This is a genomic window from Herminiimonas sp. KBW02, from assembly GCF_003852535.1.
In the GTDB taxonomy this organism is placed as follows: domain Bacteria; phylum Pseudomonadota; class Gammaproteobacteria; order Burkholderiales; family Burkholderiaceae_D; genus Oxalicibacterium.
The window spans coordinates 1-57671 of record NZ_QAJP01000010.1; the positions used below are offsets into that span (position 1 = coordinate 1).

A 57671-nucleotide genomic window follows, 5' to 3' on the forward strand; every position below is an offset into this window, starting at 1 on the left:
TGGGGACCCGCGCAGCGGGCGACGACTCTTGCGGTCGCCTTCTTTTGCTTACTTTTCTTGGCGAAGCAAGAAAAGTGAGTAGCCGCCGGGCTACCCCCGGCAACGCACTTCTCCTCGAAGAAAGTGCCGTATCAGTTAAAGAGAAACGAAACCAACCCACCAATAAAAAAGGACGCAAACTCGCGTCCTTTTTTAACAAACAAACCCAACTTAGCGCTTAGGCGCCCCACCCAACAACGCCGCCATCTTATGCTTAGGCGCCTTAGCCGGAGCCTGCTCCACAGGCTTAGCCTCACTAACAGTAGACGGCGCAGGTTCATAGGGCTTGGTAAAGAACGGATCTATCTTCTCCTTACGCGGCGCAGCGTAAGCACTACGGCTACCCTGATCACGCCCACCAGCCGAATCACGCGCAGACGACTCACGACGCTCCGAACCACGACCACGCGATTCACCCTCTTCACGACGCGGACTGCGTTCTTTACGCTCGCTGACACGCTGGGCTGCGGGCACAAAACCAGCCAGATGCGCAGGTACAAATTTATGTTTGATCAGCTTTTCGATATCAACCAGCAAACGCGCATCCTTATCAGAGTACAAGGAGATCGCATCACCCGAAGCACCGGCACGGCCGGTACGGCCGATACGATGGACGTAATCTTCAGCGTTGTATGGCAAGTCGTAATTAATCACGCATGGCAGCTCTGCAATGTCCAGGCCGCGTGCGGCAACGTCGGTCGCAACCAGTACTTCTATCGCCCCATTCTTGAAAGCGTCCAACGCCGTCATGCGTTCGGCCTGCGATTTATCACCATGAATGGCCGACGCTTTCACGCCTTCGCTTTCCAGCTGACGCGCCAGGCGCGATGCGCCGATCTTGGTGTTGGAGAAAACGATCACTTGCTTCAGGCCGCGTTCACGAATGATGTAAGACACTGCATCACCCTTGTCCGCCTCTTCCATCTTGTAGACGATCTGGGTCACATTTTCTGCGGTGGCATTGCTGCGCGCCACCTCGATGGTGACCGGATCTTTCAGGAAGGTCGATGCGAGTTTTTTGATTTCCGGCGAGAAGGTCGCGGAGAACATCAGATTCTGGCGTTGCTTCGGCAAGAGGTTGATGATGCGCTGCAGATCAGGCAGGAAGCCCATGTCCAGCATGCGGTCAGCCTCATCCATCACCAGGATTTGCGTTTGTGACAGGTTCAGTGTCTTTTGCTGGATGTGGTCGAGCAAACGACCCGGTGTGGCGATCACAATTTCGACACCGGAACGCAGCGCCGCGGTCTGCGGCGCCATATCGACACCACCGAATACCACCACCGAACGCAGCGGCGTGTGACGCGAATAGGCTTTGACGTTATCTGCAACCTGGTCGGCCAGCTCACGGGTCGGCGTCAGGACCAGTGCACGCACCGGATGGCGCGCCGGCGAAGCACTGCTGTTGGCATGCGCCATCAGCAATTGAATAATAGGCAGGGAGAAACCAGCGGTTTTACCGGTACCGGTTTGCGCTGCACCCATGACGTCCACACCTTGCAGGACGACCGGAATGGCTTCAGCCTGGATAGGCGTCGGATGCACATAGCCCTGTTCACCCAGGGCGCGCAGGATTTCCGGCGCCAGGCCGAAGTCTTCAAAACGGACAGCAGGATGAGCATCGGCCGCAGCGGCTGACGGGGTGGTCGTTGGGATTACAGGCTGACTATCAGACATGATGTTTAGCAGGTCTTGCCCTTGCGAGGCGACATGATCGATGTCGATAATAAAACCGCACAACCAATCCGAAAAAGACCCGGCTCTTTCGATAAATTTGAATTATTTCTGTGATGATGAAACGAGGTGCATGTGCGGGCGCAGGCCGCTCTTGAAAAACCGGACCAGCTCAACCGCCATCACTACCCTCGACAGGACAGTCAGCATTATACGCCGGACGGCAATTTCCCGTGATTTATCAGTATGTAGCAGCTAAAAAGGCAGAAATCTGCTGCAACCCGCTTTGATGCAGTGCCGCAAGGCTGAACCACGGGAATAGTGAGCAGAGGCCGGGCTGGCGTTGCCGAAAAGCAAATCCAGCCCGTTTATCTGATCAGCAAGCGATCAGGCAGTCAGGCGCAAAGCCTCGTTGTTGGCGGACAGGCGTTGGGGCGACGACTGCGGTGCACCTGCCGAATGCGGACTGACGCTGCGTCCGGTACGGAATACTGCGATCGATTGCGTCAGGTGGAAGGTTTGCTCTTCCAGGCTGGCCGCCGCTGCCGCGGCTTGCTCGACCAGGGCCGCATTTTGCTGCGTCACTTCATCCATTTGCGACACCGCCAGGTTGACCTGGTCTATGCCATTGCTTTGTTCACGGCTGGCAACGGTGATTTCATTCATGATACCGGTCACGCGTTGTACCGAGCTTACGATATCGTCCATCGTGGTCATGGCGTCGCTGACCAGGCGGTTACCGGCATCGACTTTTTCTACCGAGTCGTCGATCAGGCCTTTGATTTCCTTCGCTGCACTGGCCGAACGTTGCGCCAGGCTGCGCACTTCCGCCGCCACCACTGCAAAGCCCTTGCCCTGCTCTCCGGCACGCGCTGCTTCTACCGCCGCATTCAGGGCGAGGATGTTGGTCTGGAAGGCGATACCGTCTATCAGGCTGATGATGTCGACGATTTTCTTTGCCGATGCACTGATTTCATCCATGGTCGCGCCGACCTTCTCAACCACCGCGCCTCCCTTGCCGGCAACGGCGGACGCCGATTGCACCAGCTCATTGGCCTGGCTTGCGCTGTCTGCATTCTGCTTCACGGTTGAAGCAAACTGCTCCATGCTGGACGCGGTTTCTTCGAGGCTGGAAGCCTGCGACTCGGTACGACCGGAGAGATCCATATTACCGGCGGCGATTTCGCGCGTCGCGATGGTGATGGAATCCACATTGCTACGTATGTCGCCCATCACCGAGCGCAGATTGACATTCATTTGCTGCAGCGCTTGCTGCAATTGCCCCATGTCGTCATGCCGGTCAATTTCAAAATCTACGGTCAGGTCACCGCCCGCAATGACGCGGGTTTCCGCTATCAGCTTACGCAAAGGACGCACAATGGACGTGTGCAAACTAAACCACAGCAACAGGGCGATGCACACGCCAGCACCCGTCGCACTGGCATACCAGACCATGTTGGCAGCATTTTCTGCCGCGGTAGTCGCGACCAAACCCAAACCTGCAATCAATGCGATCAGCGTCACCATGCCCAGGCCAATTTTTGCGCCGAGACCAATGTCGCGCAGTGCGGCCAGCCTGGCAACAATACCCGTGCGCACCACCGCGCCGCGCTTGATGGCCAGACCTTGCGCCTGATCCGCCTTGAAACGGGCGTAAATAGCACCCGTGCCTTCGACCTGTTCGCGGCCGGGCTTGCTGCGCACCGACATGAAGGCGACGATTTCATTGTTTTCACGCACCGGGGTCACATTGGCATTGACCCAGTAAAAGTCGCCATTCTTGCGGCGATTTTTTACCAGACCGGTCCACGGCAAACCTTGCTTCAGCGTCTGCCACATATCGCCGAATGCTTCTTCCGGCATATCGGGATGACGGATCAGGTTATGTGGCTTGCCGATCAATTCATCTTCGTGGAAACCACTAGCTTCAATGAAAGCCGGATTCACGTAGGTGATCCGACCCTTGGTGTCTGTTTTCGAGACCAGCGACATCCCGTCCTGGAGGAAATATTCGTTACTCGTAACAGGCAAATTGGTGCGCATAAGTACATCTCCGGCTTGGAAAGGATGGAACGTAGCAATGGCCGGCTAACTAGGAAACCGGCCGCAAGATCAACTGCAAGAATAATACTTCTTAGCAACTATATTCCCGTAGGGAATATTTTTCTTGCGCTAGATCAAAATTTGCATCATTTCCGTGCAAATTCAGGGCACAAAATCCCAGTGCCCGGACCAGTCCGCCTCCTCTTTCACCACGCTACGGAGCATATCAAACGCCTTTTGCATGACTTCTGTCTCCTTCTCCCGGGTATAGACCAGATAAACCGGATAAGAGAACTCAGGCGCGCTTTTTACCAGTTGCAAAAAGTTTTCCGCCAGTGCGCGCCGCACCACGCGCGTACGGAAATAACCGCTGCCGCCACATTGCAGCAGGTATTGCAGGGCCAGTGGCCCCAGGTTGAAGGACAACACATTCTTCGCCTTGTCCGGCAAAGCGGCGTCGTGCTGCTTGCGGAAATCCGGCCCCCAGTCGACGTAGACGTAAGGCTCGGCATTCTTGGTAGAGGAAACCTGGACCAGCTTTTCCTCCAGCAATTGCTCGACCTGCATCCCGGTCCAGTACTCCGGCCGGTACACCAGTGCCGCATCCAGCAAGCCACGCTCCAGCTTGGATTGCAGAACCGCGCCATCGCCGACTTCGACGCGGATCGCATGCGACGGCAACTGGCGCCGTAGTTGCAGTGTCCACTGCAACATCAGTGGATTACACAAGCTCACCTCACTGCCCAGCGCCAGCGAATCGCCATAGCCATCCGGCAAGGGCAGGTCGCGCCGTGCCGCATCCCAGGTTTGCACCAGTTGACTGGCATAACCAACGAAACGCTCGCCGTCATCGGTCAAACGCGCTCCGGCGCGATTGCGCACAAACAAGGAACAACCCAGCTGCGACTCCAGGTTTTGCACCCGCGCCGTGACCGTGGTCTGCGTCACATGCAGGCGCGTAGCAGCGGCGATAAAGCTGCCGGAACGGACGATATAGAGGAAGGTGCGGGCAAGTTCTATGTCCATGACCAGCTTTCAGTGCAATTTTCTTGATAATAAATCGCATTAAATTTCATTTTTAATGCCCGGTTTAAATATGCATAATTTATACATATTTTAACGCCAAGCAATCGAAACTTAAAAACGTGCGCTTGCCCATGCCGGAAAGGAGCTATGCACATGTCGTCCCAAATGTTTTCCCAGGATGCCGTTCCCTTCATTCCCGACCACACACGTCTGCACCGCGCGACTGCCGACTTGCTGGGCAAGGCCGCGATCAAGATCAACGGACCACATCCGTGGGATATGCAACTGAAAGCGCCCGGCGTACCGGAACGCGCATTTTCGCAAGGCAATCTCGGTTTGGGCGAAGCGTATATGGATGGCGCATGGGAAGCAGAAGAACTGGACGAGTTCTTCGCCCGCCTCCTCGGCACACGCATGACCGACCAGATCAAGCCGCTGCGCCTGCTCGGACATGTACTGGCCGCCAAGCTGCTGAACCGGCAAGACATGAAACGCGCCCGGCAAGTAGGTGAAGTCCATTACGACCTCGGCAATGATTTCTATGCCGCAATGCTGGACAGCCGCATGACCTATACCTGCGGCTATTGGGAACACGCCAATAATCTGGAAGAAGCGCAAGTCGCCAAGCTCGACATGATTTGCCGCAAGTTACGACTCAAACCCGGCATGCGCGTACTCGATATCGGTTGCGGCTGGGGCAGCTTCATGGCGTATGCAGCCGAACACTATGGCGTGCAATGCGTAGGCGTCAGCATCTCGAAGGAACAGGTCAGCTGGGCGCAGCAGCGCTATGCCCACTTGCCGCTGGAATTCCGCCTGCAGGACTACCGCGAATTAAATGAGCCCTTTGATGCAATCGCCAGCGTCGGCATGTTTGAACACGTAGGCAGAAAAAATTTCCGCGCTTATATGGAAGTCGCGCATCGCTGCCTGAAAAAAGACGGCTTGTTCCTGCTACACACCATAGGCAAGAACATGCGCAAATCCGCACCCGATCCATGGATAGATAAATACATCTTTCCGAATGGCGATCTGCCCTCGATAGGTCAGATAGGCGATGCCGCTGACAACTTATTCGTCGTCGAAGACTTGCATAACTTCGGCGCCGATTACGACAAAACCCTGATGGCCTGGTACAGCAACTTCTGCAATGCCTGGCCACGGTTTGAACAAAATCTGGGCAATCGTTTTTACCGTATGTGGCGCTATTACCTGCTGTCTTGCGCTGGCGCATTCCGCGCACGCGATATACAGCTGTGGCAGTTGGTGTTATCGAAAGAAGGCGTGCGTGATGGTTATCGCCGTACACGTGTGTGATGTCAGGTGTTTACCGGTACACCGGCAGTTTTTACAGATAAACACATACGGTTTTTTTTGCAGTATCGACCAGCAGCAGTGCTGGTCATGGTTGGGCGCGAGGAGCAGGCAGCCTCGTCAGCCTTTCAAGTGGGTTCATATAAACAGGAGGTTTTATCATGGTAGTCAAAGAAGAGTTCAAGGTTAAAAGCGCATCCGGTCATACCGTTATCCTGCAAAACCTCACCACCGGCATCAGCTATCTGGATTTCGGCATGACGCACTTGCCACGCGACTTCCAGGGATATCGCGTCAAGTACACGGATCGTATTGCACAACCACAAAGCGACGGCACGTTCAAACTGAGCGATAGCGACGGTATCTACAGCCGTATCTGACAATGCCGGGGCACAAGCGATAGAGCCAGGCCCCGCCGCAATAAAAAGGGCTTACGATCATTCGTAAGCCCTTTATGCTTAGGCTGGCATTCCAATCCGGACGATCAGCTACCGCGATAAGTCGAATACGCCCACGGCGATACCACCAGCGGTACATGGTAATTCTGCGTCGTATCGGCAATCCCGAAAGCCAGCACCACTTCATCCACAAAGCGTGGCGAAGGTACAACGACGCCCTGCCCGGCAAAGTAATCCCCGGCGGCAAATACCAAAGCATATTTGCCCGGCTTCATGTCTGCGCCTTCCAGCAAAGGGCTATCACAGCGCCCATCCTGATTCGTGACCGTCGTTTTAAGCAAAGTCTTATTCCCCGCCTCATTGACGGTATACAGCGCTACCCTCACACCGACACCGGGTTTGCCCTTCGTAATATCCAGCACGTGTGTACTCAGCTTGCCCATGATTTCCTCTTTTTTTTCAGTAAAAATTAGCTGCATCTCCGGCTCAGATCATATACCGCCAGCCTTTAATCCATATACGCGCCGGCTTATATCAGCCATACATTCAGCAGACATAATTCAGTCGACACAGTTAAAGCCAAATTAGAAATCATCATTAAAAAGGCTGAATATATGCGCAAGCCAGACTACCCACGCGACATGACCGGTTACGGCCGTACTCCGCCGCACGCGCAATGGCCAGGGCAAGCTCGCATCGCCGTGCAATTCGTCCTCAATTACGAAGAAGGCGCAGAAAACTGCGTACTGGATGGCGACGCCGGTTCAGAAACCTTCCTGTCCGAAATAATAGGTGCGCAAAGCTTCCCGGCGCGTCATATGAGCATGGAATCAATATACGAATACGGTTCACGTGCCGGACTGTGGCGCTTGCTGCGCATGTTTGAAGAGCGCAAATTACCGCTGACCATCTTCGGCGTCGCTCGCGCCTTGCAACGCAACCCTGAAGCGGTGGCCGCCTTCCAGCAACTGGGGCATGAAATCGCCTGCCACGGCTTGCGCTGGATCAGCTATCAAAACATCGATGAAGCGACCGAACGCAAACACATGGCCGAGGCTGTCGCCATCTTCCGTGAACTGACCGGCAACGCGCCACTGGGTTGGTACACCGGACGCGACTCGCCGAATACGCGCAGGCTGGTGATGGAACATGGCGGCTTTGCATACGACGCCGACAGCTATGCAGATGACCTGCCGTACTGGGAAAACGTGGCGCATCGTGATGCAAACGGCAAAGAACTCAGCGCACCGCAATTGATTGTGCCCTACACGCTGGACAGCAACGACATGCGCTTCGCCGCGCCGCAAGGTTTCAACACGGGTACGCAATTCTTCGATTATCTGAAAGATGCTTTTGATGTGCTGTACGCCGAGGGTGACCCCCAGGGCCTGAATCGGCCGAAGATGCTATCGGTCGGCCTGCATTGCCGCCTGATCGGGCGGCCCGGACGCGCAGCGGCGCTGGCACGTTTCCTCGATTATGTTTTAAACCACCAACAAGTCTGGATCACCCGTCGTATTGATATTGCCAATCACTGGCGCGCCACCCATCCGTTCAGCGGCTGATTCCGACTGAATCACACCCATCCCCAAGGTTGTACCGACGTGGAGGCTCCACGGAAATACGCACGGACATTTATCGTGTCTGGCGATGAATAGGAGTAGTAGTAACTCGTTTTTAAATATAAAAAATCAGGAGACAAAGATGTACCCAATAAAATTTAAAAAGATTTACCTCGCAGTCGCAATTACTTCAGCATTCGCAACGCCAGCAATGGCACAAACATCGACACAAGTCGTGGGTCTGGTCGACAACTACGTCGGTTCGATGAAATACAGCGGCGATACCGGCCGCAAGGGTGTCGTCAACAGCGGCGGCATGACCACCTCATGGTTCGGCATCAAAGGCAGCGAAGATCTCGGCAATGGACTCAAGGCCAACTTCAACCTGACTTCATTCTTCCGTGCCGATACAGGTGCAAACGGCCGCTTCAATGGCAATGAAACCTTCTTCTCGCGCGACGCCAACGTCGGCTTGTCAGGTGGCTTCGGCGCGGTGACTTTAGGCCGCGGACTCGCACCTAACTTCCTGCCATCCAAAATATTCAATCCGTTCGGCGACTCCTTCCAGCTGTCGCCGCTCATCCTGCACATGAACGTGCCCTGGTTCAACGCTTCCGGCTGGACCAACACCATCGCAGGCGATACCGGCTGGAGCAATGAAATCATTTACAGCACACCGGAGATGGGTGGTTTCAAAGCGAACCTCCATTACCAGTTCGGTGAAGTCGCCGGCAAAAACAGCAAAAACAACGTCGGCGGCAATGTGTTCTACTCCAACGGTCCACTGGCATTGAGTGCTTTCTATCAAAAAGTCAAAGTCAATAACCCACTGGATCAATCGCCCGGCAATGTGCAACCGGCAACCAATATCCCGTTTGCCAGTGGCATCAGTGCGGCACGCCAGACTGCATGGTTTGTCGGTGGCTCATACGACTTTACGGTCGCCAAGCTGTTCGCCACATACAACCAGAGCAGCCATGATGTAGATCTGAAAGACCGAACCATGCAATTCGGTACCAGCATCCCGCTCGGACAAGGCGCGATCCTGGCGTCGTGGGCCAATACCAAACGCGATGGCAAGGTGGTAGGACTGGACCTCAAACGCAATACCGCCTCGTTTGGCTATGACTACAATCTGTCCAAACGTACCGACGTCTATGCCGTCTATATGTATGACAAGATTACCCGGCAAACTACAGGCAACAGTGTGGCACTGGGCATACGTCATCGCTTCTGAGGCTGATGTAGCCTGAGCAAGGCCCATAAAAAAGAGTCACGCATACGTGACTCTTTTTATTTGCCCGGAGAATAAGCGCTTATGAGGTTTCTCTATCCTGCGCTTCCCTGTTCTGCATCAGGCGAATTCGCCTATCTTCTTAATCACCGCATTCCGCACTGAACCGCTGACCACAAACGATTGCGCTACTGCGATGTCATTATGGAACCAGCGATCACCATCGAGACAGGCCGGGATCTGTTTGCGGATTTCAGCATACGCCGCCTGTGTACCCTGCCCCAGCACCACACCCGGCAATAAGTCTTCCGTCATCGTCAGCGCCTGGGCTGCCAACAGCATTTCAACACCGATGATGTATTGCGTATTCGCCACCACGGTGGCCGCCTTGCGTGCACACCAGGTCGAGTTGGAGACGTGGTCTTCACTATTGCCTTTGGCCGGAATACTGTCCACGCTGCCCGGCATGCACAGCGTACGGTTTTCCATTACCAGCGAGCTGAGTGAGCACTGCACCACTGGGTAACCGGTGTTGACGCCACGTACACCGCTCATCAGGTTGCGTGGCAAACCCCAGGACAGGGTCGGATCGATCAGACGCGCAACGCGACGTTCGCAGATGCTGCCAAGGTCGGTGATCGCCATGGCCAGCAAGTCCATTGCCTGTGCCAGGTACTGGCCGTGGAAGTTACCACCGGAGATGATTTCAAAGCCACCACCTTGCTTGCCAAAGATCAGTGGGTTGTCTGTGGCGGAGTTGATTTCCTTGTCGACGATGTTGTCGATGTAGTCGAGTGCATCAAAAACCGGGCCGTAGACTTGCGGTGAGCAACGCAGTGAATAAACATCCTGGATACGTGCGGTGTACGGAATATCGGTACGGCGCAATTCTTCCGGAAATTGCACAGCACGTGCTTCATGCGTGGTGCGGGTCGAGCCGGACAGCAGGTTGCGGATGATGGCTGCAGTCTTGATCTGGCCTGCGTGTGGGCGGGCTTGCTGGATACGGTCATCGAAGGCGGCCATTTCAGCGCGCATCGCTTCCAGTGTCAGACCCAGCGACAGACAGGCATCGGTCAGCAGGTTACGCGCATCATGAGCGACCAGTACGGCCACTGCCAGTGATGCAGTACAGCCGTTGATCAGGGCGGATGCATCTTTGGCCTTCAGGTCGAATTTGACCGGGCCGATATTCGCTTTGGTGATTGCTTGCGGGGCTGACATGCGCTGGCCTTGATACATCACCTCCGCTTCATCGAAACCGGCAATCGCAGCAGCCAGATAAGACAACGGAGCCAGGTCACCGGAAGCACCGACTGAACCCTTTTGCGGCATGATCGGATGGATGCCTGCATTCAGGAATGCGATCAGGCGATCAACGACTTCGACCCGTGGTGCCGAGTAGTTGCTGGCAAAAGCATTCGCACGCAACAGCATGGTGGCGCGGCTGACTTCTTCCGAGAACGGTTCACCCATACCGGCGCAGTGCGCCTTGATCATCTGGGTCTGGAACAATTCGATATGCTCGACCCTGATGCGGGTGTCTTTCAGCAAACCGACGCCGGTGTTGAAGCTGTACATCATCGGTGCTTCGTCATGCATCCAGGTGGCTTCGATGTAATCGCGGCTTTCCTTGAGAGCGGCGCGCGACGAATCTGCCAGCGCGACCGGCAGGTGCGGGGCGCGGGCTACGGCCAGGACTTGCGCCGCAGTCAGGGTGAAGCCGTCGATGGTGATTTGTTTCATTACGTTTCCTCTTTATATTTTTCTCAGTATCCGACTACGAACCAACTTATTTTGCGCCAGCTTCGAACCAGGCGCCTACCAATTTACGCTCTTCATCTGTCATATGCGTCAGATTACCCAGCGGCATATCCTTGGTTTGCACGGTGCGCTGATAAACCTTGACTGCATGCTGACGTATTAATTCAGGCGTCTGCAACATCATGCCGGCAGGCGCTGTAGCAAATCCTTCAAAGGTCGGTTTCGCGGAATGGCAATTGACGCAGCGCTGGGTAATGACCTCTTGCACTTTCGCAAAATCAACCGCCGAGATAGTGGCCGTGTCTGTACCTGGCGCAGCTGCAGCTGCCTTGGGTGCCGGACGCGGAGCAATCGCAATCGCGACTGCGACCAGCAAGGCGACGCCGACAATCGGATAAGCAACGGACACCCGGCCTGCATGACGCAAGTTGAAGAAGTGACGGATCAGTACACCGGCAGCCATGATCGCCGCCAATACCAGCCAGCTGTATTTATGCGTATATGTCATCGCATAGTGATTGCTGATCATGATAAACAGCACTGGCAAGGTGAAGTAGTTGTTGTGCACGCTGCGTTGTTTCGCACGCTTGCCGTACACCGGGTCCGGCGACTTGCCCACCTTCATTGCTTCCACCAGTTTGCGCTGACCCGGAATGATCACCATCAGCACATTACCGACCATCATCGTGCCTATCATCGCGCCGACGTGTATGTATGCAGCACGACCACTGAGCAAATGCGTCAGTGCATACGATGCAGCAACGATGAATACAAACATGACGATGCCAAGCAAGCCTTCGCGCTTGCCCAAAGGCGAACGACACAAGAGGTCATATACGATCCAGCCGACTACCAGCGTACCGAGGCCGACGCCTATGGCTTCCCACGACGACAAATCGGCGACCGATTTATCTATCATCATGGCTGAGGCATTGAAGTAGTAGACAATAAACAACATGGCAAAACCACTCAGCCAGGTTGCGTACGCTTCCCATTTAAACCAGTGTAATTCGGGGGGCAGCTCGGCCGGAGCGACCAGATACTTTTGCGGATTGTAGAAACCGCCGCCGTGTACTGCCCACAACTCGCCGGATACACCTTTTTTTGCCAGCTCACTGCCGGGCTTGGGCGGCCGGATCGAGTTATCGAGCCAGACGAAATAGAAGGATGCGCCTATCCACGCAATCCCGGTGATCAGGTGCAGCCAGCGCACCAGCAGGTTGAGCCACTCAACGCCGTACGATACAAATAATGCTTCCATGTCTTCCCCACATTTGACTCTCATCCGCCACGGCGTGCTCTGCAGATGAGCGGGACTATGCGCCCCGACTGGCCGTATCTGCCGGTAAATATGTGTAAGGAATCACTCCTGACCTCCTTACGCTACCGGTCATGCCGCTGCGACCTTATGCTCTTCACTCCATACGCCCATGCAATTTTTTACTGCGAGCAGCCGACTGTTTTCGGTGCTGTTTTTGCTTCTATTTGCGTACAGAATGCTGGAACGATAAACGCCCGCGTCACTTAAAACATTGCAGCAGCCTTATATTTGACATATCAAATTTGATATACAACAATGAACTCGTTATATGAGACATTCGGTAATAAATATTATTAATAAATCCGAACGCCTGCCTGCGCTTGCAGTATGAACGGTGACAAAAACGGAGACAAATATGTCCAGGCTGCCCGATCACCTCGATATACACCTGATACGTATTCTTTATTTACTGCTGTGCGAAAAGAATGTTTCGCGCGTGGCATTGAAACTGAATCGGCCCCAACCGTCGATATCCGCTTCCTTGCGCAAATTGCGTGAGCTGACCGGTGATCCGCTATTGGTGCGCGGCGCACGCGGCATGGTGCCGACCCAGCATGGCGAAAGCCTGATGAAATCGGCCAAGCGCATACTCGATGAAGCCGAGCATCTGTTCATCCCGAAGACGGCCTTTGTGCCACAGGAAGAAGCACGCACCTTCCACATCGCAGCGCCGGATTACATGAATACGCAATTCTTCACAGAGGTAATCGCGCGCCTGCGTCGCGAATCGCCGAAGAGCCATATCGTGATTCATGCCCTGGGGCCGGAAACAGATTATGTACGCCTGTTATCAGATGGCGAGCTGGACCTGGTCATTGCGAACTGGGATGAAATGCCGGAACACCTGCATATGTCCAAGCTGTTTGACGATCCTATCGTTTGCCTGATGCGCTCTGACTGTGCGTATGCGAAGCGTACCGCGAAGGATGCAATGACGATCGAGGACTACCTGAGCCTGCCACATGCTGCGCCATCGCAGATTCTGCCCGGCTATCACGGCACTATCGATACTTTTCTCGAAAAGCAGAACATGCAGCGCAACATCGTGGTTGAATCAGCGCACTTCCGCATGCTCCCTTACATGGTCGAAAAAACCGATCTGGTGCTGACCGCCGGACAGCAATTCACCAGTTTCTATGAGAAGACCCTGTCACTGAAAAGTTACAGCGTACCGATCAAATTTCCACCACTGCGGTTCTATCAGTTATGGCATGAACGTGTGCATCAGGCGACTGAGCACAAATGGTTACGCGCACAGGTTAGTGCTGCTGCGAAAGTTCTGACGGACTGATGATCGATATGCACATTTAAATCATCACGCTTATATCCACTTCCCCAGCTTGGGTATAGCCTGGCTCGTATAGTGGACTGGTTTAATTACTTTAGTATCGGCCATCGAGCCTGTACGAAAGATGTCGCCTGGCATTGGCCCCTTCCGCACAAGGACTCGTTCAGAGGCTGTTGCAAAATGGAGCTGACGGGAAGAACGCCAGCGTCATCTTGCAGCGGCCTCCATACATAAAAACGGAGACAGCCATGACAACCAGTAGCCATCCGGTAGATGAAATACTACCGATCCCTAAGCTCGCCGCACTTGGTATACAGCATGTTCTTGTAATGTATGCGGGTGCAATTGCAGTCCCACTCATCGTCGGTGGTGCATTAAATCTTCCCAAGTCCGACATTGCTTTCCTCATTAGCGCCGACCTGTTTTGCTGCGGCCTGATCACCATCATTCAAAGTCTCGGCATCTGGAATTTCGGCATCCGCATGCCGGTGATGATGGGTGTGACCTTCGCTGCAGTAGGCCCCATGGTTGCGATGGCCGGCAATCCCTCACTGACCATCTTGCACATCTACGGGGCGGTGATCGCATCAGGGATATTCTGTATCTTTGCCGCGTCCTATATGTGCAAACTCATGCGCTACTTTCCACCCGTCGTAACCGGCACCGTCATCACCATCATCGGTATCTCGTTGATGGGTGTCGGCATCAACTGGGCCGCAGGCGGACAACCCGTCATCCACAGCATGGTTGATGGTGCGATGGTCACCATGCCGAATCCTGACTATGGCTCGCCACTGAACCTGACGGTCGCCGCCATCGTGCTCGTTTCCATTCTACTCATTACCAAATACGTCAAAGGCTTCATCGCCAATATCTCGGTACTGATGGGCATGATCATCGGCTTCGTGATTGCACTCGCACTCGGCAAGGTCAGCTTCGACGGCCTCGGCAGCAGTGAATGGTTCGCAATGATTGCGCCCTTCCACTATGGCTGGCCGCAATTCGACATCGGCTCCATCATCAGCATGTGTCTGGTCATGATAGTCACCATGATTGAATCAACCGGCATGTTCATCGCGCTCGGTGACATCATCGATAAAAAAGTCGATGACAAAACGCTGGGACGCGGCTTGCGCGTCGATGGCCTCGGCACCCTGATAGGCGGTATCTTCAATACCTTCCCTTACACCTCGTTCTCGCAAAACGTCGGCCTGGTCGGCGTCACCGGCATCCGCAGCCGCTATGTCTGCGTCGCCGCAGGTCTGATCTTGGTCGCGTTTGGCCTGTTCCCGAAAATGGCACACGTCGCCGCCTCCATCCCGCAATTCGTACTGGGCGGCGCCGGCATCGTGATGTTCGGCATCGTCGCCGCGACCGGCATCAAGATCCTTGGCAAGGTAGATTTCACCGGTAACCGCCACAACGTCTTCATCGTCGCCGTCAGCATAGGCGCGGGCATGATCCCGACGGTTGCACCGAGCTTCTTCAACCAGTTGCCAGACTTCCTGGCCACCATCTTCCATAGCGGCATCTTGCTGGCCACGACCACTGCCGTAGTACTGAATCTTTACTTCAATGGTCGTGGCACGGAAGAAGATGTTGCCGCATTCTCGATGGCGGCAGCACAGAGTTCGGAACACTAAGCAGCAACACGTGTCCCACGCGTGCGGAAAGGATGCGGGCCGGAAGGTGGGACCTCCGGTCGGTTTTACTCATATGAATAAACGCAGGAAACAGGTATCAAGATGAGCACACTAGAACAATTGAACCGTCTGGCTACAAGCGACGTACCAGCTTTTATCGACATCCTGCACGGAATTTACGAGCACTCGCCCTGGATCCCGGAACGCGCAGCGAAGCTCGCGCCGTTCAGCAATATCACCGCGCTCAAGCAGGCCATGCAAGGGGTGGTGTCCAATGCCACCCGTGCCGAACAGCTGCAACTCATCCGTGCCCACCCGGAGTTGGCAGGCAAGGCTGCGATCGCAGGCACGCTAACGGTTGAGTCCACCGGGGAACAAGCCAAGGCCGGTCTGAATTTATGCTCGCCGGAAGAATTCGCCACGCTGCAACAACTCAACAGCGACTACAACGCAAAATTCGGCTTCCCCTTCATCCTCGCGGTCAAGGGAGCGACCGGCAAAGGACTGACGCGCCAGCAAATCATCGCGACCTTCACCCGCCGCCTGCGTAACCAGCCGGAAGATGAATTACGCGAGGCGCTGCGCCAGATCGGCCGCATTGCCGAAATGCGCCTCAATGATTTACTCGGCCACGTGCCGGCCATCGGTGCCACCGTGATGGAGTGGGCAGAAGATATCGCTGTCTGGAGTGAAGACGAAGGCGCACTGACCTGCACCTATATGAGCGATGCACATCGCCGCACTGCGAATCAAATCGCAGACTGGATGCGTGCTGCCGGTATGCATGCGCACATCGATCCGGTCGGTAATGTCGTCGGTCGCTATCTTTCCACCGATCCACGCGCCAAGACCCTGATCACAGGTTCGCATTACGACACCGTGCGCAATGGCGGCAAGTACGACGGCCGCGAAGGCATCTTGCTGGCGATTGCCGTCGTCAAACACCTGCATGAACGCGGCGAAACCCTGCCCTTCCATTTTGAAGTCATTGCCTTTGCCGAAGAGGAAGGCGTGCGCTTCAAGAGCACCTTCCTCGGCAGCAATGCCGTCATCGGCCAGTTTATTATGGACTTGCTCGACATTACCGACAAAGACGGCATCAGCATGCGCGAAGCCATCACGCAGGCAGGCCATGACGTCAATGCTATCCCGCAGATCGCGCGCAATCCTGACGACGTTCTCGGTTATGTGGAAGTGCACATCGAACAAGGTCCGGTGCTGTTGCAACACGACTTGCCGGTCGGCATCGTCACTTCCATCGCAGGCAGTTCGCGCTACCAGGTCGAACTGCGCGGGGTTGCCAGCCACTCCGGTACCACGCCTATGTCGATGCGCAAAGACGCTGCGGCGGCCGCTGCCGAAATCGTCCTCTACGTCGAGCAACGCTGCGCGCAGGATCAGCATGCTTCGCTGGTCGGCACGGTCGGCCAGTTACAGGTGCCTAACGGTTCCACCAACGTTATCCCGGGGCGTTGTGTATTCTCACTGGATATACGTGCAGCAGTTGACTCTATACGCGATGCAGCAGTCACCGACATCCTGCAACACATAGACAGTGTTTGCACACGTCGCAACATTGAGTACAAGGCAGAACAAACCGTAGTCGCTCCCGCCGCACCATGCGCGCCGTGGCTGATGAAGCAACTGTCTGCAGCGACCGAACGCGCCGGAGTACGCCCGTTTGAACTGGCTTCCGGTGCTGGTCATGATGCGATGGCCATCGCAAAAATGACCGATGTCGCCATGCTCTTCACACGCTGCGGCAATGGCGGCATCAGCCACAATCCACTAGAAACGATGACAGCCGACGACACCGAAGTGTCGGCGCAAATCCTGCTGGATTTTCTGCGCAACTTCAAAGAAAAATAACTAAAACAGTAAGTCTGGATAGTCTGGGCGGATCAAATTTTTTTGACCCGCCCTCTTTTTTCGACCGCGTGACGAATGCGTGTTGATAACGATATGTGCGCCCCTCTCCTGAAGGTCTAGCCATGAAAATGATAGCCAACCTCAAAATCAGACAGAAACTGACACTCAGCTTCGGCATCGTGTTTGCCTTGCTGGTCGTCATTACCGTACTCAGCAACATTAAGCTGAATCAGCTGAACGACAGCATTAATCTCATCAGCAAGGATCGCTATCCGAAAACCATACTGGCGAATGCAGTGCAGATCGAGGTCAACAAAATCGCATTGAACCTGCGCGACATGATGTTGAGCCGCGATCCAGCCAAAATTAAAAGTTTGCTGGACGATGCACTGGCCTCCGACCAGAAAATGAAACAAGGTCTGAATCAGCTCAAGTCGATTGCGCAGACCGAAGAAGACCAGCGCTACGTCAACGCCGCCATCAGCGCACGCGAACTCTACGTACCTGCGCGCGATACCTTGTTGCAACTGGCGCAGCACGGCAAGACGAATGAAGCCCAGGCCTACCTCGACCAGGTCTTCATGCCACTACAAGTCAAATACTTCATCGCGCTGGATGCCATGTTCGACTATCAGGGCGGCCTGATGAGCGCAGCAGGCGAGACTGCCAGCGCCAATTCCGAACAGGCGCGCCGGATCATCAACGTCCTCGCCGCCATTACCTTGCTGATGGCTATCGCCGCCGGCTGGTGGGTCACGCGCAGTATCACCCGTCCGCTGAACACCGCCATTGCTGTGGCACGCCGTGTGGCGCAGGGTGATCTGGGCGGCCCTATCTTCGTCAAAACGACTAATGAAGTCGGGCAACTGATGGCCGCGCTGAAAACCATGAACGACAACCTGCATCACATCGTCAGCCAGGTACGCAACGGCACAGACACCATCGCCAGCGCTTCCGGTGAAATCGCACGCGGCAATATGGATCTCTCTTCACGCACGGAACAACAAGCCAGTTCACTGGAAGAAACCGCATCGGCGATGGAAGAACTGACCTCGACCGTGAAGGAAAATGCTGACCATGCGCAGGAAGCCAGTCAGCTGGCTGCGTCTGCCTCCGACATCGCGCGGCAAGGCGGCAGCGTGGTACATGACGTGATCAATACGATGGCAGCCATCAATACCTCATCGAAAAAGATCATGGACATTACCGGCGTGATCGACAGCATCGCCTTCCAGACCAATATCCTGGCACTGAATGCAGCGGTAGAAGCAGCGCGCGCCGGTGAACAGGGACGCGGCTTTGCCGTGGTCGCAGCCGAAGTGCGCAACCTGGCGCAGCGCAGTGCCACGGCGGCGCGCGAGATCAAGGCGCTGATAGATGATTCGGTCGAAAAAGTTGATAAGGGCAGCAAACTGGTGCAACAGGCTGGCCTGACGATGGATGAAGTCGTCACCAGCGTCGCGCGCGTCAACAACATCATCGCCGCCATCAACAATGCCAGCCAGGAACAAAGTGCAGGCATAGAGCAGGTCGGGCAAGCAGTCGTGCTGATCGATGAAGGGACTCAGCAGAACGCCGCACTGGTAGAGCAATCAGCCGCCGCAGCGCAATCACTGCGGGATCAGGCCGGACAGTTGATGCAACTGGTCAGCGTCTTCAAACTGGAGCGCGATAGCGTAGCCGCCGCCACCAGCCCGGCCACGCCGGAAAAGCTGCGCCTGGTGAGTACGTCGGCCACCCTGTTAGCGACGCAACAAGGCAGCAAGGTTGCCAGTCTGATGTCGCATTGATGGAAACAGCGATAATCAGATATTCGATAAAAATCGTTGAAAAAAGCAGCTGACATGCCTTAATCTATACATGCATGTTTTTCGATGCGATGACTGTAGCAGTGCCATCTGTCCATCATCGTATCGACGCTGCCGCCAGCAGCGCGTTGCACCTGTCTTAAACCCTTTTTGGGTTACCTTTTTTTGGCGACACAAAAAAGGTAACTGGCAACCGGTCCACCACCGGCAATGTCGGCGGAGCTGTCTGTAGATGGTCACCGTCCAAATTGAGTCTTAAACAGACAGGGATAGCCATGTCAAAAACGCTTCTTATCAAGAATGCCAGCGTGCTCGTCACCATGAACGAGCAGCGCGAAGAAATCAGTAACGGCGCGGTATTTATCCGCGACAACGTGATCGAACAAGTCGGCCCCGGCGCTACGCTGCCGCAGACTGCCGATGAAGTGATAGACGCCAGCCATCACGTCGTACTGCCCGGCCTGATCAATACCCATCACCACATGTATCAAAGCCTGACGCGGGCGGTTCCGGCTGCGCAGAATGGCGAATTGTTCAACTGGCTGACCAATCTGTATCCGATCTGGGCCAACCTGACGCCGGAGATGATCCAGGTGTCGACGCAGACCGCGATGGCGGAACTGATGTTGTCCGGTTGCACCACCAGCAGCGATCACCTCTACATTTATCCGAACGGCTGCCGCCTCGACGACAGCCTGGAAGCGGCACAGCAGATAGGCATGCGTTTCCATGCCGCGCGCGGTTCTATGAGCGTCGGCCAGTCCAAAGGCGGTTTGCCGCCGGATCGCGTCGTGGAACAGGAAGCCGACATCCTGCGCGATACGCAGCGCCTGATCGAGACTTACCATGATGCCGACCGCCATGCGATGCAACGCATCGTGGTGGCACCGTGCTCGCCATTTTCGGTATCGCGCGACCTGATGCGCGAATCTGCCAGCATGGCGCGCAGCTATAAGGTGTCACTGCATACCCACCTTGCGGAAAACGTCAGCGATATTGCTTACAGCCGTGAAAAATTCAATATGACGCCAGCCGAGTACGCGGAAGACTGCGGCTGGGTCGGGCACGATGTCTGGCATGCGCATTGCGTGCAACTGGACGACGCCGGTATCAACTTATTCGCCCATACTCACACCGGTATCGCGCACTGCCCCTGCTCGAATATGCGACTAGCTTCCGGCATCGCACCGATACGCAAGATGCTGGATGCAGGCGTTTCCGTCGGCCTGGGTGTCGATGGTTGCGCGTCCAACGATTCCGGCCACATGATGGCCGAAGTCAGGCAAGCGATGCTGTTGCAACGGGTAGGTTTCGGCCCGGATGCGATGACCGCCAGGCAGGCACTGGAAGTCGCCACGCTGGGCGGTGCCAAAGTCCTGAATCGCGACGATATAGGCGCGCTCAAACCCGGCATGTCGGCCGATATCATCATGTTTGATTTACGGCAAATCGGCTTCGCCGGCGCCTTGCACGATCCGGTCGCGGCGCTGGTGTTTTGCACCCCGCCCAATGTTGCCTGCAGCATCATTAATGGTCGCGTCGTGATACGCGATGGCCAGATTACAACAATCGATCTGGGACATGTCATTGAACGTCACAATGCACTGGCATTTTCACTGGCAGAGGCAGCACGCTAAAGACGCGCGGCCTTGGCGAACAGCAGGGGGATCATATAGCTACAGTCTTATAACTGATATGCCATACGCATTACATTAGGCAGGCAAATTTAGACGACATTAGATGCGCTGAACGACACCACGTCAGATGGTAAGCGTTCAAGCAAAAAACATAAAAAATTCGGAGACAAGCAGATGATTTTTTTGGAAAAGTTTTTCAAGCTCAGCGACCACGGTACGACCGTGCGCACAGAGCTACTGGCAGGGCTGACCACCTTCCTTACGATGGCCTACATCATCTTCGTCAATCCAGCCATCCTGGGTGACGCGGGGATGCCCAAGGATTCCGTATTCGTCGCCACTTGCGTGGCCGCCGCCATCGGCACCCTGATCATGGGCTTATATGCCAACTACCCTATCGGGCTGGCACCCGGCATGGGCCTGAACGCCTACTTCTCGTATGCAGTTGTGATCGGCATGGGCTATCCATGGCAAGCGGCCCTGGGCGCCGTCTTCATCTCCGGCTGCCTGTTCATGGTGGTGAGTCTGTTCAAGATCCGCGAGCTGATTATCAACAGCATTCCGGTTTCATTACGAACGGCGATCCCTGCGGGTATCGGCCTCTTCCTCGGACTGATCGCGCTGAAAAATGCCGGTATCGTGGTCGGCAATCCAAATACGCTGGTCACACTGGGCGATTTGCACAGCCCGCCAGCCGTACTGGCCATCATAGGCTTCATCGTGATCGTCGCACTGGATCGCCTGAAAGTCCGCGGCGCAATGCTGATCGGCATCCTGGCTGTGACCGTACTGAGCTTTTTCTTTGCGGGCAATCAATTCGCCGGAGTGTTCTCGACGCCGCCATCGGTCTCGCCTACCCTGTTCCAGCTGGATATCCCGGGCGCGCTGGGCATGGGCCTGATCAACGTGGTACTGGTCTTTTTCCTGGTTGAATTATTCGATGCGACCGGCACCCTGATGGGTGTGGCGCAACGTGCCGGTCTGGTCAAAAACGGCAAGATCGAACGCCTGAACAAAGCCTTGCTGGCAGACAGCGGCGCCATCATTGCCGGCTCCATGCTTGGCACTTCCAGCACCACCGCCTATATTGAAAGTGCCGCTGGCGTACAGGCAGGTGGCCGCACTGGCCTGACTGCCGTCACCATCGCTGTGCTGTTCCTGCTGGCCTTGTTCATTGCACCACTGGCAGGCGTGGTTCCGGCATACGCAACAGCACCGGCTTTGTTCTTTGTAGCCTGCCTGATGTTGCGTGAATTGCGTGACATCGATTGGGAAGACACCACCGAATGCGTACCGGCAGTGATCACCACCATCATCATGCCTTTCACTTATTCGGTAGCAAACGGTATGGCACTCGGCTTCATCACCTATGCCGCACTGAAGTTGCTGACGGGTCGTGCCAAGGAAGTGTCGATCATGATCTGGATCATTGCAGGTTTATTCACGTTCAAGCTGGTTTATCTGGGGTAGTCGTTCAGACCTCGCGAGTAAAGCAGAACAGATGTTGCGCAGCAGTGCGCAACATCTGGCAACAAGAATGAATTTGATTTCGTAAGTAGTTGCATCCAATCGCGCTACTTAGTCTTACTACAGAGTACACATCATGTCAGAACCGATACGCTTTTACTTCCGCGGCACCACACACGAAGTGAGTGGCCTTTCCAATACGCGTACCGTCTTGCAGCACCTGCGCGAAGACCTGCATTGCACCGGCACCAAAGAAGGTTGTGCCGAAGGCGACTGCGGTGCCTGCACCGTGGTAGTCGGCGAACTGCAAGGCGATCACCTCGAACTCAATACCGTCAATTCCTGCATCCAGTTCTTGCCGACGCTGGACGGCAAGGCGCTCTTCACGGTCGAAGACCTGAAGCAAAGCGACGGCTGCCTGCATCCGGTGCAACAGGCGATGGTTGAATGCCACGGCTCGCAATGCGGTTTCTGCACGCCCGGCTTCGTCATGTCCTTGTGGAATCTGTATCTGCACAATGACGACGGCAGTACCGCACCAAGCACAAGGCAAGTAGACGATGCACTGTCCGGCAATCTGTGCCGCTGCACTGGCTACCGCCCCATCATCGAAGCCGCACACCGCATGGGTGAGCTGCCAGCCGTACATTTTGACCGCACGCAGGTAGCAGATGCGCTGCGCGAACTGCAACGGCATGAGCCACTCAGCATCAGCTACGCTGGCCAGACCTTCCACGCGCCGCGCACCATAGAGCAACTGGCAGCACTACGCGCCGGATTGCCCAAGGCACGCATACTGGCTGGCTCCACCGACGTCGGTCTGTGGGTGACCAAACATATGCGCGACCTCGGCGACATCATTTACCTCGGCCAGGTAGAAGCGCTGAAAAGCATTAAGGAAGAAAACGGCTGGCTGGAAATCGGCGCCGGCGTCACGCTGGAAAATGCGTATGCAGCCGCCACCAAACACTACCCGCAAGAACTATCAGAACTGTGGCAACGCTTTGCCTCACTGCCGGTGCGCAATGCCGGCACGCTGGGCGGCAACGTCGCCAATGGCTCACCTATCGGCGACTCCATGCCGTGGCTGATCGCATTGGGCACACACATCGTCTTGCGCAGCGTTGCAGGAGAACGCAGCATGCCGCTGGAAGACTTCTATCTGGCTTATCAAAAATCAGCGATGCAGCCTGATGAATTCGTGCAGGCAGTACGCATACCCTTGCCACGCCCTGACGTCGCATTCCGCGTCTACAAACTATCGAAGCGTTTCGATCAGGACATCTCGGCAGTCTGTGCTTCGTTTGCGTTTGAACTGGTCGACGGCCAGGTACGTGATGCGCGCATCGCCTACGGCGGTATGGCAGCCACCCCTAAACGCGCAGCACAAGCCGAAGCCGCCCTCAACGGCAAAGCATGGAGCGAAACCAACGTGCGCGCTGCGATCGCCCTGCTGGCACAGGACTATGCACCACTCTCCGATATGCGCGCATCTTCCGCGTATCGCATGAAGACTGCACAGAATCTTTTATATCGCTACTGGCTGGAAACACGTGCAGAAGCACCTGTACCAGCGAGTTCTTTGCGCGCCTTTGCAGTAGCTACAGCAGAGACTGCCTGAGGATAGCAGGAGGAATATGATGAACAAGCAAACCGAATTATTCATGACCAACACCCTGCCCGGCAGCAGTACACCTGGCGGCAAGTCGGTCGGCACCGCCTATCCGCACGAGTCCGCTTACCTGCACGTCACCGGAGAAGCAACTTATACCGATGACATCGTCGAGCTGCAAGGGACTCTGCATGCAGCGCTGGGACTATCGCAAAAAGCCCACGCCAGGATAGTCTCGGTTGACCTCAGCAAGGTCAAAGCCGTACCCGGCGTAGTCGCCGTGCTGACCGCTGCGGACATCCCCGGCGAAAATCAATGTGGCGCGATCATACGTGACGATCCGGTGCTGGCGGAAGACCTGGTGCAATACATAGGGCAACCGATCTTTGTCGTCATCGCCAACAGCCACGACACTGCACGCCGCGCCGCACGCCTGGGCGTCATCGAGTACGAAGAGCTGGCGCCGATACTCACGCCACGCGCCGCGCATGCTGCGCAATCGTATGTCTTGCCGCCCATGCACCTGCAACGGGGCGATGCCGCGGCCGCGTTCGCCGCAGCGCCAAACAAGCTGCAAGGCAAATTCGATGTCGGCGGGCAAGAACAATTTTATCTGGAAGGCCAGATCTCTTACGCGATACCCAAAGAGGGTGGCGGCATGCACGTGCACTGCTCGACGCAGCATCCGAGCGAAATGCAGCACCATATTGCACACGTCCTGCATGTGTCTGCGCACGATGTGCTGGTTGAGTGTCGTCGCATGGGTGGCGGCTTTGGCGGCAAGGAATCACAATCGGCATTGTGGGCCTGCGTCGCTGCATTCAGTGCGGCGCGCCTGCGCCGTCCGGTCAAACTGCGCGCTGATCGCGACGATGACATGATCGTCACCGGCAAACGTCATTGCTTCGCCTATGACTACGAAGTCGGCTATGACAACAACGGCCTGATCCTGGCTGCGCGCATAGACATGATCTCGCGTGCCGGTTTCTCGGCTGACCTGTCCGGTCCGGTCGCAACCCGTGCCGTCTGCCACTTTGACAATGCCTACTATCTGTCAGATGTCGACATCCACGCCATGTGCGGCAAAACCAATACCCAGTCGAACACCGCCTTCCGTGGTTTCGGTGGCCCGCAAGGTGCGATCGCGATTGAATACATCATCGATGAAATCGCGCGCAATCTCGGCAAGGATGCACTGGAAGTACGTCGCCTTAACTTCTACGGCAGCAGCGATGCAGACGGCCCGGATGCACGCAACGTCACGCATTACGGCCAAAAGGTTGAAGACAACATCATCCATGCACTGGTCGATGAACTGGAAGCCACCAGTGAGTACCAGGCGCGCCGCCAAGCCATCAATGCGTTCAACGCGTCGAACACCATCCTGAAAAAAGGACTGGCGCTGACACCCGTCAAATTTGGTATCTCGTTCAACGTGCCGCACCTGAATCAGGCCGGCGCATTGGTACACGTATATACCGACGGCTCCGTCCTGGTTAACCACGGCGGCACCGAAATGGGACAAGGCCTCAACACCAAGGTGGCGCAAGTCGTGGCGCAGGCACTGGGTCTGCAACTGAATAAAGTACGCTGCACCGCTACCGACACCAGCAAGGTCGCCAATACCTCGGCTACCGCCGCGTCCACCGGCACCGACCTCAACGGTAAAGCAGCACAGCATGCTGCATTGCAAATCCGTGACCGCCTGGCAGGCCTGGCGGCACAACGTTTCGGCGTCGATATTGCCAGCATCGTCTTTGCCAACGACCAGGTGAGTTCCGGTGAGCACAGCCTGGATTTCAAGGAACTGGTCATGCTGGCCTATGTTGCCCGCATCCAGCTCTGGTCAGATGGCTTCTATTCGACACCACGCGTGCACTGGAATGCGAAGACCATGCAGGGCCATCCGTTCTACTACTACGCTTATGGTGCAGCCGTGGCCGAAGTGGTCATCGATACACTGACCGGCGAATGGAAGCTATTGCGTGCCGATGCGTTATACGATGCCGGTGAAGCATTGAATCCGGCCATCGATCTGGGGCAAGTGGAAGGCGGCTTCATCCAGGGTATGGGCTGGCTCACTACCGAAGAACTGTGGTGGAACAAGGATGGCAAGCTGATGACGCACGCCCCTTCCACCTACAAAATCCCGGCCATCTCGGATTGCCCTGCCGACTTCCGCGTCAAGCTCTTCAAGAACAGCAATGTGCAGGACAGCATACACCGCTCGAAAGCCGTCGGTGAACCACCGCTATTGTTGCCGTTCTCGGTCTTCTTCGCGATCCGTGATGCAGTAGCAGCCGTCGGCGACAATCGTATCAATCCGCCTTTGCGCGCACCGGCCACCAGCGAAGCCATACTCGATGCAGTCGACGCCGTACGCGCCGCCATCCATTAGCAAGGAGTCACGCTATGTCTACATGGTTGGAAGCTTTGCAAACAACGGTATCCGCACAAGAAACTTGTGTGCTGGTGACGGTTGCCGGCATCCAGGGTTCGACCCCGCGCGAAGAAGGCGCGCGCATGGTGTACACGGCGACGCAGCAATTCGACACCATAGGCGGTGGCCATCTCGAATGGCGCGCCGCACAGATTGCACGCGACATGCTGGCCGACATTACGCCGAATCGCCGCATGAATTACGTCGAACGCATCGCGCTCGGCCCTAGTCTCGGGCAATGCTGCGGTGGTGTGGTATTCCTTGCCTTTGAAATCATCGGGCAACGTGCCGCCGCCATGCTCGACGGCCTGGCACGCAGTTGCAAGGAAGGCGCGAATATCTGGCGTGCGGTACCGCTGGAATCCAACGACGCGGCCATACTCTACGATCTCAAGGGCGCAGCCTGCGATGCTGCTGGTGCAGTTTTGCCTGCGGACATGTTCGTTGGCAGCAGCGCCACTCATATCGCACGTGATGCACAGGGTCGTCGCTGGTTGCTGGATCTGTGCCAGGCGCATGTACCGCAAGTCGTGCTGTTCGGTGCAGGGCATGTAGGTACCGCCATCGTACGCATGCTGAGTATGCTGCCGTGTCGCATCCTGTGGGTCGATGAGCGGGAAGATATGTTCCCGACTGATTTGCCACCACAAGTCACGATAGATGCCACCGATGTACCGAATGCCGTCGTCGGCAAGGCTGATCCAGGCGCTTACTTCCTGGTCATGACGCACAGCCACTCGCTGGACCAGCAATTAACCGAGCAAATCCTGAAGCGCGAAGACGTCGCCTGGTTTGGCCTGATCGGTTCCTATACCAAACGCAAACAGTTCGAGCACCGCTTGCAGGACCGAGGCATCACCGTCGAGCAACTGAACAGGATGACCTGCCCTATCGGCATACCCGGCATCTATGGCAAGGAGCCCGCCAGCATTGCTATTGCCGTGGTGGCACAACTGATGCAACTGTGGGAACTACGCGCGCCGCATCACAGCTCGGTAATGAGTTCCATCGTTACACCTGCCCATACACCTCAAGACACACCGCAAAACTGAAGCAGATTTTTTCTACACCCGACATTTTAAGCACTGACTGTTACTCATGATTTCTAACGTACAAGCGTACCGCGCAAGCCTGCTCCATTTTTCCAATGACCCTGCCTTCGCTGAGGATGCGACGCAGTGGCATAGCGATGGTTTGCTGGTCGTTGCAGATGGCAAGGTAGTCGCCGCCGGTGATTACGATCGCTTACTGTCCACCCTTCCAGCTGGCGCCATGACCCATGACTGGCGCGGCAAGATCATCACGCCCGGTTTCATCGACACCCATGTGCACTATCCGCAAACCGACATGATCGCGTCGCCTGCACCTGGTCTGCTGCCGTGGCTCAACACCTATACCTTCCCGACCGAACGACGTTTCGAAGATGCCGCACATGCCGGCGAAGTCGCAGACTTCTTCCTCGCTGAATTGCTGCGCAACGGCACCACTACGGCAGCCGTGTATTGCACCGTGCATCCGCAATCGGTCGATGCGTTCTTTGAACGCAGCGATGCGCTGAATCTGCGCATGATCGCGGGCAAGGTCATGATGGACAGGAATGCACCTGACTTCCTGCTGGATACAGCTGAAAGCAGTGCCAGGGATACCGAAGCGCTGATCAAGCGCTGGCACAAAAAAGGACGCCAGCACTACGCGATCACGCCACGTTTCGCACCGACCTCGACCGAAGCACAACTGCGCCTGGCTGGAGAACTGGCATCGCAGTACCCGGACACTTACATCCAGACCCACGTCGCTGAAAATACCGATGAAGTGAAATGGGCCATGGGACTGTTCCCGGACAGCCGCAGCTATCTCGACATCTATGAAAAGCGCGGTCTGATGCGCAAACGTGCGTTGTACGCCCACTGCATCTGGCTGGATGATGATGACCGCGCACGCATGGCGGCCACCGCATCGGTCGCAACGGTGTGCCCTACATCCAATCTCTTCCTCGGCAGTGGCTTGTTTGATTTCATCAATGCCGACAAACTGCGCATGCCGGTTTCACTCGCAACCGACGTCGGCGGCGGCACCAGTTTCTCCATGCTGCAAACCATGAATGAGCTATACAAAGTCGGTCGCATGAGCGGCGTACATCTTGCGGCGCAACGCATGTTTTACATGGCGACACTGGGTGGCGCACGCGCCTTGCAACTGGAAGGGACGATTGGTAGCTTTGCGGCTGGTTGCGATGCAGACTTCATCGTGCTCGATCCGCAAGCTACACCTTTGCTGTCACGCCGCAGCGCGACGACTGACAGCCTGGAAGAACAATTATTTGCGCTGGCGATACTGGGCGATGACCGCGTCATCACCGCAACCTACGCAGCAGGTGAACGCGTGCATCAACGCGCAGCCTGGATTTAATTCACCTGGCTCTACAAACCCGAAGGAATGGTGTGCAGCAACTCGCCCAGGCGTTTCTGCACCCATTGCGTCGTCGCATCAGGCTGATGCCCTTGCAGCCACAACATACGCACCGACAGCAGCGGCAAGGTAAATTCATCGCAGGGCAATTCCTGCAGATGCAAACGGTACTCTTCGTACTGGGCGATATTCAACGGCAGGATCGCCCAGCCTATGCCGTCCGCCACCATCGCCGCAATACTGTAAAAACTATCGGAGCGCCAGACCGACGGACTCAGTGCCGGGTCGGCAAAGTCATCCATATGCATCAGGAGCTGCCTGTGCTTGGCCAGATCACGTTGCGTGATTTTTTTAATCTGCGTCAACGGATGCTGACGACTCACATAGATACCCTGCGCCACACTGCCGATATGCTTTTGCGCAAATGACAGCGAGCATGGCCCGCGATCAAAATGGAAGGCTACGCTGGCGCGCTGCTTCTCTACGTATTCAGCCACCTCAGTTGCCGTACCATTCAGTTGGGTCAGTTCCAGCGAAGGGAATCGTTCCGAGATTTCCTTCACCAGCGCACCGACCGCGAGGTAAGGCAAAGCCTCATCCAGCGCCAGCGTCAGTTTCGGCTGTTGCCCCGCCGCGAATGATTGCGCACGCTGGTCCAGTCCCTCGGCCTGGCGCAACAACTCGCGCGCTTCCAGCAGCATGACTTCACCGGCCGGTGTGAGTTGCACATTGCGCCGTGAACGATCAAACAAATCAAAGCCCAGATCCGCTTCCAATAAGGCTATGGCCGTACTGACAGCGGATTGCGCCTTGCCCAGGCGACGCGCGGCCGCAGAGATAGAACCAGCCTCTGCGGTCACGACAAACTGCTTCATGCGATCAATAGTCCATTCCATTCATCTATTTTATAGATGGTACTTAACTTTGTCCAAATCTAATATTGATGGATTATAGACAAAGTTACACAACAAATCGGCTCTTTTGGGCCAAAAAGTCATGAATCAAAAATCCATCACCCCAAAAACTGTCACCATAAACTGGTGCACAGATGCGGCACTAAGCGAGGCGCTTACCCAGCTCTTCGTGATGAATGCGCACACACAATATATTTCCCACTCCGAGCTGCAAGGATCACGCGCGGCCAGTCCTACGCAATGGCGCAGCGACCTGACGGCAACCTTGCGCGCAGAACTGAGCGCAACACTGGCGCAGGATCCGGCCAGCGCAAATCAACTGCTTGCGACTGCAAACATAGGCGATGACATCGTCGGTATGGCGCTGGTATCCATCGATAGCAATCCGGACGTTGCCACGCCTTATGCGTCGCTCGACGATCTCATCGTGCACCCCGAGCATCGCGGTAACGGTATCGGCCAGCAATTGATCGCATGGGTCGAGCAGCAATTACTGGCACGCGGCATCCAGCGTCTGTTCCTCGAAAGCGGCGCAGGCAACCATGATGCACACAGCTTCTTCCATGGCCTGAACTTCCAGACCGTATCGGTCGTGATGATGAAGGAGCTCAGCCATGCTTAAGCAAAATAAACAAAGCCTGAAACAAACCGCCATGCTGCCGTCTTCCAGCCGCTGGCTGGTGCTGGCCATCGTCTCGGTAGCGCTGTTGCTGATCGTGGTCGATATGACGGTGCTGTATGCTGCCTTGCCAAGATTGACCGCTGACCTGCAGGCATCAGCTTCCGCCAAGCTGTGGATAGTCAATATCTACGCGCTCATCGTCTCCGGGCTGCTGCTTGGCATGGGCACGCTGGGCGACAGACTCGGACATAAATCCTTGTTCGTGGCCGGACTCGTGGTGTTTGGTATCGCCTCGTTGTGCGCGGCCTACTCACCATCTTCCGCTGCGCTGATCGCATCGCGTGCATTGCTGGCGGTAGGTGCGGCAATGATGATGCCGGCTACGCTGTCCATCATCCGGCTCGCCTTTGCTGATGAAAACGAACGCGCGGTCGCGATCGGTATCTGGGCCGCAGTTGCCTTCGGTGGTGCCGCGCTGGGACCGGTGATAGGCGGACTGTTGCTCGAATACTTCTGGTGGGGTTCGGTCTTCCTGATCAACGTACCTATCGTGCTGGTGGCATTGCCTATCGCGTTGGCTTACATACCAAAAAGCCAGCCTAACAAAACACGTCCATGGGACCTGGTCGGTTCACTGCAAATCATGGCGGGTCTGGTCGGCGTGACCTACGCATTGAAAGAAGCAGGCAAGCACAACCCGGCATGGGGCATCGCCTTGCTGACACTGCTGTGCGGTATCTTCTTCCTCGCCATGTTTGCACGCAGGCAGCAACATAGCGCACATCCGATGATCGATTTCTCGTTGTTCAAGAACACGATTTTCTCGTCATCCGTAGCGGCCGCTATCGTCTCTGCTGCTGCCCTGCTGGGTATGGAACTGGTGTTCACACAGCGTTTGCAACTGGTGCTCGACATGACGCCGTTGCAGGCTGGTGTCTTCATCCTGCCTTTATCGCTGGCGGCTTTTGCTGCCGGTCCGTTGACGGGTCGCGTATTACCGAAACTGGGTAGCGCGTTTGTCTTGTCGTTGTCGCTGCTAATCTCCGGACTTGGTATGGGTGCTTATCTGTTCTTGTTTGACGCCGCAGCATGGATGCAAATCATCTGCCTGCTGGTGCTCGGTGCCGGTATCGGTGCAGCGATGACGGCGGCATCCAGTACCATTATGCAAAGCGCTCCGGTGGATCGCGCAGGTATGGCAGCTTCAGTCGAGGAAGTCTCGTACGAGCTGGGTAGTGTCTTCGGCGTGACGCTGATGGGCAGCATCCTGTCGCTGGCCTATGCAAGCACATTGAACCTGCCTGCTGATATGAACCTGCCTGCCATCGTGTGGGACAGCCTGGATGAAGCGCTTATCGTGAGCCAGGGTCTGTCTCCGGCTGTTGCACAAGTGGTTGATGCTGCTGCCAAAACATCATTTGATGTGGCGTTTACGGCTGTCATTGCAACCGCGACCTTCCTGTTATTCCTGACCTCCGGCATCGTCTGGTGGAGTAATAAAAAAAGCGAGCATGTTGCCATGCTCGCCGAATCGCACTCAACTACTTGAGCCCCGGAGTAAAGCTATGAGGCCGGTCAGGTATTTCTGCCCGGCCATCTAGATCAAGATGATCAGAAGCGGTGACGGATACCCAGCGCAACGGTGTTGCCGGTGTTTTGCCGGGTGATCTTGTCGTACATATACACCGCATAGAGATCGGTACGTTTGGAGATGTTGTAGTCATAGCCAAACGATGCCGTATTGCGCTTCAAATCCTGTCCTATCGCTGCGCCATCACGCTTGGTATTTGCCCATGACGCGAGGATAGCACCCTGCCCCAGCGGGATGCTGGTACCGAGCTGCATGGTGCGGTCTTTCAGATCGATGTCGTGACTGGTCTGGTTATAAGTCGCAAACAACTTGGCCACCGCGAAATCATACGAACCACCGACAAACCATCCGGTCTGACGCGCTGGCGTCAAGCCTCCCACCAAAGTCGCTGCCGGCAATACATTGCCCGCGGTCTGTTCCAGTGGATTATTCACTTTAATCTTTTGGTAGTAGGCCGCCAATCCCAACGGACCATTCGAATACAGCAAGTTCATGCCGACGTTATTCTTGCCGGTCTGTCCTGCGACTTCGCCGAACTGGTAATGAATATTCGCTTTCAGGCCCGCCATATTAGGCGTGGTGTAAACGACCTGATTGCTCCAGCCGGTATCCGCCGCCACCGAATTGCTCCAGCGCGAACCATTGAACAGCGGCACGTCTGCGTGCAACATCAAAGGCGACAACTGGAATGAATCACCGAATGGATTAAACAGGATGGATGGCAGGAAGTGCGGCGCCAGATCGCGCCCCAGCGAAACCTCACCGAAGCTGCCGATCAGGCCGACGTTCGCATCACGCGAGAAGAAAGTTTCATTGCCGTCGAAGCGGCCAGCACCGCCCGTATCCGCACGGAAGAATGAAGTCAGATTGAATTTGGCTTTAAGGCCGCCACCGAGATCTTCGGTACCCTTGAAACCAAACCATGAAGTGGTCATGCCACCGCTATTGACGACGCTGCTGCGTCCGGCGTCGCCGCTGTATTTGACTGAACCGATAAAGTTATCGACCAGGCCGGTGACCTGTACAGATGTTTGCGCCATTGCTGGCAATGCACATGCTGCGCCCAAAGCTGCGACGCACTGCAGCTTGCGCAGTGTATTTTTTCTTGCACCCATTTTTGTCTCCTCGTTTTTATACGTGTAAAGAAATTTGCTTTCTTTTATTCACGGCACTGCTTCTTTTTATGTGTACTGCCTGTTTTATTGCGCTGCCTTACAACTCTTTTGATGCCCTCAGCACTGCCAACTACATTGCTCAATACAGCGCTGGCGGATGCACTCCGCCAGCGCCTGATACTTCAGATTACTTAGGGAAAACTGCTTTCTTGATGATCGCGTGTACACCCCAGTTGCCATCGACGACTTGCGTAATACCGAAGTCGACCGATACCGAGATCAGCGAGATCGCTTCGTCTTCGGTCAGGTTGCGCGTATCCATGAAGAAGCGACGGGTCTTGTTGAAGGCATCGGTCATTGCGCTGTCCAGCGAAGATTTTTTGAACAGTTCAGACGTACCATCCACACCGAATTCCTTCAGGTAATTCGGGCTGCTGAAGCCGTGCACAACCAGCTCGCTTTCGGTTTCCAGCAATGGATAGTCGAGGCCATACAGCTTGGTACCTGGCAGGTCTGCTTTCTTGTGCAGGATGAACTGGAACAAACCAGTCAGCGAGCATTCGATCGCCGTACCGCACAGTTCCGCGTCACCTTGCGAAGCATGTGGATCACCAACCGAGAACATCGCGCCTGGCACGACCACAGGGAAGAACGCCGTTGCGCCCTTGCCCATACGCCAGTTATCGAAATTACCGCCGCTGTAGCTAGGAATGATGGACGACACCATATCGGCTTCGACTGGTGCGACACCGATCATGCCGAAGTGCGGACGCACAGGAATTTCGTAGCCCTTCAGGACGTCGTAGTTAGGTTTGATGCTGCTCTTGTCGACTGGCACGCCCGGGTAATCGATGATCGGGTGCACCACGCCGAATGGATCGGTTTGTGGTGTCCAGCGGTAGTTATAAACTGCCTTGGCCCAGGTCTGCTCACCGCTCGCATCGACTTCGTAAATAGTGATGACTTCACGGCCTTTAGGCTCGGTGATCAGGTTGTTGTAGTGGAAGCCCCAGTTACTCGCGACGTTGGAACCGAAGGTCTTGCCACGGTAGTCAGGGTTGCCGGATGGACGTTGCATGGTATCGACGATGCGTACTTCGAGCACATCGCCTGGCTCTGCGCCATTGACATAGATAGGACCGGTGCAAACGTGCACGCCCAGACCACCGCCCGCACCCAATGGATCATCCATCGCACCCGCACCACGGCGATCAACTGCCTTGCTATTCGCATCCCACTGGAAAATGCTTTCCGCACCAGCATCACCTTTGACCATGCGCTCGATATCGTCGTTGGAGTGATGCGTGATTGTTTCTATCGTGGCGTAATCACCGGATTCCAGCTTCAGCAGCGGCTCCATGGTCTTGCTGAAATAGCCCCAGTGGATAGTCTTGTTATTGGCCGGGACGTAGTAGTGGCTGACCTGTTCGCCAGCCTTCTTCGAAGGCAGCGCACGCTCGGTAACGCCTGCCAATCCGGCTACACCAGCGGTAGGCTGACCACCGATAGCGGCGCGCAAGCTCTGACGCGCTTCCTTAAACTCGCCCTGCAAATCGGGATCGTTCAAATGGGAAAAATGATTACATCCGGTACTGCAAATATGGTCTCGCATACATCTCCTGATCTCTTTGACACACCACCTGATTGTGGTTTGGAGAGATCATATGAGCGAGAAGGTTCTCAAATCTTGTACGGAGACGCACAAATCATTGTTCGGCGAATAGTAGTTATTTACCATGCACCGCCATACCAGCCACGGGTTTTGCTTTGCACCATCCTGGCTTGGCAACTACTTCATACCCTGAAGAAACAAACTGATATGCAATCCATGGAAGTATCAATGTCCGCCTTAAATCAAAAAACTGCGACCAGAACTACCTTCACCATCGGCTGGACGTGTCTGCTACTAAGCATGGCTATTTTCGCGTCAACCCTGAGTAAGCTAGCCTACGCAAGTCCGGAGTCTAAAGTTGTGAGCAACGATCCCTTCTATCTGCAACTAGCGCAAATCAATGAGCCCTATATCTGGCGTCTGAGCGACGGTGAGATGTTGACCAATGGCCTGAGCGATGCCCAGGGCCGCGTCATCGTGCTGCGTAAAGCAATGCGACAAGACTACGTACTGGAAATGCTCTGGGGTCAGTTCCCGGTGTCAGTACCGACTGCATGCTGGAAGCTGACACCGGCACAATTTATACGTTGCGTCAGGATAGGTCCGCGTGAAGATACGGCAGAAGAACTAGCTCGAAAACAGGCCGATCGTTCCCGACGTGAAGAAAATACCCGAATCAAGGAAGACGGCGTGGCCTGGGTCACTGCTACCCTGTCAGCAGCCGAAGCGCAGACACTCTTGCAGGACACCCTGGAAGCGCAAAACAATTGGCGCAAGACGCCTGCGGGGGCGCTCAATGCGGCGAATTTCAATTGTCGCCCACCAGCTGTGCCCAGCATCACACCCGTAGCCGAGGCAGCCTTCGAGAACGCGCGCAACACTCCCCGCAATCGTGCACGCCCCGCCTATACCGAAGCCGCACGGCTGGGTCACTGGCGAGCCGCGGCACGTTTGGCCAGTGGCTTGCTTGACGATGAAGACTGGGAATCCGCGAGCATGGTCATAGCCTGGTTGCTCAAGCACGAAGTCCCCGCAGGCTACAACAAATTAGCTGACCTGCTGGCAGTCACCGGCCGCTACGAAGATGGACAGATGAGTCCGTCAGAACACTCCATAGAACTCTCGTTGCGTTGGCGCGCTGCCCAGCTCGGCGACCCAGTAGCGCAGATGACCATAGCCAACCACCTCGAAAAAGCTGGCAACAAAGAGTTTGCCCGAACCTTGCAGGCCTGTGCCAAGGCGCACAACCCAGAGCTCTAGACTCTTCCAGTCGTATATTCCGTAGCAATATGATCGCTCTTAAATTTTTTGAATAAGCAGAATCAAGTTCACACTTGAAATAGAAAAAGGGGGTTACGAATAATCGTAACCCCCTCTGTTTCAGATCGGCCAATTATCTATTTTCTGTTGCAGTGCGAAGAATGTACGATAACTGAGGCATAGCATCAGAAAACTTAAAGTCCTGTGCGGCTTCTATTGCTTGCTCTTGGTACGCTTTGCAAAAGACTTGAACCGGAACCTGATAACGTTCGGACAATGAGTGGTGCATTGCCTCTATATCAGTCCTGGCTTTAGGAAGTACATGTTCCCTGAAAAAAGCCTCAGCATCCTTAGGACTCACAATCGATGCAGCGCCGTCAAAATCTAATTTATTCAGTCGTTGCACTCCACTGACGAACCCATCAATAGGCACACCCTGCTTTGCACAATACTCTGCCCTACCAACCGTTACTACAAAATAGTAAGCCCAAAACTCTCCTGCCGCGTACCGCACTTTTTCCTTGGCATCCAGCTTGCGCAAGACTTCATTCGCGGCCTTTCTACCTTCATTTATCAAAATTTCATCTCTGCCATCCATGGTTTCTGCCATATCGGCCTTTGCACTTATGCCTCTTGCTATATCTAAACCGGCATCAACCATTACAGAGATTTTCTCTTGTTTAGCAAAATGAGCCACAACACCGGGCAATCCAATACCGAGTAAAGCCGCAGCGACAACTACCACCACAGTTCGTACATTAGAAGACCATTTAAGCTTGTTCCCAATACCGGAGGCCAAAACAGCTCCTACTGCACCACCAATAGCGCCTATAACAACCCGCCCTATACCACTCAGAAGAAAATCAATCATTTTGATGACCTAGACATTTGCAAAGCCGATCATATTGCCGTTAAGCCTCAAAAATTAACATCCCATATATCTGGTACGGCAAGTAAAACTGAATTATCTGCACAAAGACATCAAACCATTGCGAGGCGGAGAACGCAAATACTCAAAGCGGTTACAAACAAGTACATCGGAATCAGGAAGTCAGCATTGCCCTTCGCAAATGTAAGAGACCTAACGGCGGGCAACATCGAGGCACGTATAAAAGCACGTTTTGAAAGTCTGTATTCCATCTCCAAACTTTCGAGCTTAGTAATACCTGCATAATCGTGTTCTACATGACCATTACACTTCCCCCGAAACGGCCAAGCCCCGTCTGCCGTATACACCACCACCTTCCCTATATCTGCAGATTCATCGTGCACTGAATTTTTTGCCATCACGGTTATGAACTTTGAACGACAATACCCATTAAGAACATTTATGGTGTCAATACGAATCAAGTCAGCGACGTTTGCGTTGCGCCACACTTTGAATTCATTCCATGCTGCCGTTCGCTGATCACCAGTTACCCCATCAAACCAGTATCTTTGAAATATGTAGAGCAATATCAGCAAAACAGCTCCCCAAACCTTCCATTCGACAAGACCAGATATGGTGAACACACTTATCGTCACATCTTTGCTTATATTCACATCGAAGAAATGGAATAAGACAAGCAAGGTCGAGGCGACAACCAAGTTTCGTCTAACTTTATCCTGAGTTTCATCCATATAGCGTCAACGTCACTTTCATGAAGATTGCTAATTATGCCTTTATGATTTACCAAATTGTAGAGATGGCATGACTTCTCTTGAATACCGAGCAAATGCTGTGGCTACGAAGAAATTGCTTAGTCTTTAGTAGAAAACGTTTTGGTGAGTTCAGGACTGCCTTTTACACGCCCTCTTGCTTGAAACTGGTTGAAACTACATATGCGAATTTGCGGCATATCGATGTCTCCGCTAGAGCACAAAGACGCAAAAATAGCCTAAGCCATGAAGAAAAAGGAGCGGGACGAAAGGTAGTCCAGCGAATACAAAAAGCTATCGCAGGAAAAATTCCTTATAAAACAAAAGGAGAACTAGCTTTCGCTAGTTCTCCTATTTGCCTTACTTTGGTGGGCCTCCCGTGAGTCGAACACGGCACCAACGGATTATGAGTCCGCTGCTCTAACCAAGCATGAGCTAGAGGCCCGAGAACTTGATGAGAGCTTAATTACCTTCCAGGAAGCTCTTCAATTTATCTGACCGCGATGGGTGACGCAGTTTGCGCAACGCCTTTGCCTCTATCTGGCGAATACGTTCACGTGTAACGTCGAATTGCTTACCCACTTCTTCCAGCGTGTGATCGGTCGACATTTCGATACCAAAACGCATACGCAGAACTTTGGCTTCGCGTGGTGTCAGGGAATCGAGTACGTCCTTGACTACACCGCGCATCGAAGCGTGCAACGCTGCATCGGCCGGAGCCAATGTGTTGTTGTCTTCGATGAAGTCGCCCAGATGCGAATCGTCGTCGTCGCCTATCGGTGTTTCCATCGAAATAGGCTCTTTCGCGATCTTCATGATCTTGCGGATTTTGTCTTCCGGCATTTCCATCTTGATCGCCAGTGTTGCCGGATCCGGTTCTGCACCGGTTTCCTGCAAGATCTGACGCGAGATGCGATTCATCTTGTTGATAGTTTCGATCATGTGCACCGGAATACGGATGGTGCGAGCCTGATCGGCGATCGAACGAGTGATGGCCTGACGGATCCACCAGGTTGCATAAGTCGAGAATTTGAAGCCGCGACGATATTCGAACTTGTCCACTGCCTTCATCAAACCGATATTGCCTTCCTGGATCAGATCCAGGAATTGCAAACCGCGATTAGTATACTTTTTCGCGATGGAAATGACCAGACGCAAGTTAGCTTCTGTCATTTCACGTTTCGCTTTGCGTGCCTTCATTTCACCGGCAGCCATCTTCTTGTTGATGGCGCGCAGGTCAGGCAACGGCAAGACTACACGTGCTTGCAGGTCGATCAGTTTTTGCTGCAGTTCTTTGACGGTCGGTACGTTACGTGCCAACACGACGCTGTATGGATGCTTGCCGTTTACTTCACCGTCTACCCAGTCCAGATTGGTCTCATTGCCCGGGAAGACTTTGATGAAGTGGCCACGCGGCATGCCGCAACGATTCACTGCAACGTCGAGAATTTGTTTTTCGATGTGACGGACTTCATCAACCTGACCACGCAGGGTGTCGCACAGTTTCTCGACAACTTTAGCGGTGAAGCGGATGCTGAGCAGTTCATTCGAAATGACTTCCTGCGCCTTGACGTAAGGCTTGGAGTTGTAGCCCTCTTTCTCGAACGCTTTGCGCATCTTGTCGAATTGCTGGGCGATGGTCGAGAATTTGGCGAGCGAGTCACGCTTGAGTTGTTCCAGCTGTTCGCTCGAGAAACCGGCGGCGCCAGAAGCGGCTGTGGTTTCTTCTTCTTCCTCTTCTTCGTCCTCTTCCTCTTCTTCGTCTTCTTCGTCATCCGAAGCAGCGGCAGGAGCAGGAGGGGCAACTACTGGTTCAGCAGCGTCCAGGTCGACCAGGCCGTCGACGATTTCGTCGATCTTGGCTTCGTCTTTGGAGATGCGCTCAGCAGCAGCAATGATTTCTGCAATCGTGGTCGGGCATGCGGAGATCGCCTGGATCATGTCACGCAGGCCGTCTTCGATACGTTTTGCGATGTCGATCTCGCCTTCACGGGTCAGCAGTTCAACCGAACCCATTTCGCGCATGTACATACGCACAGGATCGGTGGTACGGCCGAAATCGGAATCGACGGTCGAGAGTGCGGCTTCAGCAGCAGCTTCAGCTTCATCATCGCTGGCAACGGTCGCTACGTTGTCGGACAGGAGCAGTGTTTCTGCATCCGGCGCCTGTTCGTAGACCGCGATACCCATGTCATTGAAGGTACCGATGATGCCTTCGATCGCTTCCGGATCGATGATGTTTTCTGGCAGGTGATCGTTGATTTCTGCGTACGTCAGGAAGCCGCGTTCTTTACCGAACTTGATCAGCGTCTTGAGCTTCTGACGACGCGCTTCGAGTTCTTCTTCGCTGGCTTCTGTATCGGACGAGAATGCGTCTTTCAACAATGCTTTTTCTTTGGCCTTGCGATCTTTGGCTTTCGCTTTGTCGACGGCTTTGAGTTCTGCGCGTTCGACCGCATTCAATGCTGCGATTTCATCGTTCTCAGGCTGGAATTCTTTTGGCTTACGGCCACGACGTCCAGGTACTTTCACCGACGGCAGGATGTAGCCGGAGGTGTCGATCGCAGCGAGGGTAGCGGCGTCGGTAGTCTGGCTGACGGTCGCCGTGATCATGACGTTAACGCCAGGACGCGACTCGACTTTTGGCTCGACTTTTGCTGACTTACTAGCAGACTTCACTTCAGATTTCTTATTTGTCACAGGGGCTTTCGATTGCACTGATACCGGCTTTGCAGCAACTTTGGCTGCAGGCGTTTTCGCCGCAGCTTTGCTCGGCGAACTTGCTACTTTGGTCTTGGCAGCCACAGCTTTCGCCTGGCCAGCCGACTTAACAGCAACTACTTTTTTCTCAACAGTCTTACTTGACTTCACCGTTGCAGCCGATTTGGCTTTGCTCGCGGTGAGCGTTTGGGTTTTCGCGGGTTTCTTCATTGCATTCGCCATTGGATCAACTACCAAGGTTATGCTCTTGAAGCGCGGTTAAGCTTGCGCTCGACGAGCTGATTTGCGCATTCAACTCCGGCTTACGCCCGCGCAAGTTTATTGATTTTCTTTCCGATTACTTTATTACCACCATGTCTAAGAGCTTGAATCGAAAGCCTTTAATTATAACATAAGAGGGAACACTTCCCCTCCCTGAGAGAGCAAAATTAGCCTCTTTGCATCATTTCTGCCTGCGCCTGACGCCGCAACTGCTCTTGTTGCAGGGTCAATTCGCGGAAGCGCGCCTGCGCTTCTTCTCCGACCAATCCACCGGCAACCAGAAGCTGCAATTCATCGCGTAAGGCCTGCATTTTGGTCTGCCGGATCGCTCCGGCCAGCTCCAGCCGGGCCAGCACCACATCGGACTCCGGTTCGGCGGCAATTTCTGCAATCAAAGGCTCAAAATCCGAGCCACTGGAACGCAGCATTTCGGCCAGAATCGCAAAATTCGCCTGCGCCCCCATTTCACGACTCAGGGTGACCAGCTGAATCAGCATTTCGGCACGCTCAGGCGCCAGATGCGTAGCGATCTCGAGCGCGGCCTGATCCATCTCTGCCGCCAGCACCGGATGCGCCACCAGCAGGCGCATGATCTGGCGCTCCAGTCCCTGCGGCGCTGCACGCTTGGTACGCGGCGGCGGTGCACGCACGTGGGAAATCGGCTGCGCCAGTTCAAACAGCGCTTCGATTTCCGCCGGCGTGCTTTCCGTTATCTGCGCCAGGCTACGCACTATCTGCAAGCGCAACGACGACGGCGGCAATGCCTGCAACAGCGGCTTCGCATCGAACTGCGCACGGGCGCGGCCTTCCGGCGTACCGAGGTCGTTGTCGCCAACTGCTTCTTTCAGCAAAAACTGTGACAAAGGCATCGCATCCTGCACCTGCTTGTCGAATGCTTCGGTACCGAGTTCACGGATGTAGCTATCCGGATCATGCTCACTCGGCAGGAACAGGAATTTGATGACTTTGTTGTCACCGGCATGCGGCAAGCTGGCTTCCAGCGCACGACGTGCAGCGCGACGGCCAGCCTTGTCACCATCAAAACTAAAAATGACCTGATCGGTCTGGCGCAACAGCTTTTGCACATGGATAGGCGTACATGCCGTACCCAGCGTCGCCACTGCTTGCGGGAAACCCAGCTGCGCCAGCGCAACCACGTCCATATAACCTTCAGTCACCAGCGCATAACCAGCTTCACGGATAGCCTGGCGCGCCTCGAACAAACCATAGAGTTCGCTACCCTTTTGAAATAAGGGCGTCTCGGGCGAATTCAAGTATTTCGGCTCGCCCTGATCCATGACACGCCCACCAAAACCGATGACCTGGCCCTTGGTATTGCGGATCGGGAACATGATGCGATCGCGGAAACGGTCATAGCGCTTACGGTTAGCGCCCTCTTCTTCCGCTTTATCGATGACAAGGCCGGATTCGACCAGCGCTTCGACTTCGTAATCAGGGAAGACTGAACGCAAACCATCCCAGCCGTCCGGTGCGTAACCCATGCCGTAACGGGCCGCGATCTCACCCGTCAGGCCACGCCCTTTCAGGTAGTTCTTTGCCCCTTCGGCATGCCGCAATTGCTGGCGATAGTAATCACAGGCACGCGTCATGGCTTCCGACAACGCCAGGCTTTTAGCCTGATGCTCGGCACGCTGTGCCGGCGGCAAACGATCTTCCGCTTCCGGCACGATCATGCCGACGTTTTGCGCCAGATCCTTGACCGCTTCAACAAATCCCATCCCCGAGTATTCGATCAGAAAACCGATGGCCGTACCATGCGCACCGCAGCCAAAGCAGTGATAAAACTGTTTGGTCGGACTGACGGTAAAACTGGGGGATTTTTCGTTATGGAACGGGCATAAGCCCATGAAGTTCGCGCCGCCTTTTTTCAGCTGCACGTAACGACCCACCACGTCGACAATGTCGACGCGGTTGAGGAGGTCCTGGATAAACGACTGTGGTATCACGCCGGCAGCTTAATGCTGGAGACGATCAGGCTTTGGTCAGAGCAGTTTTTACCAGGCCGGACACGGCAGTCATGTCGGCACGGCCAGCGAGTTTCGCTTTCAGGATAGCCATGACTTTGCCCATGTCTTGCGGACCGGCAGCACCGGACGCAGCGACGGCAGCGGCAACTTCGCCCTGCACTTCAGCATCCGACAATGCGCTAGGCATGTAGGTAGTCAGCACAGTCAGCTCGGCTTGTTCGATATCAACCAGATCCTGGCGACCGCCAGCCTGGAATTGCGAAATCGAATCCTTGCGTTGCTTGATCATTTTTTCAATGATGGCTTGCACTTGCGCGTCATCAAGTTCGATGCGCTCATCGACTTCTTTTTGCTTGATAGCAGCGGTAATCAGGCGAATCGTGCCCAGCTTGCCCGCCTCTTTGGCGCGCATCGCCGCTTTCATATCTTCTGTGATCTGTTCTTTCAGGCTCATACGCACCCCGATATCTGATTAATCAAGCGATCATTAAAAACGCCAAAACCCGCTGCGGACCAACACCGGAGCGGGTTTGCGACTAATTCCAGCTACCGCACGCTCACAAGGGCGTGCAGCAATTGGAATTAGTACAGTTTCTTAGGCAATTGCTGGCTGCGGATACGCTTGTAGTGGCGTTTCACAGCTGCAGCGAGCTTGCGCTTGCGTTCAGCAGTTGGCTTCTCGTAAAACTCGCGCGCGCGCAAATCGGTCAGCAAACCAGTTTTTTCAATGGTGCGCTTGAAGCGACGCATAGCGACTTCGAACGGCTCGTTTTCTTTAAGGCGGATAGTGGTCATTTAAATGTAAACCAATGTTGGGTAGTGAGTCGAAGATTATAGCAGCCTTGTTCAACAAAGGGAAGGCTCTTTATTCACCCCAAAGCGGTTACGGGGCCAAAACGCCACACATGCAGCGCCAGGCCCCGTGCAGACTGGCTTAATGTCCGTAAAGCTTCAGGCTCAGGTCGGCGTCCCAGTAGGCAGCTTCCAGCTTGTGCCCTTCCGGATCGCGGACAAAACAGCCGTAATACGGGTCGCCGTACAACGGACGCGGACCCGGCGCACCGTCATCAGTCGCGCCAGCCGCCAGCGCTGCGTCATAAAACGCATGCACCTGCTCTTTACTGGTGGCGATAAAGCCCATATGAAAGCCATTGCCGATTTCCGCTGGCTTGCCGTTATGCGGCGTCTGCACCCAGAATTCCGGATATTGCCGACCGTAAGCCACCGCACCCGGGTGCTCCATGATGACTTTAATATCCAGCGCTGCCAGCACGACGTCGTAAAACGCCCTGGCCTGCTCGTACTGGTTGGTACCTATGGAAACATGGGAAATGATGCTGGGATTCTCGTTGCTCATATGGTCGCTCCTATATTTATATACAAACAGCCGACAGCATAGCTTGCGCTACTGACAATAGATGTCAGTAGTCTTGATCCCGGATTACACTGCTTGCCCGGCTGCAACACCCGACGCCCACGCCCACTGGAAGTTATAACCACCCAGCCAGCCGGTCACATCGACCGATTCGCCAATGAAGTGCAAACCCGGCACCTTGTTGACCATCATGGTTTGTTGCGACAGCTCACGTGTATCCACGCCGCCCAGCGTGACTTCAGCCTTGCGGTAGCCTTCCGAGCCATTCGGAATAATGCTCCACTGGTTGAGCGAGGCGCCCAGACTGCGCAATTGCTTGTCCTGCATGTCCGCCACGCGTGCATCCGCCTTGAAACCGTTGACCGCCAGCCATTCATCTGCGAGGCGCGATGGCAACCATTGCGCCAATTGATTGCCGAGGTTTTTCTTGCTGCTGGACTTGCCTTCTATCAATGCTTCGGCAATGTCGGTCTCCGGCACCAGGTTGATGGTCAGCGGCGTACCGGGCTGCCAGAAGCTGGATATCTGCAGGATGGCCGGGCCGGACAAGCCGCGGTGCGTGAAGAGCAGATCTTCCTTGAAGTAGCCACGTGTTTTCTTCGCGCCGGTTTCGACTTCGACTGGCAAGGCGATGCCGGACAAAGGGACGAAAGGTTGCCAGGCGTTAGCATCAAAGGTCAGCGGCACCAGACCCGGACGTGGCTCGACCATTTTCAGGTCGAATTGTTTGGCGATGCGATAAGCGAAATCGGTCGCGCCTATTTTCGGGATCGACAAACCGCCAGTCGCGATGACCAGACTATTCGCAAGGATGTCGCCGGTATTCGTTTCTATCCTGAATTGCTCGCCGCTTTTACTGATGGTCGCCACTGTGCACGGCATGCGCCACGACACATTGCCGAGCGCGCATTCGGCTTTCAGCATGCTGATGATGTCTTCCGCAGAGTTATCGCAGAAGAGCTGGCCTTTATGCTTCTCGTGATACGCAATACGATAGCGCTTCATCAGCGCAAGGAAGTCCTGCGGCGTATAGCGCGACAAGGCGCTTTTGCAAAAATGCGGATTTTGCGAAAGGAAGTTTTGCGGCGTGGCGTCGATATTGGTGAAGTTGCAGCGACCACCACCCGAGATGCGGATTTTTTCTGCGAGTTTGGCTGCGTGATCGATCAGCACTACGCTCTTGCCGCGCTGGCCGGCAACTGATGCGCACATCATGCCCGCTGCGCCGGCGCCGATTACGGCAACATCAAACTGTTTAGTCATGGCTTACTACAAATGGAAATAAGCCGTGATTGTAAGCGCAGCCGGCACCAGCCAGCCGCTTGTTTTAAATTCTATGCTGTCAGTTGGGCAAGAACTTCTTCACGCAAGGTATCGGTGAAGGTCTGTGTCGCCTCTTGCGCACCGCCTTGCATCGCGCAACGCACGACGTCGCCAATGACGATAATCGCAGGGCTGCCTATACCGGACTCCGCCAAAGCCTGCGGCAAAGCCGACAAGGTAGTAATCAATTGTGCCTGCGCCATACCGGTCGCCGACTGAATGACCGCTACCGGCGTCTCGCCTGATTTACCGCCAGCCAGCAACGCCGCCTGGATTTCGGCACAACGTGCGATCCCCATGTAAATCACCAGCGTCAGGTTCAATTTCGCCAGCGTAGTCCAGTCTGGATTGGATTCGGCATTCTTGCCATGACCTGTAATAAAGATCGCGCCCTGGCTCCAGTCGCGGTGCGTCAGTGGCACGCCTATCGATGCGGGTGCGGCCAGTCCGCTGCTGATGCCATTGACGACTTCAACTTCGATACCGGCAGCCTGCAAGTGGTCACGCTCTTCGCCACCACGTCCGAAGATGAACGGATCGCCCCCTTTCAGGCGCACCACACATTGCCCTGCTTGCGCTTCGGACAACATCAGACGTTCTATAAATTCTTGCGGCGTTTGCTGGCAGCCGCCGCGTTTACCGACGTTGACTACGCGCGCGGTGGACGGCGCGTATTGCAGGACTTCCGGATTAACCAGATCATCGATCAGGATCACGTCTGCACGTGCGATAGCTTTAACTGCCTTGAGGGTCAGCAAGTCCGGATCGCCGGGACCTGCGCCGACCAGATAAACCTTAGCTGCTGCTTGCTGTGTTTGCTGCTCGATTCGCTGCTCCATCTTGTACACCTTGTTTGCTTTGTATGTTCCTGGATACAAGCAAACACTGTTCCACCTGCTCTGAAATGGATACCGGTATCGGTTCCTCGCCGCGCAGCGCGGCTTCTATCCATCTTGCCGTCGTTACGGCGTCGCGCTCGGCAGGCAAAGGCGGCATATCATCCACCGGCTCCTGTCTTTGCACCAATACAGTGCACTCACCATCATGCATCCAGCTTATTTGTTGTGCACGCTTGGCGTTGGCGACGGTTTCTCCCTCGGTGCCACGCATCAGGAAAGCTTCGCCGCGCTCGGATGGTGCAGCTGTCGTGAAGTAGCTGGTCAGCATGCTCAGGTATTCAGGGTGCGTGTACGACGTCAGGCGCAAGGCCGGACCCGCAAACGGTTGCATGATTTTGACCAGGGTATGCGTAGAGTTACGCACACCGAGGATGCGCCGCATCGCCAGCAAACGTTCCAGGCGTGGCGCCAGGTCTGCAATCGGCATCAGTACCGGCGCACGTAGCGCAAATTGTGCTGCGACCTGCGCGGCGGTATGCGACAACGGATATCCCATTTCATGCAGGATTTCTGCCGTGGTCACACGGCCCGGATCGCTGGTCACGCCATGAATGAATACAGGGGCACCGGCACGTGCCAGCAACAAAGCCATCAGCGGCAACAGATTCGGCATCTGCCGTGCACCGTTGTAGCTCGGAATCACGATAGGTGCGTACTCGCCTGCAGGTACCGGCAAGGCGTCGAACGACGCTTCAGCGGCATCGATAAAACCTGCGATCTCATCCACCGATTCACCCTTGATGCGCATCGCCAGCATGATGCCGCCCATCTCCAGGTCGGACACGCGGCCATCCAGCATGGCGGCATACAGTTGATAAGCATCGTCGCGCGACAAACTGCGCGCACCTTTGACGCCACGGCCGATTTCTTTAATGAAACGAGCGGTAGCGAAAGGTTCAATATGGGAAGGATTTTGCATGCTGCAGAGGGTACACCGAAGCCCGCTTCTCCGAAAGGGTGGAAGCGGGCCTGGCAGTTTTAAAAATTACAAGGAATAGCCAGACAACTTAGGCTGCCTTGGCTGGCATGATCTGGCTGGCGATGATTTTCTTCAGTTCCGGCACGCATGAACCGCAGTTGGTACCGCACTTCAGACCTTGCTGCAAAGCAGCCAGCTTGCTGTCCGCATCACCATGAGCGTCGATCAGGCTATCGTTGATTTCGGTTTCAGACACATTGAAACAGTTGCAAACGATACGGCCGCGCGACTTGAAGTTTTGCGGCGGCTTGTTCGACGGCATCAGTAACAGACGACCCAGTGCCGCCACCGACTGCTCACTCTCCAGGTATTCCTTGAGCCAGCCTTCGGCCGAGATATCCCCAGCCAGCGCCACTGCCTGCAATTTACCGTCACCAATCAGGATGCGACGCGTATTACCGCGCTTGGTATCGTCATAGCGCAGCACTTGCGCACCAGTGATGCTGAATTTGCTTTCGATCTCCGCCGTCAGGGCCGGATTCGCCGCATAGTCATCCGCCGCCCGGAACAGCACACCGACTTTGTCGCGCCCGAACAAAGTGCAGGAAGCATAGGCAAACTTGCGCATCAGCGGTCGCAAAGCGGACTGCAGATCAAGCAACCTGGCTTCGTCTATCCAGCCGAACACGATAAAGCGCCACGGAAATTCTGCTTTCAGTATCTTCACCGCTGCATGCTTAAGCTCAGGCTGCTTGGAGCTGCAATCAAACGCTGGCGTCGTTAATGCATTCACGCCATAGCTGCCTTCACCATTGCGCCCGCGACCGGAAACATATTCTTCACCCCAGTGCATGCCGATGAAGGCCTGGCCGGCACGCATATCGTCACCCAGCGCGACCGGGAAGATTTGCGAACCGCGCTTGCTGGTGACATGCACCAGATCGCCGACATTGAGTAAACGACGCTCCATATCGACTTTGGACAAGACGATGGACGGCTCCGAGGCATGTGAGAACAGTTGCGCTACGGTACCGGTACGACTCATGCCATGCCATTGATCACGCAAACGACCTGTGGTCAGATGGAAGGGATAACGCGCGTCAACTTGTTCCGCCAGCGGCTGGTACTGCGTATTCACAAACTTTGCACGGCCGTTCGCCGTCGGGAAGATGCCATCTTCATAAAGGCGCTTCTTGCCGCTGCTCGCACCTTCCGGAAACGGCCATTGTTGTGGCCCCTGCTCTTCCAGCAATTTGAAACTCAGGCCGGTGATATCCAGGTCACGACCACGCGTCGATTCCCTATGTTCGTTCCAGATTTCCTCAGTATTGGCAAACGGGAAGATGGATGATTTTTTACCGAGTGCGCTTTCCAGTTTGCGTGCGAAGGCTATCGCGATTTCCCAATCGTGTTTGCATTCACCGAGCTTGGGCAGTACTGATTTGAAACGTGTAATGCGACGCTCAGAGTTGGTGACCGTGCCTTCCTTCTCGCTCCAGGTCGAGGCTGGCAGCAACACATCGGCGTAATCACAGCTAGCCGTGGTCTTATAAGCTTCCTGCACAATGACCAGCTCGGCATTGCGCAATGCTTCCCGTATCATCGCTTGCTCAGGCATCGATTGCGCCGGGTTGGTACAGACGATCCAGATGATTTTGATCTCGCCGGTACGCACCGCTTCGAACATTTCCACCGCGCTTTTGCCTGGCGTTGCCGGTACGTCAGGCACACCCCACAACTTTGCGATCTCGGCGCGGTGCTCAGGATTCGCCAGATCACGATGCGCAGACAACATGGTGGACAAGCCGCCGACTTCACGGCCGCCCATCGCATTCGGTTGGCCAGTCAGAGACAAAGGACCCGCGCCCGGCTTGCCGATTTGATGCGTCGCCAGGTGCAGGTTAATCAGCGCTGCATTCTTGGCGGTGCCGGATGACGATTGATTCAGGCCCTGGCAGTACATCGACAAGGATGCTTTCGACTTGCCAAACATGCGTGCCGCCTGCATCAGGTCTTCTTCCTTGATGCCGCAGATGTCCGCCACAAACTTCGGCGTGTAGTCGCGCACGGTTTGTTTCAGCTCGGCAAAACCTTCGGTATGCTCGGCGATGTACTCGAGATCCACCAGGTCTTCCCACAGGCAGATGTGCAGCATGCCGTTAAACAGCGCCACATCGGTACCCGGCAGTATCGGCAAAAACAGATCCGCTTCGCGTGCCGTATCAGTCCGTCGCGGATCGGCGACGATGACTTTCAGCAAAGGATTGGCTTTGCGTGCATCCTCTATCCGGCGGTAAATGATCGGATGCGCATAGGCCGTGTTGGAGCCAACGATAAAGATAACTTGCGCGTGATCAATATCTTCGTAACACGGCGGCGGTGCATCAGCACCCAGCGTTTGCTTGTAACCGGCGACTGCGCTCGACATACACAAACGCGAGTTGGTATCGACATTATTGGTGCCGATCAAACCCTTGGCCAGTTTGTTGAAGACGTAATAATCCTCGGTCAGAAGCTGCCCCGAAAGATAGAAGCCGACGCTGTCCGGACCGTGATCGCGTATCGTCGCGGCGAATTTATTGACGATGAAATCCATCGTGGTTGCCCACGATGTACGTTCACGTTCATCACTGCGCGACAAGCGCATTTCCGGGTACAGCGCGCGCGACTGTTGTTGCAGGGTCGGGCGCGCCGTCAGATGCAGCGTGCTGCCTTTGGTACATAGACGGCCAAAGTTGGCCGGATGATCCGGGTCACCGCGTACCCCGATGACTTTTTCTCCATCGCTTTCTATCAAGACACCACAGCCCACCCCGCAGTAACAGCAGGTGGCTTTGGTTTCTGTCGATGTCGAAGCGCTCGCAGAAGGTTCAAGCCGGGCAGTAGAAAGCAAGGATGCGTTCATGCAGTGGCAGCCTCGCTGACCGGTGCATTCAATTCGACGGCGTCCAGATAGACGTCGCCACTCTCAACTTTGACCGAGAAGGTCTGGGTGCAACCTTCATCCGGTGCTGCTGCGCAACCGTCACTCATGCCGATGCTCCAGTTATGCAAAGGACAGGCGACACGTTCGCCGAACACGATACCCTGCGACAAAGGGCCACCCTTGTGCGGACAACGATCCAGCAGGGCAAAGACTTTGTCTTCGCTGTTACGGAAGATGGCGACATTCGGCTTGTCGGCGCGATTAACGACGCGGGAACCGAGTACAGGAATGTCGCTTACCTTGCAGATGACTTTCCATTGATTAGACATATGTAGCCTCGATAAAAATTGTGATGAATTTTGTTAAACAAACGTGCTGTGTACTTGCCGGATGTCCGCACCCGTGGCACGGACATCTGCGTGCTTAGATCGACAATGGTTCGAACTGGCGGGTATCGACCATCGCTTTTTCCGGTTCATGCCATGGATCGGACTCACCTTCCAGCGAGAACAACAGGCGCTGATACAGGGCCTTGCGGTTAGCCTCGTCTTCCAGCACTTTTTGTTTAGCATGATCCAGGCCTACACGCGCCAGGTAATGCACGGTTCGTTCCAGGTACCAGCCTTCCTCGCGATACAGTTGCAGGAAGGCACCTGCGTACTCCAGCACTTCTTCATGGGTTTTGAGTTTGACGAAGAATTCAGCCACTTCGGTTTTGATACCGCCGTTGCCGCCAACATAAATTTCCCAGCCCGAATCAACGCCGATTACACCGACGTCCTTGATACCGGCTTCAGCACAGTTACGCGGGCAACCCGAAACGGCGAGCTTGACCTTGTGCGGTGCATACATGCGTGCCAATTGATGCTCCAGTTGCTGACCCATTTTGGTTGAATCCTGGGTACCAAAACGGCACCATTCGGAACCGACACAGGTTTTCACCGTACGCAAACCCTTGGCATAACCGAGACCAGACGGCATGCCGAGGTCTTGCCAGACCGCGCGCAGATCTTCTTTCTTCACACCCAGCAAATCGATACGCTGACCGCCGGTCACCTTGACGGTAGGAATCTTGAACTTGTCGACCACATCAGCGATGCGGCGCAATTCCGAAGAGTTGGTTTCGCCACCCCACATACGCGGGATGACGGAGAAGGTGCCGTCTTTTTGGATGTTCGCGTGCGCACGTTCGTTGATGAAGCGCGATTGCGGATCATCCTTGGCTTGCCCTGGCCAGGTCGAGATCAGATAGTAGTTAATACCCGGACGGCAGCTGGAGCAACCGTTGGGCGTACGCCAGTTCATGTGCGCCATCACGCCGGCCACCGTCAGCAACTTCTCTGCCTTGATCGCATCACGTACTTCCTGATGCGTATGGTCGGTACAGCCACACATAGGTTTGGCTTTGGTGGATGCCGAGTAATCGCCACCAGCGGTCGCCATAATGATTTGTTCGACCAGGCCGGTACAGGAACCGCAGGATGCAGACGCCTTGGTGTGTTTGCGTACGTCTTCGATCGTGAACAAACCTTTTTCCTTGATCGCCTTAACGATGGTGCCTTTGCACACGCCGTTACAGCCGCACACCTCTGCGCTATCCGGCATCGCTGCCGCCTTGCTGAAGCCTTCGTGACCGACATCGCCGGGACGACCAGTATTAGCTTCGCCAAACATCAGGGTGTCGCGAATTTCGCTGATGTCCTTGCCTTCGCGCAGCAGGTTGAAGTACCAGCTGCCATCAACCGTATCGCCGTACAGGCAGGCACCGATCAGCTTGTCGTCTTTCAGCACCAGTTTCTTATAGACGCCACCGATAGGATCGGACAGCAGGATTTCTTCCGTACCTTCACCACCGAGGAATTCACCAGCGGAGAATAAATCGATACCAGTTACTTTCAGCTTGGTCGACGTGACCGAACCCTGGTAACGACCGATGCCGAAGTTCGCCAGGTGATTCGCGCACACCTTGGCCATTTCAAACAAAGGCGCAACCAGACCATATGCAGTACCGCGATGGTTCACGCATTCACCGACCGCATACACGCGCGGATCATAGGTTTGCATGGTGTCGTTGACGACGATGCCGCGATTGCAATGCAGGCCGGCGGATTCAGCCAGCGCAGTGTTCGGACGAATACCGACCGCCATCACCACCAGTTGTGTCGGGATTTCAGTGCCGTCGGTGAAGCGCAAGGCCTGTACACGGCCATTCGCATCGCTAATGATCTCTTGCGAGTTTTTACCGAGCAAGAAATTCAGACCTCTGTCTTCCAGAGATTTTTGCAGCATCTTGCCTGCCGCTTCGTCGAGCTGACGCTCCATCAGGGTGGTCGGCAAATGCACGACCGTTACTTCCATACCGCGCAGCTTGAGGCCGTTCGCCGCTTCCAGACCCAGCAAACCGCCACCGATGACGACCGCCTGCTTGTGCACCTTGGCCGCGTCTATCATCGCGTTGGTGTCCTGAATGTCGCGATAGGAAATCACGCCTTCCAGATCCTTGCCTGGTATCGGCAACATGAACGGATTCGAGCCGGTTGCCATCAACAGACGGTCATACGGTGCAACCGTGCCATCGTCGGCGATCACTACGCGTTTGACGCGATCGATCTCGACGATCTTTTTCCCCAGATGCAGGGTGATATCGTTTTCCGCATACCAGTCGACATCATTGAGCATGATGTCTTTGATGGTTTGCTCGCCCGCCAGTACCGGCGACAGCAGAATACGGTTGTAGTTGGCATACGCTTCCGCGCCAAATACCGTAATGTCATATAAGTCAGGAGCAATCTTGCGCAGTTCTTCCAGAGTACGTACGCCTGCCATACCGTTACCGACCATGACCAGTTTCATTTTTTTCATCGCTGCATCCCACAGATTTGTTGTTCGCAAATCTAAATAAGCAAAACAAATGCCAGTTTTACTTTTAGTGCGGTTTGTCTGGGAAACAGCGTTTTCGCACCATTTAAAGTTGCATTTCGCACTCAACAAGTGCGGAAGCCGGTTTATTTGGTGCAGTCGCCAACATTCGTCAACACGCATAAAGTGCACGCCCATTCGTGGATCACGCCCGCACTAAAGTGGCATGGCCCTTGCATATTTAGATGCAACCCTGTCTAACTCTGCGAGCTATCATGCAAAAAACCTCATTCTGGAAAGCTGGTCACACACCGACCCTGCTTGCCTCCTTCTTTTACTTCGACCTGAGTTTTATGGTCTGGGTCATCCTCGGCCCATTGGCGGTTCAGATCTCCGGCGACCTCGGCCTGACGCCTGCACAAAAAGGTTTAATGGTGGCAACCCCGTTGCTGGCAGGCGCTTTGTTGCGCATCGTCATGGGCGTGCTGGTTGATCATCTGAAACCTAAAAAGGCCGGCATCATCGGCCAGGTCATTGTCATGAGTGGTTTGTTATGGGCATGGCTCGGCGACCTGAGCAGCTATCACACCATGCTGACCTTCGGCGTCATCCTCGGCTTCGCCGGTGCTGCTTTTGCCGTCGCCCTGCCGCTGGCTTCGCGCTGGTATCCGCCGGAACATCAGGGCACGGCGCTCGGGATTGCCGGCGCCGGTAATTCCGGTACCGCCTTCGCCGCTCTGTTTGCACCGACACTGGCCATCCTGTTCGGCTGGCAAAATGTGTTCGGCCTGTGTCTGATTCCACTCAGCATCGCATTCGTGGTCTATCTGGTGTTTACCAAAGATGCGCCTTCGGCTCCACCACCTAAATCGCTGGTCGAATACCTGCATGTGCTTAAGGACAAGGACGCCTGGTGGTTTATGTTCTTCTATAGCGTAACCTTCGGTGGTTTCTCCGGCCTGGCATCCTCGCTGACTATCTATTTCAACGGTCAGTATGGTTTGTCGCCAGTGACCGCAGGCTACTTCACCGCAGCATGCGTATTTGCCGGTTCAGCCATCCGTCCATTGGGCGGCCGTCTGGCCGACCGTATCGGCGGCATCAAGACTTTGTCGATGATGTATATGCTGGCAGCCAGCTTCATGCTGATCGCCAGCTTCGGCCTGTCGTCAGCGATGGCAGCAGTCGTGATCTTTGTACTCGCGATGCTGGCACTCGGCGTCGGCAATGGTGCAGTGTTCCAGTTGGTACCGCAACGCTTCCGCAAGGAAATCGGTGTCATGACAGGACTGGTCGGCATGGCGGGCGGCATCGGTGGCTTCTATCTGGCTTCCAGCCTCGGCTACTCCAAACAATTGACCGGCAGCTACCAGGGTGGTTTGATTGTGTTTGCAGCCCTGGCCATCGTCGCCCTGCTCGGTTTGTCGGCAGTGAAAAATCGCTGGCGCACAACCTGGGGCAGCGCCGCCATGACCAATGCAAAAATCTGAGTCGCGTAGTCAGATGACACTGATAATGTATGTCCACCATACGAGCAATATCATGACCATGCTTTCATCCTTGCAGCCATGCCACTGACGCTTGCCGCGGCTTATTCCACGCGCGCCGGGCTGCGTCCGCACAACGAGGATTTCGTCGGCATGGTCATGCCTGACGAACCAGAGCTGTCGAGCAAGGGCATGATCGCGGCAATTGCCGATGGCGTATCCGGCAATGAAGGCGGACGCGAAGCATCCGAGTACACGATACGCGGCTTGCTGAGTGATTACTACGCGACCTCTGACACATGGCCGGTGACGCAATCGCTGGATCGCGTGCTCAAGGCCATCAATAGCTGGGTTCAGCATCAGGGTTCGATACGCGCCGAGCTGGCCGGTATGGCGACCACGCTGACGGCACTGGTGTTGCGCGGCAATTTTTATTACTTCGCGCATGTCGGCGACACGCGTCTTTATCTGTTGCGTGACGGCGTACTGAGCCGCCTTACCGCAGACCATGTGTGGGACCGTCCGGAAATGCAGCACGTGTTGACACGTGCAATCGGACTGGACTCGCAACTGGCAATCGACCATGGCATGGGTGAATTGCATGAAGGCGATGCATTTTTGCTGGCCACGGATGGTGTGTGGGCATCAGTTTCTGAGCACGATCTGAAAGAACAGCTGCTACAACTGGTCGGCAAACAGCAGGCAGCCGAAGCCATCGCGCATACGCTGATCGACAAGGCGCTCGAAGCGGGCGCGCAAGACAATGTCAGCGCGCTGGTAGTGCGTGTCGATGGCTTGCCGGAGACGAATTTACGCGATGCATTGTCCGGCTCGCAGCAATTCCCGGTACCGCCCAGACTCAAAGTCGGTCAGAAAATAGATGGGTATACCGTCGAGGAACAGATACACGCTTCCAATACCACCCTGCTCTATCGCGTATCCGAACCGCGTGCCGCGAATCAGACGCCGCGCTATCTGGTGCTGAAAACCTTGCATCCGGATCGCGCGCAGGACGTGCATGAGCGCTCGGCATTTGCGCATGAAGAATGGCTGACCAAGCGCGTGGTCGCGCGCTTCTTCCCGCAAATTATCACGCCGGAAAACAAAACCTATCTGTATTACCTCACGACCTGGCATGACGGAAATACACTGCAACAACATCTGGACGCGGGAGAACATTTCACGATACCGGATGTCATTGCACACGGTACCAAGCTGGTGCGTGCGATAGGTGCACTGCACAGGCGCAGCATCATTCATCGCGATATCAAGCCGGGCAATATTCATCTGGGCAAGGACGGCGAGCTGCGCATACTCGATCTGGGTGTTGCGCAATCCGGCCTGGAAGCGGAAGACGAGATGCGCGCGCCTCGTGCCGGTACGCCATCCTTCCTCGCACCGGAGCAATTCAATAATGCACCGGCATCGCAGCAAACTGATTTGTATTCAACCGGCGTCACGCTGTATTTATTGCTGACGCGGCATTTTCCTTACGGTGAGATCGAACCCTTCCAGACGCCGCGTTTTGGCGAAGCCGTCCCACCCAGCCGCTATCGCCCTGATTTACCTTTGTGGCTGGAGAATGTATTGCTCAAGGCGGTCGCACGCGATCCGGCTGATCGCTTCGAAACTGCCGAAGAGTTTTTGCTGGCACTGGAACGTGGCGCCAGTCGGCCACTTCCTGCGATTGCACCCAAGCCGTTGGCAGAACGCGATCCGGCATCCTTATGGCGCGCAGTCGCAGCGGTCTCCATCGTATTGAATTTGTTGTTGCTGTATTTGCTGATGGTGCGTTAGCGCGCACTCAAGAATGGCGCTGCGGACGCCTGCATCCGCAACGCCAGTACGAAGTCAGCGCTATCAGGCCGCTTCCTTGGATGGATGCGACTGACGGTGATACAGGAACTCCAGCACGGCAGTCCGGTATTGCGAGTACAAAGGGTCCTGCGCCAAAGCCACCCGTTCGCGCGGACGCGCCAGTTTCACTTCCAGAATTTCGCCTATGGTCGCCGACGGTCCATTGGTCAGCATGACGATTTTGTCGGACAAGAGCACCGCTTCATCAACATCATGCGTCACCATCACCACGGTGGAACCGGTCGCTGCCACGATCTTCAGCAACTCATCCTGCAAGTGTGCACGTGTCAACGCATCCAGCGCGCCGAATGGTTCATCCATCAACAACACCTTAGGCTCCATCGACAAGGCACGGGCAATACCGACCCGTTGCTTCATCCCGCCGGAGATTTCATTCGGACGTTTCTGCTCTGCATGCGTCAAACCAACCAGCGCCAGCGCTGCCTTGGTGCGTTCGCGCAGTTTGCTTTTCGCTTCGGTACTGCCGAAGACACGCTCGACTGCCAGGTAGACGTTCTCATAGCAGGTCAGCCACGGCAGCAGCGAGTGATTCTGAAAAACCACGGCGCGCTCCGGCGACGGACCGGCTATTTCACGATTGGCACACAAGAGCATGCCGTTGGTCGCATGCGTCAGGCCGGCGATCAGATTGAGCAATGTTGACTTGCCGCAACCAGAGTGCCCGATCAGGGTAATGAACTCACCTTTTGCCACCGTCAGATTGATATCGTTCAGCGCATTGAACACGCCCTTCTTGGTATGAAAGGACATTTCCGCATGCTGTATATCGATGAACTTGCTATGTATGTTATCCATGATGATGCTTTCCTATACGTTGAGATCGCTTACAGCCAGCGTTAATTTTTCACATCTTCATAGCTGAAGAACTTGGCGATACCGACCAGGATCTGTTCCAGCACCAGGCCGACTATGCCGATCACCACGATGGCGATGATGATGTGCGCCACGTTCAGGTTGTTCCATTCATCCCATACCCAGAAGCCGATACCGACGCCACCAGTCAGCATTTCTGCCGCGACGATGACCAGCCATGCAGTACCGATCGCCAGGCGCACACCTGTGAGCATGTACGGCAATACCGACGGAAACAAAATCTTGGTGATGATCTTCCACTCGGACAGATTCAATACCTTGGCCACATTCATATAGTCTTGCGGCACACGCTGCACACCGACTGCGGTGTTGATAATCATCGGCCAGATCGAGCAGATAAAGATGGACCAGATCGCGGCAGGATCAGCAGCCTTGAATACCAGCAGGCCGATCGGCAACCAGGCCAGCGGCGATACCGGTTTCAGCAGGCTGATGATCGGATTGAACATGCCCGACAGGAAAGAAAAACGACCGATCATGAAGCCCAGTGGGATACCGACCAATGCTGCCAGGCCAAAACCGACGCCGACACGTTTCAGCGACGCCAATATGTTCCAGCCTATGCCCTGATCATTCGGGCCGTTGCTATAGAACGGATCGGAGAACAGGTCGATAGCTGATTTCAGCGTCAGTGACGGCGACGGGATGCCGCTGTTTTTGACGGCGATGATTTCCCATACCAGCACCAGGAACACCAGGCCAAAAATCGGCGGCAACACCGTCAGGAAGAAAGGTCGCAACGATAATTTGCTCCCCTTCGCTTTAGGCGTCGCGACCACGCTGGCCGGTGTCGTCACGTGTTGCATGACATGCTCCGGCTTGCCGCTTTCGGCGGCTGCACCGACAGGCGCGTTTTCTACTG

Annotated in this window: 45 protein-coding genes and 1 tRNA gene (1 of these 46 running past the window's edge); 21 read left to right on the plus strand and 25 right to left on the minus strand. The window is 55.1% G+C overall.

Annotated elements, in window-relative coordinates; genetic code table 11:
• Window positions 1–221, plus strand: a 221-nt coding sequence (locus DBR37_RS17320) for a hypothetical protein (RefSeq protein ID WP_233588408.1), incomplete at its 5' end; no start/stop codon positions are given.
• Here the strand turns inward: DBR37_RS17320 and DBR37_RS15885 are convergent.
• From DBR37_RS15885 to DBR37_RS15895, 3 genes are all read right to left on the minus strand, one after another.
• On the minus strand, window positions 211–1716 hold the full coding sequence (locus DBR37_RS15885) for a DEAD/DEAH box helicase (protein ID WP_124575461.1): 1506 nt from the start codon (window positions 1714–1716) through the stop codon (window positions 211–213). The two genes, DBR37_RS17320 and DBR37_RS15885, sit on opposite strands and share 11 nt — an antisense overlap.
• Before the next feature lie 384 nt (window positions 1717–2100).
• Window positions 2101–3756, minus strand: coding sequence for a methyl-accepting chemotaxis protein (locus DBR37_RS15890; protein WP_124575462.1), 1656 nt, complete (start codon window positions 3754–3756; stop codon window positions 2101–2103).
• 162 nt (window positions 3757–3918) lie between these two features.
• On the minus strand, window positions 3919–4782 hold the full coding sequence (locus tag DBR37_RS15895) for a LysR family transcriptional regulator (RefSeq protein ID WP_124575463.1): 864 nt from the start codon (window positions 4780–4782) through the stop codon (window positions 3919–3921).
• A gap of 153 nt (window positions 4783–4935) precedes the next feature.
• On the opposite strand from DBR37_RS15895, the gene cfa reads away from it, so the two are divergent.
• Both cfa and DBR37_RS15905 read left to right on the plus strand, forming a co-directional pair.
• A complete protein-coding gene (gene cfa / locus DBR37_RS15900) occupies window positions 4936–6099 on the plus strand; it encodes a cyclopropane fatty acyl phospholipid synthase (protein ID WP_124575464.1) in 1164 nt (387 codons plus the stop codon).
• A 158-nt stretch (window positions 6100–6257) separates the two neighbouring features.
• Window positions 6258–6476, plus strand: coding sequence for a hypothetical protein (locus DBR37_RS15905; RefSeq protein WP_124575465.1), 219 nt, complete (start codon window positions 6258–6260; stop codon window positions 6474–6476).
• 104 nt (window positions 6477–6580) lie between these two features.
• Here the strand turns inward: DBR37_RS15905 and uraH are convergent, their stop codons facing one another.
• Window positions 6581–6937 (minus strand): hydroxyisourate hydrolase, encoded by a 357-nt coding sequence (gene uraH, locus DBR37_RS15910; RefSeq protein ID WP_124575466.1) that lies wholly within the window; start codon window positions 6935–6937, stop codon window positions 6581–6583.
• A 171-nt stretch (window positions 6938–7108) separates the two neighbouring features.
• Here uraH and puuE point away from each other — a divergent pair, with 171 nt between their 5' ends.
• Together puuE and DBR37_RS15920 are read left to right on the plus strand one after the other, a co-directional pair.
• Window positions 7109–8059: an allantoinase PuuE gene (puuE, locus tag DBR37_RS15915; protein ID WP_124575467.1), complete on the plus strand. Its 951-nt coding sequence runs from the start codon at window positions 7109–7111 to the stop codon at window positions 8057–8059.
• Between the two features lie 139 nt (window positions 8060–8198).
• Window positions 8199–9293, plus strand: coding sequence for a porin (locus DBR37_RS15920; protein WP_124575468.1), 1095 nt, complete (start codon window positions 8199–8201; stop codon window positions 9291–9293).
• A 117-nt stretch (window positions 9294–9410) separates the two neighbouring features.
• Here the strand turns inward: DBR37_RS15920 and hutH are convergent, their stop codons facing one another.
• Window positions 9411–11036, minus strand: coding sequence for a histidine ammonia-lyase (gene hutH, locus DBR37_RS15925; protein WP_124575469.1), 1626 nt, complete (start codon window positions 11034–11036; stop codon window positions 9411–9413).
• 46 nt (window positions 11037–11082) lie between these two features.
• The gene (locus DBR37_RS15930) at window positions 11083–12315 is read right to left on the minus strand and encodes a urate hydroxylase PuuD (protein ID WP_124575470.1); all 1233 of its coding nucleotides are present in this window, start codon (window positions 12313–12315) and stop codon (window positions 11083–11085) included.
• Window positions 12316–12730: 415 nt separating this feature from the next.
• Here DBR37_RS15930 and DBR37_RS15935 point away from each other — a divergent pair, with 415 nt between their 5' ends.
• The 10 genes from DBR37_RS15935 to guaD all read left to right on the plus strand — a co-directional run bounded on the left by DBR37_RS15935 (window position 12731) and on the right by guaD (window position 28548).
• The gene (locus DBR37_RS15935; RefSeq protein ID WP_124575471.1) at window positions 12731–13666 is read left to right on the plus strand and encodes a LysR substrate-binding domain-containing protein; all 936 of its coding nucleotides are present in this window, start codon (window positions 12731–12733) and stop codon (window positions 13664–13666) included.
• Window positions 13667–13911: 245 nt separating this feature from the next.
• Window positions 13912–15306: a nucleobase:cation symporter-2 family protein gene (locus DBR37_RS15940; protein WP_124575472.1), complete on the plus strand. Its 1395-nt coding sequence runs from the start codon at window positions 13912–13914 to the stop codon at window positions 15304–15306.
• A 102-nt stretch (window positions 15307–15408) separates the two neighbouring features.
• Window positions 15409–17175 (plus strand): allantoate amidohydrolase, encoded by a 1767-nt coding sequence (locus tag DBR37_RS15945; protein WP_124575473.1) that lies wholly within the window; start codon window positions 15409–15411, stop codon window positions 17173–17175.
• A 122-nt stretch (window positions 17176–17297) separates the two neighbouring features.
• Window positions 17298–18965, plus strand: a complete 1668-nt coding sequence (locus tag DBR37_RS15950) for a methyl-accepting chemotaxis protein (protein WP_124575474.1) — start codon at window positions 17298–17300, stop codon at window positions 18963–18965.
• 293 nt (window positions 18966–19258) lie between these two features.
• Window positions 19259–20620, plus strand: a complete 1362-nt coding sequence (locus DBR37_RS15955; RefSeq protein ID WP_124575475.1) for an 8-oxoguanine deaminase — start codon at window positions 19259–19261, stop codon at window positions 20618–20620.
• A 174-nt stretch (window positions 20621–20794) separates the two neighbouring features.
• The gene (locus tag DBR37_RS15960; RefSeq protein ID WP_124575476.1) at window positions 20795–22090 is read left to right on the plus strand and encodes an NCS2 family permease; all 1296 of its coding nucleotides are present in this window, start codon (window positions 20795–20797) and stop codon (window positions 22088–22090) included.
• Window positions 22091–22223: 133 nt separating this feature from the next.
• Entirely contained in the window at window positions 22224–23708 is a 1485-nt protein-coding gene (gene xdhA, locus DBR37_RS15965; RefSeq protein WP_124575477.1) for a xanthine dehydrogenase small subunit, read from the plus strand.
• Window positions 23709–23727: 19 nt separating this feature from the next.
• Window positions 23728–26097, plus strand: a complete 2370-nt coding sequence (gene xdhB, locus DBR37_RS15970) for a xanthine dehydrogenase molybdopterin binding subunit (RefSeq protein WP_124575587.1) — start codon at window positions 23728–23730, stop codon at window positions 26095–26097.
• Between the two features lie 14 nt (window positions 26098–26111).
• Complete coding sequence (xdhC, locus tag DBR37_RS15975) at window positions 26112–27191, plus strand: xanthine dehydrogenase accessory protein XdhC (protein ID WP_124575478.1); 1080 nt, start codon at window positions 26112–26114, stop codon at window positions 27189–27191.
• A 46-nt stretch (window positions 27192–27237) separates the two neighbouring features.
• A complete protein-coding gene (guaD, locus tag DBR37_RS15980) occupies window positions 27238–28548 on the plus strand; it encodes a guanine deaminase (RefSeq protein WP_124575479.1) in 1311 nt (436 codons plus the stop codon).
• An 11-nt stretch (window positions 28549–28559) separates the two neighbouring features.
• On the opposite strand, the gene DBR37_RS15985 is transcribed toward guaD, so the two are convergent.
• Window positions 28560–29444, minus strand: a complete 885-nt coding sequence (locus tag DBR37_RS15985) for a LysR family transcriptional regulator (protein WP_124575480.1) — start codon at window positions 29442–29444, stop codon at window positions 28560–28562.
• 100 nt (window positions 29445–29544) lie between these two features.
• Here DBR37_RS15985 and DBR37_RS15990 point away from each other — a divergent pair, with 100 nt between their 5' ends.
• Together DBR37_RS15990 and DBR37_RS15995 are read left to right on the plus strand one after the other, a co-directional pair.
• A complete protein-coding gene (locus DBR37_RS15990) occupies window positions 29545–30084 on the plus strand; it encodes an N-acetyltransferase (protein ID WP_124575481.1) in 540 nt (179 codons plus the stop codon).
• Window positions 30077–31633 carry an MFS transporter gene (locus DBR37_RS15995; protein ID WP_304999921.1) on the plus strand — a complete coding sequence of 519 codons (1557 nt, stop codon included), beginning with the start codon at window positions 30077–30079 and terminating at the stop codon, window positions 31631–31633. The genes DBR37_RS15990 and DBR37_RS15995 overlap by 8 nt, the downstream gene beginning before the upstream one ends.
• Window positions 31634–31695: 62 nt before the next feature.
• Here DBR37_RS15995 and DBR37_RS16000 read toward each other — a convergent pair whose 3' ends face one another.
• Together DBR37_RS16000 and DBR37_RS16005 are read right to left on the minus strand one after the other, a co-directional pair.
• Complete coding sequence (locus DBR37_RS16000; RefSeq protein WP_124575482.1) at window positions 31696–32790, minus strand: porin; 1095 nt, start codon at window positions 32788–32790, stop codon at window positions 31696–31698.
• Between the two features lie 187 nt (window positions 32791–32977).
• The gene (locus tag DBR37_RS16005; RefSeq protein ID WP_124575483.1) at window positions 32978–34402 is read right to left on the minus strand and encodes an acetamidase/formamidase family protein; all 1425 of its coding nucleotides are present in this window, start codon (window positions 34400–34402) and stop codon (window positions 32978–32980) included.
• Window positions 34403–34762: 360 nt separating this feature from the next.
• Between DBR37_RS16005 and DBR37_RS16010 the strand changes: the two genes are divergently transcribed.
• Window positions 34763–35662: a hypothetical protein gene (locus tag DBR37_RS16010; RefSeq protein ID WP_124575484.1), complete on the plus strand. Its 900-nt coding sequence runs from the start codon at window positions 34763–34765 to the stop codon at window positions 35660–35662.
• A 133-nt stretch (window positions 35663–35795) separates the two neighbouring features.
• Here DBR37_RS16010 and DBR37_RS16015 read toward each other — a convergent pair whose 3' ends face one another.
• The 4 genes from DBR37_RS16015 to rpoD all read right to left on the minus strand — a co-directional run bounded on the left by DBR37_RS16015 (window position 35796) and on the right by rpoD (window position 39913).
• Window positions 35796–36533, minus strand: a complete 738-nt coding sequence (locus tag DBR37_RS16015) for a hypothetical protein (protein ID WP_124575485.1) — start codon at window positions 36531–36533, stop codon at window positions 35796–35798.
• A 110-nt stretch (window positions 36534–36643) separates the two neighbouring features.
• Window positions 36644–37282 (minus strand): hypothetical protein, encoded by a 639-nt coding sequence (locus tag DBR37_RS16020; protein ID WP_124575486.1) that lies wholly within the window; start codon window positions 37280–37282, stop codon window positions 36644–36646.
• A 384-nt stretch (window positions 37283–37666) separates the two neighbouring features.
• Window positions 37667–37745: transfer RNA gene (locus DBR37_RS16025), tRNA-Ile, on the minus strand.
• Between the two features lie 17 nt (window positions 37746–37762).
• On the minus strand, window positions 37763–39913 hold the full coding sequence (gene rpoD / locus DBR37_RS16030) for an RNA polymerase sigma factor RpoD (RefSeq protein WP_233588409.1): 2151 nt from the start codon (window positions 39911–39913) through the stop codon (window positions 37763–37765).
• Between rpoD and DBR37_RS17325 the strand changes: the two genes are divergently transcribed.
• The gene (locus tag DBR37_RS17325; RefSeq protein ID WP_233588410.1) at window positions 39912–40283 is read left to right on the plus strand and encodes a hypothetical protein; all 372 of its coding nucleotides are present in this window, start codon (window positions 39912–39914) and stop codon (window positions 40281–40283) included. The two genes, rpoD and DBR37_RS17325, sit on opposite strands and share 2 nt — an antisense overlap.
• Window positions 40284–40449: 166 nt before the next feature.
• On the opposite strand, the gene dnaG is transcribed toward DBR37_RS17325, so the two are convergent.
• From dnaG to nirB, 10 genes are all read right to left on the minus strand, one after another.
• Window positions 40450–42249 (minus strand): DNA primase, encoded by a 1800-nt coding sequence (dnaG, locus tag DBR37_RS16035; protein ID WP_124575487.1) that lies wholly within the window; start codon window positions 42247–42249, stop codon window positions 40450–40452.
• A gap of 25 nt (window positions 42250–42274) precedes the next feature.
• Window positions 42275–42724 (minus strand): GatB/YqeY domain-containing protein, encoded by a 450-nt coding sequence (locus tag DBR37_RS16040; RefSeq protein WP_124575488.1) that lies wholly within the window; start codon window positions 42722–42724, stop codon window positions 42275–42277.
• Window positions 42725–42852: 128 nt separating this feature from the next.
• Window positions 42853–43065: a 30S ribosomal protein S21 gene (rpsU, locus tag DBR37_RS16045; protein WP_011870001.1), complete on the minus strand. Its 213-nt coding sequence runs from the start codon at window positions 43063–43065 to the stop codon at window positions 42853–42855.
• 139 nt (window positions 43066–43204) lie between these two features.
• On the minus strand, window positions 43205–43627 hold the full coding sequence (locus tag DBR37_RS16050) for a VOC family protein (protein ID WP_124575489.1): 423 nt from the start codon (window positions 43625–43627) through the stop codon (window positions 43205–43207).
• A gap of 84 nt (window positions 43628–43711) precedes the next feature.
• On the minus strand, window positions 43712–44908 hold the full coding sequence (locus DBR37_RS16055; protein ID WP_124575490.1) for an NAD(P)/FAD-dependent oxidoreductase: 1197 nt from the start codon (window positions 44906–44908) through the stop codon (window positions 43712–43714).
• A 71-nt stretch (window positions 44909–44979) separates the two neighbouring features.
• A complete protein-coding gene (gene cobA, locus DBR37_RS16060) occupies window positions 44980–45807 on the minus strand; it encodes a uroporphyrinogen-III C-methyltransferase (protein WP_124575491.1) in 828 nt (275 codons plus the stop codon).
• Entirely contained in the window at window positions 45764–46786 is a 1023-nt protein-coding gene (gene ybiB / locus DBR37_RS16065) for a DNA-binding protein YbiB (RefSeq protein WP_124575492.1), read from the minus strand. Before ybiB ends, cobA begins: the two co-directional genes overlap by 44 nt.
• Before the next feature lie 88 nt (window positions 46787–46874).
• On the minus strand, window positions 46875–49691 hold the full coding sequence (locus DBR37_RS16070; protein ID WP_124575493.1) for a nitrate reductase: 2817 nt from the start codon (window positions 49689–49691) through the stop codon (window positions 46875–46877).
• Entirely contained in the window at window positions 49688–50041 is a 354-nt protein-coding gene (gene nirD, locus DBR37_RS16075) for a nitrite reductase small subunit NirD (RefSeq protein ID WP_124575494.1), read from the minus strand. Before nirD ends, DBR37_RS16070 begins: the two co-directional genes overlap by 4 nt.
• Window positions 50042–50135: 94 nt before the next feature.
• Window positions 50136–52574, minus strand: coding sequence for a nitrite reductase large subunit NirB (gene nirB / locus DBR37_RS16080; protein WP_124575495.1), 2439 nt, complete (start codon window positions 52572–52574; stop codon window positions 50136–50138).
• A gap of 272 nt (window positions 52575–52846) precedes the next feature.
• Between nirB and DBR37_RS16085 the strand changes: the two genes are divergently transcribed.
• Window positions 52847–54061 carry a NarK/NasA family nitrate transporter gene (locus tag DBR37_RS16085; protein ID WP_124575496.1) on the plus strand — a complete coding sequence of 405 codons (1215 nt, stop codon included), beginning with the start codon at window positions 52847–52849 and terminating at the stop codon, window positions 54059–54061.
• Between the two features lie 78 nt (window positions 54062–54139).
• Window positions 54140–55855 carry a bifunctional protein-serine/threonine kinase/phosphatase gene (locus DBR37_RS16090; protein WP_124575497.1) on the plus strand — a complete coding sequence of 572 codons (1716 nt, stop codon included), beginning with the start codon at window positions 54140–54142 and terminating at the stop codon, window positions 55853–55855.
• A 63-nt stretch (window positions 55856–55918) separates the two neighbouring features.
• Here DBR37_RS16090 and DBR37_RS16095 read toward each other — a convergent pair whose 3' ends face one another.
• Entirely contained in the window at window positions 55919–56731 is an 813-nt protein-coding gene (locus DBR37_RS16095) for an ABC transporter ATP-binding protein (RefSeq protein WP_124575498.1), read from the minus strand.
• A 41-nt stretch (window positions 56732–56772) separates the two neighbouring features.
• A protein-coding gene (ntrB, locus tag DBR37_RS16100) for a nitrate ABC transporter permease (RefSeq protein ID WP_124575499.1) crosses the window boundary here: on the minus strand, window positions 56773–57671 show its 3' portion. The gene runs 19 nt beyond the window's last position; the window shows 899 of its 918 coding nt (coding positions 20–918); its start codon lies beyond the right edge, outside the window; it ends in the stop codon at window positions 56773–56775.

What these genes read in the sequence shown, in the direction of transcription:
- DBR37_RS15885 (WP_124575461.1), bottom strand. Translation starts at nt 1,716, where the DNA reads ATGTCTGATAGTCAGCCTGTAATCCCAACGACCACCCCGTCAGCCGCT.
- DBR37_RS15890 (WP_124575462.1), bottom strand. Translation starts at nt 3,756, where the DNA reads ATGCGCACCAATTTGCCTGTTACGAGTAACGAATATTTCCTCCAGGAC.
- DBR37_RS15895 (WP_124575463.1), bottom strand. Translation starts at nt 4,782, where the DNA reads ATGGACATAGAACTTGCCCGCACCTTCCTCTATATCGTCCGTTCCGGC.
- cfa (WP_124575464.1), top strand. Translation starts at nt 4,936, where the DNA reads ATGTCGTCCCAAATGTTTTCCCAGGATGCCGTTCCCTTCATTCCCGAC.
- DBR37_RS15905 (WP_124575465.1), top strand. Translation starts at nt 6,258, where the DNA reads ATGGTAGTCAAAGAAGAGTTCAAGGTTAAAAGCGCATCCGGTCATACC.
- uraH (WP_124575466.1), bottom strand. Translation starts at nt 6,937, where the DNA reads ATGGGCAAGCTGAGTACACACGTGCTGGATATTACGAAGGGCAAACCC.
- puuE (WP_124575467.1), top strand. Translation starts at nt 7,109, where the DNA reads ATGCGCAAGCCAGACTACCCACGCGACATGACCGGTTACGGCCGTACT.
- DBR37_RS15920 (WP_124575468.1), top strand. Translation starts at nt 8,199, where the DNA reads ATGTACCCAATAAAATTTAAAAAGATTTACCTCGCAGTCGCAATTACT.
- hutH (WP_124575469.1), bottom strand. Translation starts at nt 11,036, where the DNA reads ATGAAACAAATCACCATCGACGGCTTCACCCTGACTGCGGCGCAAGTC.
- DBR37_RS15930 (WP_124575470.1), bottom strand. Translation starts at nt 12,315, where the DNA reads ATGGAAGCATTATTTGTATCGTACGGCGTTGAGTGGCTCAACCTGCTG.
- DBR37_RS15935 (WP_124575471.1), top strand. Translation starts at nt 12,731, where the DNA reads ATGTCCAGGCTGCCCGATCACCTCGATATACACCTGATACGTATTCTT.
- DBR37_RS15940 (WP_124575472.1), top strand. Translation starts at nt 13,912, where the DNA reads ATGACAACCAGTAGCCATCCGGTAGATGAAATACTACCGATCCCTAAG.
- DBR37_RS15945 (WP_124575473.1), top strand. Translation starts at nt 15,409, where the DNA reads ATGAGCACACTAGAACAATTGAACCGTCTGGCTACAAGCGACGTACCA.
- DBR37_RS15950 (WP_124575474.1), top strand. Translation starts at nt 17,298, where the DNA reads ATGAAAATGATAGCCAACCTCAAAATCAGACAGAAACTGACACTCAGC.
- DBR37_RS15955 (WP_124575475.1), top strand. Translation starts at nt 19,259, where the DNA reads ATGTCAAAAACGCTTCTTATCAAGAATGCCAGCGTGCTCGTCACCATG.
- DBR37_RS15960 (WP_124575476.1), top strand. Translation starts at nt 20,795, where the DNA reads ATGATTTTTTTGGAAAAGTTTTTCAAGCTCAGCGACCACGGTACGACC.
- xdhA (WP_124575477.1), top strand. Translation starts at nt 22,224, where the DNA reads ATGTCAGAACCGATACGCTTTTACTTCCGCGGCACCACACACGAAGTG.
- xdhB (WP_124575587.1), top strand. Translation starts at nt 23,728, where the DNA reads ATGAACAAGCAAACCGAATTATTCATGACCAACACCCTGCCCGGCAGC.
- xdhC (WP_124575478.1), top strand. Translation starts at nt 26,112, where the DNA reads ATGTCTACATGGTTGGAAGCTTTGCAAACAACGGTATCCGCACAAGAA.
- guaD (WP_124575479.1), top strand. Translation starts at nt 27,238, where the DNA reads ATGATTTCTAACGTACAAGCGTACCGCGCAAGCCTGCTCCATTTTTCC.
- DBR37_RS15985 (WP_124575480.1), bottom strand. Translation starts at nt 29,444, where the DNA reads ATGGAATGGACTATTGATCGCATGAAGCAGTTTGTCGTGACCGCAGAG.
- DBR37_RS15990 (WP_124575481.1), top strand. Translation starts at nt 29,545, where the DNA reads ATGAATCAAAAATCCATCACCCCAAAAACTGTCACCATAAACTGGTGC.
- DBR37_RS15995 (WP_304999921.1), top strand. Translation starts at nt 30,077, where the DNA reads ATGCTTAAGCAAAATAAACAAAGCCTGAAACAAACCGCCATGCTGCCG.
- DBR37_RS16000 (WP_124575482.1), bottom strand. Translation starts at nt 32,790, where the DNA reads ATGGGTGCAAGAAAAAATACACTGCGCAAGCTGCAGTGCGTCGCAGCT.
- DBR37_RS16005 (WP_124575483.1), bottom strand. Translation starts at nt 34,402, where the DNA reads ATGCGAGACCATATTTGCAGTACCGGATGTAATCATTTTTCCCATTTG.
- DBR37_RS16015 (WP_124575485.1), bottom strand. Translation starts at nt 36,533, where the DNA reads ATGATTGATTTTCTTCTGAGTGGTATAGGGCGGGTTGTTATAGGCGCT.
- DBR37_RS16020 (WP_124575486.1), bottom strand. Translation starts at nt 37,282, where the DNA reads ATGGATGAAACTCAGGATAAAGTTAGACGAAACTTGGTTGTCGCCTCG.
- DBR37_RS17325 (WP_233588410.1), top strand. Translation starts at nt 39,912, where the DNA reads ATGACGTTAACGCCAGGACGCGACTCGACTTTTGGCTCGACTTTTGCT.
- rpoD (WP_233588409.1), bottom strand. Translation starts at nt 39,913, where the DNA reads ATGATCACGGCGACCGTCAGCCAGACTACCGACGCCGCTACCCTCGCT.
- DBR37_RS16040 (WP_124575488.1), bottom strand. Translation starts at nt 42,724, where the DNA reads ATGAGCCTGAAAGAACAGATCACAGAAGATATGAAAGCGGCGATGCGC.
- rpsU (WP_011870001.1), bottom strand. Translation starts at nt 43,065, where the DNA reads ATGACCACTATCCGCCTTAAAGAAAACGAGCCGTTCGAAGTCGCTATG.
- DBR37_RS16050 (WP_124575489.1), bottom strand. Translation starts at nt 43,627, where the DNA reads ATGAGCAACGAGAATCCCAGCATCATTTCCCATGTTTCCATAGGTACC.
- DBR37_RS16055 (WP_124575490.1), bottom strand. Translation starts at nt 44,908, where the DNA reads ATGACTAAACAGTTTGATGTTGCCGTAATCGGCGCCGGCGCAGCGGGC.
- cobA (WP_124575491.1), bottom strand. Translation starts at nt 45,807, where the DNA reads ATGGAGCAGCGAATCGAGCAGCAAACACAGCAAGCAGCAGCTAAGGTT.
- ybiB (WP_124575492.1), bottom strand. Translation starts at nt 46,786, where the DNA reads ATGCAAAATCCTTCCCATATTGAACCTTTCGCTACCGCTCGTTTCATT.
- DBR37_RS16070 (WP_124575493.1), bottom strand. Translation starts at nt 49,691, where the DNA reads ATGAACGCATCCTTGCTTTCTACTGCCCGGCTTGAACCTTCTGCGAGC.
- nirD (WP_124575494.1), bottom strand. Translation starts at nt 50,041, where the DNA reads ATGTCTAATCAATGGAAAGTCATCTGCAAGGTAAGCGACATTCCTGTA.
- nirB (WP_124575495.1), bottom strand. Translation starts at nt 52,574, where the DNA reads ATGAAAAAAATGAAACTGGTCATGGTCGGTAACGGTATGGCAGGCGTA.
- DBR37_RS16085 (WP_124575496.1), top strand. Translation starts at nt 52,847, where the DNA reads ATGCAAAAAACCTCATTCTGGAAAGCTGGTCACACACCGACCCTGCTT.
- DBR37_RS16090 (WP_124575497.1), top strand. Translation starts at nt 54,140, where the DNA reads ATGCCACTGACGCTTGCCGCGGCTTATTCCACGCGCGCCGGGCTGCGT.
- DBR37_RS16095 (WP_124575498.1), bottom strand. Translation starts at nt 56,731, where the DNA reads ATGGATAACATACATAGCAAGTTCATCGATATACAGCATGCGGAAATG.